Origin of the sequence: Micromonospora acroterricola (assembly GCF_003172955.1) — a bacterium.
GTDB lineage: Bacteria > Actinomycetota > Actinomycetes > Mycobacteriales > Micromonosporaceae > Micromonospora > Micromonospora acroterricola.
Genome location: NZ_QGKR01000186.1, coordinates 1 through 57,671, shown reverse-complemented (window position 1 = coordinate 57,671; position 57,671 = coordinate 1). Strand labels below are relative to the sequence as shown.

At 66.8% G+C, this 57,671-nt stretch carries 34 protein-coding genes and 5 pseudogenes (1 of these 39 running past the window's edge); 22 read left to right on the top strand and 17 right to left on the bottom strand.

Features of this window, described 5'->3' with window-relative positions:
- The 6 genes from DKT68_RS13485 to DKT68_RS13460 form a co-directional block, all read left to right on the top strand.
- A protein-coding gene (locus DKT68_RS13485; protein WP_201749017.1) for a DUF2397 domain-containing protein crosses the window boundary here: on the top strand, positions 1-1,501 show its 3' portion. It extends 71 nt beyond the left edge of the window; the window shows 1,501 of its 1,572 coding nt (coding positions 72-1,572); its start codon lies off the left edge, out of view; the stop codon is at positions 1,499-1,501.
- Positions 1,502-1,568: 67 nt separating this feature from the next.
- On the top strand, positions 1,569-2,696 hold the full coding sequence (locus DKT68_RS13480) for a TIGR02678 family protein (protein WP_161556657.1): 1,128 nt from the start codon (positions 1,569-1,571) through the stop codon (positions 2,694-2,696).
- On the top strand, positions 2,693-6,850 hold the full coding sequence (locus DKT68_RS13475; protein ID WP_146218359.1) for a TIGR02680 family protein: 4,158 nt from the start codon (positions 2,693-2,695) through the stop codon (positions 6,848-6,850). Before DKT68_RS13480 ends, DKT68_RS13475 begins: the two co-directional genes overlap by 4 nt.
- Positions 6,847-8,115: a Wadjet anti-phage system protein JetD domain-containing protein gene (locus DKT68_RS13470; RefSeq protein ID WP_109817755.1), complete on the top strand. Its 1,269-nt coding sequence runs from the start codon at positions 6,847-6,849 to the stop codon at positions 8,113-8,115. The genes DKT68_RS13475 and DKT68_RS13470 overlap by 4 nt, the downstream gene beginning before the upstream one ends.
- Before the next feature lie 411 nt (positions 8,116-8,526).
- Positions 8,527-9,048 carry a hypothetical protein gene (locus DKT68_RS13465; protein WP_109817754.1) on the top strand — a complete coding sequence of 174 codons (522 nt, stop codon included), beginning with the start codon at positions 8,527-8,529 and terminating at the stop codon, positions 9,046-9,048.
- 278 nt (positions 9,049-9,326) lie between these two features.
- On the top strand, positions 9,327-10,010 hold the full coding sequence (locus tag DKT68_RS13460) for a Rossmann-fold NAD(P)-binding domain-containing protein (RefSeq protein ID WP_109817753.1): 684 nt from the start codon (positions 9,327-9,329) through the stop codon (positions 10,008-10,010).
- A 474-nt stretch (positions 10,011-10,484) separates the two neighbouring features.
- On the opposite strand, the gene DKT68_RS13455 is transcribed toward DKT68_RS13460, so the two are convergent.
- The 4 genes from DKT68_RS13455 to DKT68_RS13440 all read right to left on the bottom strand — a co-directional run bounded on the left by DKT68_RS13455 (position 10,485) and on the right by DKT68_RS13440 (position 17,055).
- Positions 10,485-10,898, bottom strand: a complete 414-nt coding sequence (locus DKT68_RS13455; protein WP_109817752.1) for an Imm1 family immunity protein — start codon at positions 10,896-10,898, stop codon at positions 10,485-10,487.
- Positions 10,895-11,320: a DddA-like double-stranded DNA deaminase toxin gene (locus DKT68_RS13450; RefSeq protein WP_146218358.1), complete on the bottom strand. Its 426-nt coding sequence runs from the start codon at positions 11,318-11,320 to the stop codon at positions 10,895-10,897. The genes DKT68_RS13455 and DKT68_RS13450 overlap by 4 nt, the downstream gene beginning before the upstream one ends.
- Before the next feature lie 71 nt (positions 11,321-11,391).
- Positions 11,392-11,664, bottom strand: a complete 273-nt coding sequence (locus DKT68_RS13445) for a DUF6244 family protein (RefSeq protein ID WP_109817750.1) — start codon at positions 11,662-11,664, stop codon at positions 11,392-11,394.
- Between the two features lie 285 nt (positions 11,665-11,949).
- Positions 11,950-17,055: a hypothetical protein gene (locus DKT68_RS13440; RefSeq protein WP_109817749.1), complete on the bottom strand. Its 5,106-nt coding sequence runs from the start codon at positions 17,053-17,055 to the stop codon at positions 11,950-11,952.
- 364 nt (positions 17,056-17,419) lie between these two features.
- On the opposite strand from DKT68_RS13440, the gene DKT68_RS13435 reads away from it, so the two are divergent.
- The 3 genes and pseudogenes from DKT68_RS13435 (at position 17,420) to DKT68_RS13425 (ending at position 19,852) form a co-directional block, all read left to right on the top strand.
- Positions 17,420-18,421: a hypothetical protein gene (locus DKT68_RS13435; RefSeq protein ID WP_109817748.1), complete on the top strand. Its 1,002-nt coding sequence runs from the start codon at positions 17,420-17,422 to the stop codon at positions 18,419-18,421.
- Between the two features lie 225 nt (positions 18,422-18,646).
- A pseudogene (locus tag DKT68_RS13430) lies at positions 18,647-19,444 on the top strand (IS5 family transposase).
- A gap of 81 nt (positions 19,445-19,525) precedes the next feature.
- Entirely contained in the window at positions 19,526-19,852 is a 327-nt protein-coding gene (locus DKT68_RS13425; protein WP_109817747.1) for a GNAT family N-acetyltransferase, read from the top strand.
- Positions 19,853-20,051: 199 nt separating this feature from the next.
- Here the strand turns inward: DKT68_RS13425 and DKT68_RS13420 are convergent, their stop codons facing one another.
- Positions 20,052-20,456 (bottom strand): hypothetical protein, encoded by a 405-nt coding sequence (locus tag DKT68_RS13420; protein WP_109817746.1) that lies wholly within the window; start codon positions 20,454-20,456, stop codon positions 20,052-20,054.
- Positions 20,453-23,737: a hypothetical protein gene (locus tag DKT68_RS13415; RefSeq protein WP_109817745.1), complete on the bottom strand. Its 3,285-nt coding sequence runs from the start codon at positions 23,735-23,737 to the stop codon at positions 20,453-20,455. The genes DKT68_RS13420 and DKT68_RS13415 overlap by 4 nt, the downstream gene beginning before the upstream one ends.
- Positions 23,738-23,904: 167 nt before the next feature.
- On the opposite strand from DKT68_RS13415, the gene DKT68_RS13410 reads away from it, so the two are divergent.
- A complete protein-coding gene (locus DKT68_RS13410; protein WP_109817744.1) occupies positions 23,905-25,062 on the top strand; it encodes a hypothetical protein in 1,158 nt (385 codons plus the stop codon).
- On the opposite strand, the gene DKT68_RS13405 is transcribed toward DKT68_RS13410, so the two are convergent.
- From DKT68_RS13405 to DKT68_RS13375, 8 genes and pseudogenes are all read right to left on the bottom strand, one after another.
- Positions 25,034-25,609: a hypothetical protein gene (locus tag DKT68_RS13405; protein ID WP_146218357.1), complete on the bottom strand. Its 576-nt coding sequence runs from the start codon at positions 25,607-25,609 to the stop codon at positions 25,034-25,036. The genes DKT68_RS13410 and DKT68_RS13405 overlap by 29 nt on opposite strands.
- 34 nt (positions 25,610-25,643) lie before the next feature.
- The gene (locus tag DKT68_RS32795) at positions 25,644-25,829 is read right to left on the bottom strand and encodes a DUF7161 family protein (protein WP_456238184.1); all 186 of its coding nucleotides are present in this window, start codon (positions 25,827-25,829) and stop codon (positions 25,644-25,646) included.
- Positions 25,822-26,073, bottom strand: a pseudogene (locus DKT68_RS32790) (hypothetical protein); the annotation flags it as partial. The gene DKT68_RS32795 and the pseudogene DKT68_RS32790, both read right to left, overlap by 8 nt.
- Before the next feature lie 335 nt (positions 26,074-26,408).
- Positions 26,409-28,139: a recombinase family protein gene (locus DKT68_RS13400; RefSeq protein WP_109817742.1), complete on the bottom strand. Its 1,731-nt coding sequence runs from the start codon at positions 28,137-28,139 to the stop codon at positions 26,409-26,411.
- Positions 28,140-28,709: 570 nt separating this feature from the next.
- Positions 28,710-30,029: an IS701 family transposase gene (locus DKT68_RS13390; RefSeq protein ID WP_456238183.1), complete on the bottom strand. Its 1,320-nt coding sequence runs from the start codon at positions 30,027-30,029 to the stop codon at positions 28,710-28,712.
- Between the two features lie 197 nt (positions 30,030-30,226).
- Positions 30,227-31,702 (bottom strand): M48 family metalloprotease, encoded by a 1,476-nt coding sequence (locus tag DKT68_RS13385; RefSeq protein ID WP_146218356.1) that lies wholly within the window; start codon positions 31,700-31,702, stop codon positions 30,227-30,229.
- The gene (locus tag DKT68_RS13380; RefSeq protein ID WP_109817739.1) at positions 31,699-32,055 is read right to left on the bottom strand and encodes a hypothetical protein; all 357 of its coding nucleotides are present in this window, start codon (positions 32,053-32,055) and stop codon (positions 31,699-31,701) included. The genes DKT68_RS13385 and DKT68_RS13380 overlap by 4 nt, the downstream gene beginning before the upstream one ends.
- Before the next feature lie 189 nt (positions 32,056-32,244).
- Positions 32,245-32,643 (bottom strand): hypothetical protein, encoded by a 399-nt coding sequence (locus tag DKT68_RS13375; protein ID WP_146218355.1) that lies wholly within the window; start codon positions 32,641-32,643, stop codon positions 32,245-32,247.
- Between the two features lie 1,249 nt (positions 32,644-33,892).
- On the opposite strand from DKT68_RS13375, the gene DKT68_RS13360 reads away from it, so the two are divergent.
- The gene (locus tag DKT68_RS13360; protein WP_109817736.1) at positions 33,893-35,809 is read left to right on the top strand and encodes a WD40 repeat domain-containing protein; all 1,917 of its coding nucleotides are present in this window, start codon (positions 33,893-33,895) and stop codon (positions 35,807-35,809) included.
- 375 nt (positions 35,810-36,184) lie between these two features.
- Here DKT68_RS13360 and DKT68_RS32660 read toward each other — a convergent pair.
- Positions 36,185-36,298: pseudogene (locus DKT68_RS32660) on the bottom strand (pentapeptide repeat-containing protein); the annotation flags it as partial.
- A gap of 200 nt (positions 36,299-36,498) precedes the next feature.
- Here DKT68_RS32660 and DKT68_RS13350 point away from each other — a divergent pair.
- The 5 genes from DKT68_RS13350 to DKT68_RS13330 all read left to right on the top strand — a co-directional run bounded on the left by DKT68_RS13350 (position 36,499) and on the right by DKT68_RS13330 (position 40,143).
- Positions 36,499-36,813, top strand: a complete 315-nt coding sequence (locus DKT68_RS13350) for a hypothetical protein (protein WP_109817735.1) — start codon at positions 36,499-36,501, stop codon at positions 36,811-36,813.
- 124 nt (positions 36,814-36,937) lie between these two features.
- Positions 36,938-37,792, top strand: a complete 855-nt coding sequence (locus DKT68_RS13345) for a hypothetical protein (RefSeq protein ID WP_109817823.1) — start codon at positions 36,938-36,940, stop codon at positions 37,790-37,792.
- Positions 37,793-38,728: 936 nt separating this feature from the next.
- A complete protein-coding gene (locus tag DKT68_RS13340; RefSeq protein WP_109817734.1) occupies positions 38,729-38,914 on the top strand; it encodes a hypothetical protein in 186 nt (61 codons plus the stop codon).
- 159 nt (positions 38,915-39,073) lie between these two features.
- Positions 39,074-39,568, top strand: coding sequence for a hypothetical protein (locus tag DKT68_RS13335; protein WP_146218354.1), 495 nt, complete (start codon positions 39,074-39,076; stop codon positions 39,566-39,568).
- A gap of 269 nt (positions 39,569-39,837) precedes the next feature.
- Complete coding sequence (locus DKT68_RS13330) at positions 39,838-40,143, top strand: hypothetical protein (protein ID WP_146218353.1); 306 nt, start codon at positions 39,838-39,840, stop codon at positions 40,141-40,143.
- Positions 40,144-40,484: 341 nt separating this feature from the next.
- On the opposite strand, the gene DKT68_RS13325 is transcribed toward DKT68_RS13330, so the two are convergent.
- Positions 40,485-41,585, bottom strand: a complete 1,101-nt coding sequence (locus DKT68_RS13325; RefSeq protein WP_109817731.1) for a TolB-like translocation protein — start codon at positions 41,583-41,585, stop codon at positions 40,485-40,487.
- 738 nt (positions 41,586-42,323) lie between these two features.
- On the opposite strand from DKT68_RS13325, the gene DKT68_RS13320 reads away from it, so the two are divergent.
- The 5 genes from DKT68_RS13320 (at position 42,324) to DKT68_RS13305 (ending at position 56,283) form a co-directional block, all read left to right on the top strand.
- Positions 42,324-45,935: a LamG domain-containing protein gene (locus DKT68_RS13320; protein ID WP_109817730.1), complete on the top strand. Its 3,612-nt coding sequence runs from the start codon at positions 42,324-42,326 to the stop codon at positions 45,933-45,935.
- A 225-nt stretch (positions 45,936-46,160) separates the two neighbouring features.
- Entirely contained in the window at positions 46,161-53,000 is a 6,840-nt protein-coding gene (locus DKT68_RS13315; RefSeq protein ID WP_109817729.1) for a polymorphic toxin-type HINT domain-containing protein, read from the top strand.
- The gene (locus DKT68_RS30905; protein WP_146218351.1) at positions 53,000-53,356 is read left to right on the top strand and encodes a hypothetical protein; all 357 of its coding nucleotides are present in this window, start codon (positions 53,000-53,002) and stop codon (positions 53,354-53,356) included. The genes DKT68_RS13315 and DKT68_RS30905 overlap by 1 nt, the downstream gene beginning before the upstream one ends.
- A 1,240-nt stretch (positions 53,357-54,596) precedes the next feature.
- Positions 54,597-55,259: a hypothetical protein gene (locus tag DKT68_RS13310; RefSeq protein ID WP_201749016.1), complete on the top strand. Its 663-nt coding sequence runs from the start codon at positions 54,597-54,599 to the stop codon at positions 55,257-55,259.
- A gap of 10 nt (positions 55,260-55,269) precedes the next feature.
- Positions 55,270-56,283 (top strand): AlbA family DNA-binding domain-containing protein, encoded by a 1,014-nt coding sequence (locus DKT68_RS13305; protein WP_109817728.1) that lies wholly within the window; start codon positions 55,270-55,272, stop codon positions 56,281-56,283.
- 201 nt (positions 56,284-56,484) lie between these two features.
- On the opposite strand, the pseudogene DKT68_RS13300 reads toward DKT68_RS13305, so the two are convergent.
- A pseudogene (locus DKT68_RS13300) lies at positions 56,485-57,335 on the bottom strand (IS5 family transposase).
- A 172-nt stretch (positions 57,336-57,507) separates the two neighbouring features.
- Between DKT68_RS13300 and DKT68_RS31920 the strand changes: the two are divergent.
- Positions 57,508-57,671 (top strand): annotated as a pseudogene (locus tag DKT68_RS31920) (helix-turn-helix domain-containing protein); the annotation flags it as partial.

Genomic DNA, 57,671 nt, shown 5'->3' with positions numbered 1-57,671 from the left:
GGAGGCTCGGACCCACTTTGCGATCATGCGAGTGTTCACCTCGACCCTGCTGGCGGATCTGTCAGCTGGTGAGGTCGCGGCCTCGCTTGCGCAACTTGAGCACGACGGCCGCATTGGCGTTGGCGAGTCGGCGATCGAGCAGGTCGTTGTTCGACTCAAACAACTGCGTAAATGGGGCAATCTGGTGCCTGGGCGGCGAGAAACCAACGCCCGGTCCATCACCGAGTTCGCTCACGGCAGTCGGCGCTATCAGGTGGACAAATTGGCCGTCCGCGTGCACCGCGAAGCCGAAGAGCTGCTGGCGATCCCCGAGGGTGCCCGTGAGGTCTCACGGGAGTTGCTGCCCGCGATTCGCCGCGGCATGGACGAGATCATTTCGACGATTGGCGAGTCGGTTCTGGCTGAGCAGAGGCAGGGCGCCGACGCTCGGGTCGTCGTGCGGCAGCGCGAGCAGCTGGCCGAGCAGGTCACGACATTGTTCCTGCAACACGCTGAGCTGTCCGACACCGTGCGCGACTTCTACGCCCACCTCGGGCAGGTCGTCGCCCGTCATGATCTCAATCCCGACGAGATCGCCGGATTCCGAGGGTTGCTGGTGGAGTACATCCAGCTGGTCGTCGAGGATGTGCTGCGGTACACCCCACCGATTGCCGAATGCCTTGACCAGCTCGGCGGGGTGCAAAGCGAGCTGTTGCGGCTGCTGGCTCCGACCGCTGATCTCGGCGAGGCCGTCGAGCGCGCACGTGGGCGCTCGGAGTCGGACTGGCGGGGCCTCGCGGACTGGTTTGTGGACAGGCCGGGTCAGTCCAGCCAGGTTTGGGCCCTGCGGGAAGCCACGACCAAGGCGATCAGCTCGCTGCTGTCCAACGTCAAGCGGTCGACCGGTGGCGGTGGAATCGCGCCAGGTCGCCGTGCGGAATTGATTCGTCTTGCCGGCCGCTTTGATGCGGCGACGCTGTGGGAGGCCCATACTCTGTTTGCCCACGCCTTCAGCCTGTCCTCGGCGCGGCACTGGGTGGTTTTACCCGACGTCGATGAGACTCCACCTTCCGAGCCGTGGTGGCGCGGATCGAAGGTGTCGGTGTCGGTGTCGGTATCGAGCCGGGCGGAGCCTGCGGCACGTGGCCGCGCAGCGCGCATTGTTGAGAATCCTCTTGGCGAGTACGCGGCGCTTGCGGAGGCTGAAGCGGAGGCTCGCCGGCGTGACGCGGTGTACGCCGAGCTACGCGCGGTTGCTGATCGGCTCGCCGAGGTGACGCTGTCAGCCGGGGCGCTGGACGTGTTGTATGACCTGATTCGCCGGGCGATGGGTCACCGCGAGGAGGTCGATGGGATCGGGGAGTTCGTCCACTCGCCGTCAGCCCTGAGAATTCAGGTCGAACCGCAAGCCGATGCCCGCGTGCAGATCCGCGCGGCACACGGCGTGTTGACGCTGCACGGCGTTGCCGTCGCCGTCAGCCTGTGTGGGCAGACATCTACGGCGCGAGGCGTCGATGGTTGAGCGCGGATACTACGGAGATCTCCTCGACGACTTGCCTCACCCCGAGGCTGCACAGGTGCGGGTTTGCGTGCGCACGCTGCTACGCCGCCCGATCTTGCACATCAACGGCCGTGGAGCCGAGTTGCTCCCGCTGGTTTTCCGGCATCGGGACCGACTCCGGCGACTGTTTGCCAACTATCTGGGCTATCGACTGACCGTGGAAGGGCGACTCGCCCGCCTGTATAAGAGCGCGGACGCCGGTGCCGGTCGCGGCCTGCCGAACTTCACCCCACGCGCCTATGCGTACTTGGCGTTGACACTGGCCGCACTCGTCGATACGGGCCGGCAGATACTGCTGTCACAGCTGATTGCCGACATACGCGGTGCCGCGGCCGAGGCCGGGATCGCCTTGCGAGACGACTTGGTGGAGTTGCGGGCGCTGACCTCGGCATTGCGCCACCTGGTGTCCCTCGGAGTCCTTGAGGAGACCGAGGGCAGTGTTTCGGCAGTGCAGCAGCGCGGCGCGGCGGAAGCGCTGATCACCATTGACACCGATTTGCTTGGCCTTATCGTGCCGCGGATGCGAGCCGGCAGAGCGTTTGAATTCGGGGAATCCGGCACGACTCCAAGACAACCTGCGGGTATTGTTGCGCGCCGACGATTGGTCGAAGACCCGGTCGTCCTCTACGTCGATCTCCCCGATGCCGAGGCGCGATACCTACGCGACCATCAGCGGCAAGAGGCGTACTGGCTGGAACGCTACGTCGGCCTGCAGGTCGAAACTCGGGCGGAAGGCATGGTCGCCATCGACCCTGACGAGTTCCTCACCGATCTTGCGTTTCCGGCGAGCTCGACCGTGTCGCGCATCGCGCTGCTGATCCTGGAACCGCTTATGGCCGCTTCGCCTCCACGCGCCGACGGCTGTCACCAGGTCACGCCAGATCATGTCACGCGACTATGTCAGGAACTGGCTACGCGCTACCCGTCCGCCTGGGCCAAACGCGACGTGAGCAATGTCGATACCTTGGCAGGCAGAGTCACCGATCATCTGCTGGACGTCGGCGCGGCGCGGCTTGTCGGCGACGACCTGCTGCTGGTTCCAGCGGCTCACCGATGGCAACCACATGTTGAGGAGAGGGCGGCGACCGCCGAGACGTCACCGGATCAACACGAACCGCAGGCCACGTTGTTCGATGGCGAGGAGACCGAATTGTGAACCTCCCAATGGGCCTAGACGGCGTTCAGCCGCCCTCTCGGTGGCGGTTGCATCGTGGCGGCATTCTCAATATCTGGGAGTACGGCGCCCGCGAATTTGACCTGTCGGGCGGACGGGCGGTCCTGCAGGGCAGCAATGGATCCGGCAAGTCGCGAACCCTGGAACTTGCGCTGCCGTTCTGCCTGGACGGCGACCTGCGAAATCTGGGCGCAAAAGGCTACGACTCCGTGAGCGTGCGGCGGCTGATGCTCGATCATTACAACGGGGGCCCCAACCGTATCGGCTACAGCTGGATGGAACTGCGCCGAGTTCGCGATGACGGTGCCGAAGAGTTCCTCAGTTGCGGAATCGGGATCAAGGCATCGAAGGCGACCGACGACATTGCCAACTCGTGGCGGTTTATTACCGAAGCTCGGGTCGGCATCGACTTTCGGCTTGCCACCGCCGAGAACAGGCCGCTGGACATCGGGGAACTGAAGGACGTTATCGGCGCCCAAGCGGTGGTCACCGATCCAGATTTGTTCCGGTCCCGGGTGGCTGCCGCCGTCTACGGCATCGACGACCTGCAGCGCTACGACGACCTCCTCCACCTGCAACGTACGCTGCGCAACCCCGACGTCGGGGTCAAGGCGGTAGCCGGGCAACTCGAGGAGTACCTTGGTGAAGCGCTGCCGCCGCTGGAGCCGGAAATCCTCAACAGACTCGCTAACCAGTTCCAGGACCTTGAGGCCATCCGGGAGAACATCGAACGTCTTGGACAAGCGGACGAATCCCTATCGCGCTTCCTGGTCGACTACCGTGACTATCTGCAGTCAGCGCTGCGCGAGCGAGCCACAAACGTCACCCAGGCACAGGAAGCCCTTGATGCCCATCGGACAGCGGCGTCACAACGTCAAGACGAACTCGGCATTCAGCGAGGCAAGGCCGGCGAGGCGCAACGCAACATCGATGAGTTGGAACGTGCCGAACGGGAGCTGAAGGCACAGATCGATGAGCTCAAGGGCAGCGACGAATACAAGGACCACCGTGACCTAGCGGACAAACGCGCAATGGTCGCCGCCTTAAAACGTAACGCCAGCATCAGTTTGTCCAATGCCGCGGTTCATCGCAGCTCAGAGGAGCGCGCCTGTTCGACCGTCCTCGACGTCCTTAATGCGGCTCAACGTGCAGGCGCCCAGGCTGCCGAAGAAGCCCACGCCGCGGCCGATCTGTTTGCTGACGTAGGATCTGATCGATCTGTCATTCCAACCGTGCCCTCGGTACCCCGGCCCAGCACAGTAACCAGCAGGGAGTACGTCCAAATCACCGCGGAGCCCGATGGCGTACCCCAGCCTGTGCAGCGCTCGGCACCTCCAGCGTTCGATCTCGATGCACTGCGCAACGCCGTCGTGGAAGCACTCGCCCAGGCCGAGCGTGCCCGCGTCGTCGCCGAACGTCGGAGTGTCGTCGCCGCCTCGCTACTGCAGACAGCGGAGCGGCTCGACGGAGAGCTAGGCGAGATCGACAAACTTAAGGCGACGGCAGAGGGGGCTGCGGACGCAGCCAGAGAGGCATCCGAGCGTCACGAACAGCGCCTTCGCACGCTCACAGCTGAAGCCGTCGCCTGGCTGACGGGGCTTGCTGCCTGGGCGGACAGTTGCCCTTTAACCGCGGCGGCATTGGCCGGCCGGCCGGCTGCTCCCACTACGGCCGAGCTCATCGACGAGCCGGTTACGGTAACCCGCGGCGCACGCATGCTGCACCTCGCCTGGATCGCGCCGGCCGTCGTTCAAGCTCGGCACGACGCGAGCGATGCCCGGGCGCAATACGCGAGCCTGGAGGCCGAACAGGGTCGCCTCGACACCGAACTACAAGCGCTGCGGGCCGGCGGTGACGTTCTGCCGCCGCACCCGGAGCACCCTCGTGCCAGCCGGGCACGCCGGCCGGGGGCGCCGTTCTACCAACTCGTCGACTTCCGCGCAGCGCTATCAGAAGACGAGCGCGGCGGCCTAGAAGGTGCGCTCCAAGCGAGTGGATTGCTCGACGCTTGGGTAAACCCCGACGGCGGCCTCAGCGACCCCGACCTTAATGATCTGGTCGCGGTGGCGCTGACCGGCCCCCACCCGGCCGGCCATCTGCCGAACAGGCTCGCATCGGCGCTTGTCGCGACTCCGCCAGCCCAGTGCCAGGTCCCCATCGACGTTGTCGACAGGTTGCTGGCCGCAGTCCTGCTCGACGACGGTCAGGCCACAACGGACCAAATGGGTGTGGCGGTATCCACGAGCGGTCGCTGGCGAGCCGGGAACCTGACAGGCGCCTGGCACAAGCCGTGCGCTGAGTACGTCGGCCCCAGTACCCGCGAAGCCACCCGCCAGCGGATGATCGCCGGAATCTCCGCGCAACACGCTGAGGTCACTCGCGAGCTCGCAGCCGAACAGGTTCGGAGCGACGACCTCGCCGCAGCGGTTGCGACATGGGAACGCCAAGCCGAACACTTTCCCGAGCCGGTCACGCTCGTCACGGCACACGCCGAAAGTCGAATGGCCGAGGACATACGCGATACAGCAGAGGAGCAGACCAAGGCGAAGATTAAAGTCCATGCGGAGGCATTCGCCCGCTGGCAGGCCGATCGGGCCGTGCTGAGCCGAAACGCGGCGGAGTCCAACCTGCCCAGCGATACAGGCGCACTCGGGGCCAGGTGCATCGCGATCGGCCGCGCCATCGAGGCGTGTAAACGACTGCGCGGCGCTCTCGGTCAGTTGCAGCTCGCCATCGTTGACATCGCTGGAGCCACTGCCAAATTCGACGAGGCGGCAGCGAGTCGGGCGGAAGCAGAGCAACAGGCAGGCGCGGCACATGGCACGTACGCCGAGGCCGCCAAGGCGCTTCAGATACTCGCGGAGAACCTGGGCGTCGCGGGCGATCAGCTCGAACGGACTCTGACCGGACTTGCCACCAAGCTTCAGAAGGCCCAGGCTGATCTGCCCCTTCAGCGGAACGACCGACAACGTGCGGATCGCCAGATTGTGACACTCGAGACACTCATCGGGTTGGACCAGACAGCCGAGCAGGAGAAGCAGGAGGCAGTCACGGCAGCTGAGAAAGACTTCGACCAGGTAGCCAGAGCGCCCGGCGTCTGGCTGGCCGCAACGGGGGAATCTGATCCGCCGCCTGCGTCGCGGGAAGACGCGCTGCGCGTCGTGCACACATACGCCACAACAGCCGTCAACGAAGGCCACCTCGTCAACTCGTTGCAGCGCCTGCAGGCCGCCCTGCCGAACGGCCACGAAGCCCATGTCGACGCCGAGGTCGCTCCGCTGATCGTGCACGTGAGCGACGGTGAGCAGCATCGCCCGGTTGCCGATGCCGCCCGCCACACACACGAGCGGTTGCACGAGGACCAGCAGAAGCTCGACGACCGCTATCAGAAGATCTTTGAACGATTCCTGTTGCGTGACCTCGCCGAGCACCTACGCCGTCACATCGACGCCGCCGACGACCTCTGTCGCCGGATGAACACCATCCTGGCCGGCGCCCAGTCGAGCCAGGGCGTTCACGTCCAGCTCAGCTGGGCTCCCTCGCCCGCCCTGGATGACGCCACACGTCAAGCATTGGAACTGGTCGGCAAGTCACTTGCGGTCCGAAACGAGGACCAGGACAACACGCTCCGCAAGGCGCTTCAGGACCGCATCGAAGCCGAACGGGACAAGCGTGATGTGCACTACGCCCAGGTGCTTGCACATGCCCTGGACTACCGAAGCTGGTACACCTTCACGGTACGCGTGCAAGACTTCGGCCCGGACGGCCGGTCGCGCAACCGCAGGCTGCGGCAACTCTCCTCAGGCGAAACCCGGCTGGTGTCCTATATGACCCTATTTGCAGCAGCGGCGGCCTTCTATGACGCCCTGAGCACACCAGGCACACGACCATTACGCCTGGTTCTCCTCGACGAGGCATTCGAGAGACTAGACGACCCCACGATCACCCGGCTGCTCGAACTCCTCGCCGAAGAACTCGATATGGACTGGATTATCACCTGGCCCGGCGGCTCCGCCTTCTCACCGAAAATCAGTCGCATGCACATCTACGACGTCTTCAGGCCCAAGGGCGCGCCTGGCATCGCCTTCGTCCACACCACCTGGGATGGCGCGACCGCCGCGCGTCAGCAGCCGTGACGCCCCCGCTGCCGGAAGCCGTTCGGCATGCACTCGATCGGCCCGAACTCGCACTCTTGTGGCAGAGGATACGCAAGCAGCTCGAGCGCACCGACGCGCAGCCCCGCGGGACCGTGAGGATTCCGATACCCGATCACCGCACCGCCTCCGAGCTAGGGGCGATCCTCGGCCGACGACTCACCGGCCACATCGGCAAGAACACCCAGGTCGACCTGGGAAAGCTTGACCAGATCCTGCGAGCCGGACCCGCCCAGCTCGGCCTACCTGACGTCATCGTTGCGCTCACCGGAGAACAGCTCCTGCAAAAGCAGGTCCAACTTACCACTCGCACCGCTGGCAACCAGCAGGTCTGGCAGGAACTGCTCGACATCATGGACGGCGTTCCGCAAATGGCCGACGAACGGGCGCTGCTCGCAAAAAGTCCGGTCGGTCCTGTGCAACATCCACCTGACGACACGGCGGCAATCACGAGGTCATGGCAAGTGTACGAGCCGGCAATACGTGCGGCCTGCATCTGGTGGAGAGCCCACAACGACGGACGACGCATGGCAGCCAGACAACTGGCCGGCCTGGCATTCCGAGACACAAAGAAGTGGACCGACCAGCGCCGCGTCGCATTCGCCAACCTCGTGCAGCGGCCATTCGACCAGGCAGTGGACGAGGCTGACGTCCCGATAAAAATGAGTGGACCTCTCGTCTGGAAGTTCCAAGACACGATCGCTCACGCGGCTACCGCACGACCATGGATCGGTCTCCCCGCGCAAGGAATCCGTACGCTTGGATACATCGAATGCGACGCCAAAGGAATCCTTGTCGTCGAGAACGTGGAGGCCTTCGAAAAGGTATGCCTATTGGATGGGGTCACCGAGCGGTGGCTATGTGTGTGGAACCAGGGAAACCCGCGCAAGCGACTTATGAGGTTCCTGGCCGACCTCAATCTCATGGTCGCCGCATGGTGCGACCTGGACGCCTACGGGATACGGATGATGGCCAACCTGGAGAAAGGTATTGGTCGCTCAGTGACCCCAGTTGGTATGTCGCTTGCCCTGTGGCGAACTGGGACGAAGCTAATACAGACCGATCAGCAACTCGCGTGGGCGCGAGATGTTGCGGCAAACTTTTCGACAAGAGGCCCGGCTCTATTGCGTGAGCTGGCCGTTGCAATCGCTGAGACCGGCGACTGCTGCGAACAAGAGACGCTGTACGAACAGGTTTTACCCACCCTTGATGCCACTCTACGAGCGTTCGAGCATAGTGGCGCATGAGCTCCGTGGCCGGATGTCGTAAAGATGTCTGAGGTGGACGGCAAGGCAAGGCGCGGGCCGGCAATTCGCCTCCTAATAGATGAGCAGCGCCATCGGTCCGTTCGAGCACAATGACGCGGTCGAGCATGGCTTACTGAGTCGGCCCTGACGGACAACATCGCGGTCGCCGGGCGCCGCGAGAACTTGCGCTACCGGCTCGATAATCTGGCCGGCACCACCACCGATCGTGAGCAGATTCCCACCATCCCTGATCGGAGCGACCTGTGGAGCCTGCGCGGCGAACGCGTTCGCTTTTCCCAGGTACATACCATCCGAGCTGCGTCACGCCCTCGACCTGCCACCGTAGTTTCGTCCCGGTCAACCTTGGCGGGCCAACGCAGCAGACGCACCGTCGACACGTACCCTGCCCGCGTGGACGCTGAGAACATCGTCGCGTTGGTTGCCGCTTTGCTAGCCGGTACCGTGGCCGTAGCCGTACCCGTCTGGACGTTTAGACGGACCCTCGAACTTGAGCGCATCAAATGGGTGCGCGACCAGCGCGCCCAGCTCTACATCGACATGCTGACCGAAGCATACGCCGAAAAGCAGTGGTTTCTGGACCTGATGACCCGGCACGAAATCGCCCTCATCGAAGCCAGAGAGGGCGACGAACTTCGTGGTCCCAGCCGCGCAGACTTCCCACCAAGCCCAGACCTGCGCCTCGGCCCAGTGGAGCGCGCCAAGCTCGGCGCCCGGGGCTCCGTGTTCGCCAGCCCAGACGTCGCGAAAGCGTTCAACACTTTCAGTGCGGCACTCGGCAGGGTCTCGCTGATTCCACCGCGATCCGACGGCGAAACCCACATGGCGAAGGTTCAGGCGGACCAACTCTTCGACGTGCTCTCCGACACGATCAGCAGCGAACTCGGCGCCGGCACCAAGTTGGACCTGGCGTAACCGGCCGCAGACGGCACCAAGAAATGGCCGGCAGCGTCGAACCTTACATCCACGTGAACGGTTGGCACTAATACAAGGCGTCAATCGATTGCTCGAGCGGCTCGGAAGGCCCCAATCCACACGGCCGCCGCGGCCAGCGGTCACGCAGCTCCGCAACTGCTGTGCTGTCCGTTGTTGCCTTGGCGCTCCTGGGTGGGTCGGCCTTCCTATCAGATACTCACCCTTGGCTGAGCAGCGCAGCGCTTGAGGTGGGAGCGTCAATCCTGCTGGTTGCGCCCGTGCTCTACGTCACCGGATTGCTGGAGGCTAAAGTCGACGCCTCCGAGCGGCGTACGGCCGAACTGCTGGCGGAGACGGACGCCAAGGTAGAGGGTCTTCAAGCAACGATCGAAAACGTTCGTGAAGACCTCGTCCGCAGCAGTCAGGGAATATCGGAGCTCGTCGGCCAGCGGCTCGCTGAGCAGAGGGCCACGCAGGCAGCGCCCTTCGCAGCGCTGCGTGGTGCCTGCAGCTTCGCTGACGTTGTGGCGGCGCTACACCGCGCTCGCGAGCTGGATCTGATCCCTGAATTTGGCGTACGTGTGCCGCTTGACAATACGGGCTGGTACGTGCACTTCCCGACACCGCTTGAGCCGGAGGCCGCGTTTTTAGACGTTCGCATTGAGACGGGAAGCCTGCGTGTGTTCGTCGCTCATCGCTGGGATCCGAGCTATAGCCCCGCCGATCTCTTCGTCCATGTCGCGGAGGTCCTACAACAGAGGCGGAGTTGGGACGGAGACCAAATGTACGAGCCCGGTCAGACCTTTGCACATCTTGCCGACCTCCTCGAGGCCGCGTTCGACGCTCAGCGGCAGGGCGGTCGACGGAGATGCGGGTCTTCCAAGCATTCGAGGCATTTGATCACGAAGACTACCCAGCTGGGCGCGGCCGGCCTGCATGGCTCGTCACCGACGACCGGCTGATAGCCCGTGGTCGCGGTTATGACATCACCTATAACCGGCTGGGCGAACCGGACTAGGACAGTCACATGCGCGGGAAAGATTGGGTAGACATCTCTGCGTTTCGCCAGGCGTGGGACGTTGCGGAGGAACTTGTCAGATCGGGCATTGTAAGTGGTCGGTTGGGCGGCGAGACGGAGTCCAGCAAGAGGCCCCGCTCTCGGCCAGCCATCGCGGAGCCCGATCTGGAGTAGATCGTCCCGTTCCGATCCTAAGGCGGCGCGGTCCCTGGCTGGGCACCGGTGAATGCTGGAAACGAACGTCTCAACGGCGCTTGCCGCCGTCACTGCCCGATCAGCTCACCTATGCCGAGTAAGGGACGGAGAACCCCGTGCGGTGTTCCGGGTGAGGCGGCTCTGCGGTCACCGTTCACTGCGACGTCTCCTGCGAGCCACGCTCTACCTTGGCTGCGGCCTCGGGAGCTGTCCGTGCTCGAGGCTATTCAACAGTTTCCCAGGCCACCGCATCGGGCCGCTGCCCGCCGCGGGTGAGGAACTGGCGTGCGGCTTGCCGGGCGGTCGCGTTGGTGACGCGGGTGCGTTCGGGCCACGCGTCGGTGGGCGTGCCGGCGTAGTCGAAGGTGAACGTGGGCCCGGGTTCAAGGTCTGGCTGGTATCCCCAAGCGCTGCTGCCGTCGGCGGCGACGTGATAGACGAACGACCGTTCGGGGTGCCCGATGCAGATGTCGAGCATGACGGGAAACTCGCCTCCGCCGGGAGCGACGAGGGTGACGCAGTAGGGCAGCTGTGCGCTGTGGGCGTGACTGATTGTGTCCAGCGCGCCGTCGAGTTCGGCGACGGTGCTGACCGACGCGGCACCGTCGCCGCGCCCCCAGGTGATATCGATGCTCATCGCCGGATCCCTTCTCCTGTTCCGACGTACAGCTTATGGAGCCACGTGCGGTCGCCGTCGGTGAGGAACACCGTCAGGCGTGTTCCTTGCGGCAGGATCGCGGAGAGGATCTTTTCGCAGACCAGGGGTCTTACCGGATCGTTGCAGGGGGTGTGATTGAGCACGAGCGTGGCCTCCGATGGGCTGCCGGGACGGCGCAGTACGGCGGCGGCCTGCGCCTCGGCGTGGTCCATCACGATGGCCTGAGCCAGCGGCGGCTTGAGTCCCACCCCCGCGGCAGGAAGCCTGCCCACCCTGATTTGCCGGCTGCGAAGCCGACCGTCTGGCTCTGCCGAGAAGTCGGGATCGCGCAAGATCGTCCCGTTGGCGAGGAGGAGCGCCTCGGTCTTGTCCTGTGGTTCCCTGCGACGTGCCAGACTCATGGCGGCCTGATGCACCGCCTGCGGCGTATTGGGCGATGCGGGTGGTCGACGAATCCCGCCGCCACCCGCAGTCAGTTTCCCAGACCGCCCAGCCCACGCACCCGCGTGAGGATCTCGTCCACCTTGCCCGCTGACTGACCGACCGCGACACCCGCTCCACCGAGCTGCTGTGAACTGCGGTCCACCATCGCGGCAGTGCTCTGATCGGCGGTGCCCTCCAACGCCGCCTGGATCAACGCCCGCGCCTGGTGAAGCTCAGAGCCAGCAGCTCGTATCAGTTCCCGAGCCCGGTCAAGATGCGCCTTAGCCTGAACAAGCCGACTGATCAACTCTGCCGCACTCACCCCAATCACTGTGCCAGAACATAGACGTGCGCAGGTTCCTGCCATGATTCCACTCGACGACCATCGTGGCGGATCAGACGGGCACTCCGCAGCGCGATAGGCGTGGCTGACGAGTTCGTCTTCGCCACCGCTGCGTCGAACGACTTCCCTCGTCTGACCTCGCTCGCGGCGACCCCAAGTACGGCTTAGCTCCTCGCCTTGGCGGTGCCCTGCGAACCTGCGGCGGGTTCGCAGGGACGACATCCTAGGCGATCGCCAATGTAGGTGACCGGTGGTGAGATGCGGTCAAGTCAGGCTGTTGAGGAGTTGGCCGGCCACGGCGTTGCCTCGACCGTGGAGGCGGGCGAGGACCTGCCGTCCGTTGTCTGCGGTGGGGCCGGAGCCGCGCAGCGGGTTCGGGCTGCGAGTGGAGATGGTAACCAGGAACTCGGTGACCGCGATGTCCAACCGCTCGCTGGTGGGGTGAGAGGAACGTTCGCGATCGGCGAGCCAGCCGACGGCGTCGTGGACAAACCCTGCCGCAGCCGGCTCCCGGAAGAAGCGAACGGCCGCGTAGGCGAAGTCGTCGTGGCCCATATGATCGCCGAACCACGTCGACCACGCCGGCACGGCCGCGCGGATGGCGGCTGTCTGCTGCTCGCTGACCGGCGAGTGCCCCCACTCGCTGAGACCGGCGACGGCGAGCGCCAGGACGCCCCTGCCGGAGTAGCCCTGCCAGGTGCTGGCGGTGGTGGCGAAGCCGAGCATGTCTGCGACCAGGGCGGGGAACGCTGCTGGCCAAGAGGCCTTCGCGCAGGCGGTTTTCCAGACTTGGCTGAGGTAATTGGCCACCCAGGAGGAGGCGGTGGCCCCGAGGGTCAGGATCGGCTCCCAGACCGTACGGGCCTCTGCGGCGTCGGCGCTGATCGTGACGGCGGCGAGAAGCCCAATAGCGCGACGTTCCTCGTCGTACGGGTAGTGGGCGGATCGATTGGCGGCCTCGGTAGAGGTCAGCCCGGAGGCGAGGAGCGTCGCGAGGTCGGCGGCGAACTCGACCGCCGGTGCTCGTGTGCGTGTATCCGCCGCAGCAGTAAGGGCTGTGAAGTGCGGGCGGGAGGCGACGAGGTAGCCGAGGTCGAGGCTGCGCAGTATGCGGGAGCGGGCGTCGCGGCCGTCGGGGAATCTGGTTGCGAGGGTGGTGGCCATCCAGTCCGCCAGCCGAGGCACCTCGGCGGGCAGGCTGCCGTCGGCGAAGGCGTCGAGTGCGGCCTCGGCGGCCGCCTTTAGCTCCGGGAGGCCGTCGATCGGGCCGTGGCCGGGCTCGTCGTCCTCTTGGTCCACGTCGAGTCCAGCGGCTTCCTCCGGGTCGGTGTCGAGGTCGAAGTCGAGGTCGGCTTCTTCAAAGTATGGGTCGATGCCGTAGTGCGACATCGACAGCCGCGCGCAGTGCAGCGTCAGGTGCTCGAGCCGGCGCAGGTCGTCGGTGAGGTGGGGGTGTGCGGCGGCGAGGCGCATCACGGTGGTGACGGTGAGGCGGCGGGCACCGAGCAGCAGCCGTGCGATGGCCGCGCGAACGGTGACGTCGTCGGGGGTCTCGGCCCACAGGGCGGTGAGCGCTTCCGGGCAAAAGACGTCCCAGTCGTGATCGGAGGAGCTGTCGGGGTCTGCGTGCGACAGCGTGGCGGTCGGGTGAATGAGGGGGCGCAGTAGCACGGCCCGGCACCATTCATCGCGGTTGGGGTGGTTCCGCAGCCAGTCGCGGGCGCACAGCACCAGCCACGCCGCATACGCGCACCGCAGGTCCTCCACACCGCTGATGGAGCTCGGCGAGTCAGCACCCGGGACGAGAGCGTCGAGTTGGGGCTGGACGGTGGCCCATTGCTCCTCGAGCTCGGTGTCGCTGGGACGGACATGGTCGGTGATGTTGCGGCGCATGGTGTAGGCGAACATTAGCCAGGCGCGATCGCGGTCGAGGTGGTCCCGCACCTCGCGGGCTTCTTCCTCAAGGGCCGCCGGCGGGTTGTACACGAGGTAGGTCCTTCCGTCCGTGGCGCGGACGGCGTGGTAGTTCGCAATGTCGGTCGCAGCGAGCATCACCCGCCACCGGTGTGCGTCTGTCGCGGCCCAGTGCGCTCGGGCGGTAGTGAGCTGCTCGGTGAGCCGGCCGGTGACGAATGCGCCCAGGTGCACCAGGTCCAGGAGCGGGATTTTGCGGTGGTCCATGGTGTGCCACTTGCGGGCTCGCTCAGCTCGGGTGGGATCCATGACGAGCGGGAGCACATTGAAGGAGCGCATCTGCACACTCATCCGGTCGTGGTCGAGCAGGTCGGCGCTGGTGACCAGAGGCGCGAGCGGGCCTTCTAGCAGTGCAGGAGTGTGGCGGGCGATGTCGGCGAGCAGCCCCCACGTCGCGACCGATCGGCTGCCGGTGAGCTGGACGAGGAGCGTTGTGATGTCGCGGCCGGCGTCGAGGGCCTGGTAGAGGTGGGCCTCCAGGGCCATCATCGCCGCCGCCAGGATGTCCGGCACATGGTGGCCACCGTGGCTCCAGGCCAGGACGGCGGCGTCACCGACCAGCGCGACAGGCGCGCCGTCGATCAGCAGCTCGAACGCCGGCCGCTCCTGCGTGGGTCCCTGGCCGTCTGAAACCGGGGCGTTACGGGTGCGACTCCAATGGGTAGTCGCGTGCTCGACGAGGGCGAGCACCACGTCGACGCCCTGCGGTTCGGCGTTGACGAGCATCGCCCGGAACGGACCGCATTCGGGGATCGGATCGAAGGAGCGCGGGGCGCTGGTGATGCCGAGGGCGTCACGCAGCCGGTGGTGGGAGTGATGGCGGTCGGAGCCGAAGGCTGCCCGCAGCACCAGGTCCCGGGCCATCTGCGCGGACGCCGGCAGCAACGGCATCACGGTGTCGACGTCCAGCAAGGCTGCACGGAGTCTCGTCTGGCCGCGACGCTGGCGGCCAATGACCTGGCCGCTGTGCTCAAGCCGGCTGTCAACAGGGGGCAGCAGCGTATCGAGGAAGCTGGCGACGGCGTCGGGTTCGACCGCCCCGGCGGCGATGACGCACCGCCACAGCACCGCCTCGACCGTGTCGTCGAAAAAGCCTCCACCGTCGATGTGCGCAACGATGTGCCGTCCGACCGCCAGGCCGATCACGGCAGCCTGATTGCGGGCCGGCCACGTGTCGGGGGCGTGCCGCAGCCACAGGTCGGCGATCGCGGCGACCTCCGGGGCGGCCGAGGCGACTGCGGTCTCATGCTCCGCCGCCAGGACGCGTAGGACCGGCAGCCACAGCGGCCATACCGGCAGCCGCGACTGGGCGGCGGCGTACACCGCTAGGTCTGGCTCGTCGGCGAGCACAGTGATCCAACCGGAGTCCGGCACGGTCGCGGAGAACCTGAACCTGCGCAGCAGCCGTGCCAGCAGAGCGCTGTCGGCGGCGAGGCGCGACCACAGCTCGCCCAGAAGCCGGTCGGCGTCGTGGGCGTAGAACACCGCGTCGAGGTACAAGTCCGCCACGAGCGGCTGGTCGGCGGCGTCCAGCGCAAACCGATCGGCCTCCCACCGGTCGACACCCTGCTCGCGGAGCACGCCGGCGGCGTACAGGCTAATCGCTCGGTGCCACGACGGCAGCGCGGCCTTCTCCGCGACCACGCCGATGACGTCGTCACGGGAGCGCAGGTACTGCAACAGCGTCCAGTCGTCGAACAGGTCATGAGCGAAAGAGACCCGTCCGTCAACCTCGGAGAGGATCCCGTCGACGCGCAGCTGGTCGACGAGCCCAACGGCGTCGACCGGGAGATCGTCCAGCGCAGTCTGAGCCCGCAGACGGTCGGCCTGCTCGACGGCGATCCGCCGCAGCAACGTCTGGCGGGCGGCGCCGTTCGGGCCCGCCCCGGCCAACCGCTGCCACCACAAACCAGCGATCGACGGCTCGTCACGGATAGCGGCAACCGTAGCCCCGGGCATCCGCAGCACCAGGTCGAGGACCTTCGGGCGCCGCACGACACCACGGAGCCCACCAGCGACGACCACCGCGGCCAGGTCCGGGTGCCCGCGCAACACCAGATTGACGTCGGCGTCAGACAGGTCCCCCATCACGAGCGGGGCGGCCTGCGGGCCGTTAGCCTGCACCAAGCGCTCCGACACTCGGGGAAACTCCGACTGCTGAGAAGTGATCAACAACCGGATCCGGTCGCCCGGGGCGGCCGCGAGGCGTGCCAGGGCGGCCGTCGCGGCGAACGGCTCGTCGGAGTAGACCCGGTCGAGGCCGTCGACGACGACGCGGACCTCTCCGGGGGCAAGCGTCAGGACTTCCTCCAAGCCCCGGGTCAGCCCGAGTCGCGCGCCGACGCCGGCCTCGAGGTCCACGGCCGACAGCCAAACCGCCCGGTGCGCGCCCGGGGCGGTCAGCCACCTCTTGGCGGCCACGGTCTTGCCGCAGCCCGACGGCCCGGACAGCATGTTGACCGCCCCGGCGTCGGCGAGCACGGCGGTCACGTCCTCACGAACCAGGATCACGTCGTCGCCTAGCCGGTCCCGAACCCGGGCCGTCATGTTGGTTGTGTGCGCGGTGAGAAGCCTCCAGTCAGGGGCGACATCCGGGCGCAGCTGGAACGCAAAATGCCCGCCCAACCGGTCAGCCAAGAGCTGCCAGGTGACTGCCCCGCCTTTGGGCCGCAGGTCGGCGACCACCTCGAGCAGCGCCGTCCACAGGTCCGCAACCCTCCCGGCCTGCTGCGGCACGAGCGCGGCGCGGCACCACCGAATTGCGTCCGCGATCGCCTGGGAAGTAGGGATGAGGAAGTCCAGACGCAGAGGCAGAAGCAAGGCCAGCAGCCGGGCGGGAGAGGAGTCCACGTTGATCCCGTGCTGCTCGGCGAGCTCAGTCGGGCACTTCGCCGATTCCCACAGCGAGCGCTTCGCCTCGTTGAACGCGCCAGGCACGCCCATCCGCGAGGCGATCCCAGCCTGGTCAGCGGCGGCCTCTCCGATCAGCTCCGCGAGCTCGACCCAGGTGCCTTGCGCCGCTGACCCTGACACCAGGCCGACCCGGTCCGCTGCGGCTCGGAAGCTGTCGGCGAGGATGTCGCGCCAGGCGGCCTCCACGAACTCCGTGTGCAGCCTGGCTCCGGTCAGCATGTCGAACGACTTCACCGATGCCGACCACCGCGGCCCACCGGCCGCGTCACCGGTGACGACCATGTCATCGAGGAAGAACCCCGATGCACTGGCCTGGAACCGCACCTCCATCGGGACCGCGACCCCGACGCCCAGCGGCATCTCGCCAGCGGCCATCCCAGCGGCGAGCCACGCACCAACATGGTCTTCGAAATTGAAGCCGCCACCGCCCGTGGTGAACGCCGTCGCCACCGAGCGCCCGTCCGACGCCTCTCTGCTCGACATCGCCTGAGGCTACCGGCCCGGACCCCGCCCGGCCCGCTCCACTGCCCGAGGCGCGCCACCCCCACTCAGGACCACCGTGGTGTTGAGGCACTTCGCGGCCTTGGCGGCGGTACCAGCCTCGTTGCGATGCACCTGGTAGCGGACCAGGCCGACGTCGCTCTTTGCGCGGCTTGGAAGCCGGGAGCGGGGGCGAGGTGCACCAGGGATGAGGTCGGCCGTGCCGGCGGCCGGCAGTAGCTGACCGGCGCAGTCGGCCACCCCGTCCGCGCAGGGGGTCGGCCGTCGGATATGCCCATTCCTGCGGATGGCACAAATGGCACAGCTTTCCTAGATGGCACTGTGCCATCTGTGCCATCGTCAGTTCATGACTCCGATCCCGCTGTCCCAATGGGCCGACCAGAACGGCGTCCCGCGCCGTACCGCCTACAACTGGGCCAAGAACGGCAAGCTCAACGTGCCGATCCATCGCACCCTCACCGGCCGCCTGGTCGTGCTCGACGACGACGAGACACCCGGTGACGCCCATCCGTTCGTGGCCGCCTACGCCGAGGCGCTGAGCCTGCCCGTCGGCGTGCACTCCGGCGACCTGCACCACTCGCCAGTCCTCGAGGCTTGGGGTGTCGACCTGTACGACACCGTCGCCGACGACTTGCGGCCCGTGGTGCTGCAGCTAGCCCTCGCGGCGTCATGCGCCCGCCCAAAGCGGGACGTATGGTGGCGACTAACTGACTGGCTTGCGCGCGTCGAGCTGGCCAACTGGTACACCTCGACCGGCTTCCCCGAGGTAGCCGCGCTCATCAGTGGGCGGCAGCCGATCACCGACCAGGACACCTATCTCGACTGGTGGCCGTGTGGCGTCGGCTCGCACGAGTTCTGGCAGGACTTCGACGCCGCCGCGGCGCAGGCCGTCGCCGCCGCCGGGCTCGGCCCGTCCGAGCACAATGACGCGGTCTCGTGGCTCACCGAGTCGGCCATGACGGACAACATCGCGATCGCCGGGCGCCGCGAGAGCCTGCGCAACCGGCTCGACAAGCTGGCCGGCACCACCACCGACCACGAGCAGATTCCCACCATCCCTGACCGAAGCGACCTATGGAGCCTGCGCGGTATGTACCCCGAGCCGGCCTGGGCCATCGCCCGTCCCCACGCCCGACGCACCGCGCAGGGCATCTGCGCCATCGTCGGCTGGGATCCCGACAGCCCGGCACCGCCGGACGGACACCCGCTGCGTGAGATCGGCTACCGGGCCTGCCTGCACGCCGCCGAGACCGCTCTCGTCCCATACGTGCACGACGCCCACCTGCGCGAGATCGACGCCTTCCGTCGCGTCGCCTTCGGCAAGCCGTGGCACCTCATCACGACATGAGGTAGCTACGGCGGTCGAGCGGTCGCGCCTCGGCCCGCCCCGGGAGCACGTTGCTCTCGGGGACCGCGAGATCGCAGCCGCTTCTATAGCAACAATCCCGTCGTGCCAGGTTTCGCACCGTCACGCTACGCATCTGACTACTCCTAACTCAATGAGGTTAGGCGTTACCGCTGGACGTGAGGATCGTTCTGTCTGAGCGTGAGGAGGGGTGAGCAGCCGCCGTGGATCGTCTCGGACGAGTTGTGGGCCGAGGTCGCACCGCTGCTGCCGCCCCGTCCGCCGCGCCGGTACCGCTACCCGGAGCGTAAGCCTCTGGATGACCGCAAGGCGTTGTGCGGGATCCTGTTCGTGCTCTACACCGCGATTCCGTGGGAGTACCTGCTGCAGGAACTCGGCTTCGGCTCGGGGATGACGTGTTGGCGCAGGTTACGAGACTGGAACGACACCGGTGTCTGGCAACGGCTGCACGAGGTCCTCCTCCGCAAGCTCCGCGCCAGCGGGCAGCTCGACCTGTCTCGGGCGGTGATCGACGGCTCCCCCGTGCGGGCGCTCAAGGGCGGCTCAAAACCGGTCCGAGCCCGGTCGACCGCCGCAAGCCGGGCTCGAAACACCACGTCATCACCGACGCGGGCGGCATCCCCCTCGCCACGGCCCTGACCGCGGCAACCGCCACGACGTCACCCAGCTCATGCCCCTGGTTGACAAGATCCCACCGATCAGAGGCACCCGCGGCCGACCACGGCAACGACCGGAAGGCTCTACGCCGACCGCGGCTACGACTACGACTGCTACCGCCGCCACCTTCGCGCCAAGGGCATCACCCCGGTCATCGCCCGACGCGGCACAGGACAAGGCTCCGGACTCGGCACTCGGTAATGGATCGTCGACCAGACCAATGCTCTGCTGCACTGGTTCCGCCGCCTTCGCATCCGTTGGGAGATCCGCGACGACATCCACGAAGCCTTCCTCACCCTCGCCTGCGCCATCATCTGTTGGCGCCGACTCCACCGCTCAAAGAGTTAGGAGTAGTTAAGTGGTGCGCCGCGTTCATGGGCGACGCCGACGAACAGGCGGGCCGCCCGCGCGGTAACCAGTGCACGCGACATGCCCGACCAGGCGAAGTTGCTACGCCGGATCCAGAGTAGACGGCTGTGTTTCTGGGTCGACGAGACTCGGGAGCCGGTGCACCTCACCGGGGCCAACCCGCCGTCGTTCGGGGTGGCCCGGTTAGGCCCGGTGTACACGCCGCCGGCCCAGCGCGGGCGTGGTTGGGCCAGCAACGCGGTCGCCGAGGTTTCCCGGCGAATCCAGGCCGAGGGTGCACGGGTCTGCCTGTTCGCCGACCAGGCCAACCCGACCTCGAACAAGATCTACGCCGCCCTCGGCTACCGGCCGGTCGTCGACATGGCCAACCTCGTCATCGTCCGCTGACGCGGAGTGCACCGCGACGGCCCCCGAAGGCGGCGCGGCAGCCTTCGGCGTGGAGATCGCTCACGGGGATGCCGAGGATGGACGGTGTGAAGTAAAACGGGTCGAGGCGGTAGGTCAGTGTGGTGCCGCTGCCACCCGGTGCGTCGAGATCTTGGGGTGGTCCGGTGGGGCGTAGGCCGGCGAGATCGCCCGCCGCTCGTCAGCCGGCGACGGGCACTGGAAACCTGCGCGTGCTCCTCTCCCTGGCCGCTTCGAAGAGCTTGGACCGCAGCCGGCCACGAGCGGTGTCGGGAAGCTCCTCGGTGAGGCCGAGGATCCACGGCGCCACCACCTGCTCCCGGGTCACACAGGCCAGGAGAGCGTCGGCGACCAGGTACGGATCTCGACGGAGCAGGTGCTCGACCAGCGTACGCCGATCATCATCAGGCAGCGCCTCGACCAGAGCGGTCACGGCGTAACGCCACTTGACCGCCAGCGTCTGCCGCCAGTGCGCCGGCTCGGGATGCAGGGCGTGCAGCCGGTCAACGATGGTGATCAGCACCTGCGCGGCGTGCCGCTGGTCGACCAGGAGCAGGCGGTCGACAAGCCTGCCGAGCAACGTCACGCACGGGGTGAAATCGTGCAGGCCCTCCTTGGTTCGTACGTCGTAGCCGGCCGAGAAGACGTACTCGACGGCCCGAGACGCGTGATCCGCCCGCTCAGCCGGATCGGGCGACAACGAAGCCGTCCGCGACAGCAGTCCCACGAGGATCTGACGGGCTTGCCGGTCATTGCCGTCGAGGTATCGGGACAGCGCCGCGAGCAGGCTGGACACGTCCTGCTCCGGCCAGGCGTCCCGCTCCACGGCCTCCATCGCCAGGCCCAACAGCGCCCGGTGGAGCGGGGCAGCCCGGGCGGACAGGAGACTGGCGAGCCGGTCAGGCTCGGGCGGGACGTCCAAGCCGTTGCGAACCAGGGCCCGCCACAGCACGTACCCCTGGGCGGTCCGACGCGGCTCACGCTGCGCCACCAGCTCGTCCCGCAGCGCCCGGACGTCGTCGAGCACGCCGGCCTGGTCGGCCGACACGTCCGCGGGTATCCGGTCAAGGGCGAACGCGAGCGACGCCGGGTTGCCTGTCGCCCCTGCGCGATGCCGACCAGGTACGTCAGCAGCCGCGGCGCATTCTCGACTCGGTCACGCAGGCGGGAGCCGAGATCGCGCAACTGCCTGGCGGAGACGTACTCCGCTGCCTCATCGGTGATCGCCCATCGCAGGGCAGCCTCCGCGCCGCCCCCGCCGGTCGCGGCCACCTCCACCAGCAACGGGTGCAACTGGCCGAACCAGGCCCGGGGGTCCGCGTCGACGTCCGGCACGATCCGGGCAAGTTCAGCCCCGTCCAGCCTGGCGTAGCGGATCGCGGTGACGAAGAGGTCGACCCGGGCGGCATCCGCCTCTCCCGACCCGAGCGTCAATCGGCTCGCCACCCGTACTAGCCGGGTGATCGGCGGCTCGGCGACGGTCCCACGGCGCCCGCGCAACAGTTCGGCGAGCACCGTCGCGCGGTGGCTCGCCTCGGCCGGATTCCCGGTGTCGAGCAGCGTCGCCAGGAAGGCGTCCGGCTCGGGCAGGGTGAGCGCCGCGCGGCCGACCACACGCAGACAGGCTCGGCGCCACGTCTCCCCGCCGGTATCGTCGCGCAACGTGTCGTGCAGCGCCGCCTCCGGATCGGCCGGCAGATCATCGGCCGCCGTCACCAGGTCGGCGTACGCGACCTGCAACTCCGCCGTGGACTCGTCGCTCGGCGTCGTGAGCAGCGCCGCCGCGATCGTGCGGCGATGCTCCTCGCCCGGCGTGCCACCGGCCGGGTCGTGGCGGGCCACGAAGGCTACGATGTCCGCCAGCCCGCCCACGATCCCCTCGGCGGCGAGCGGCTGCCAGAACCGCATCGCCTGCTCGGCGGCCCACCGAGGGTCCACCCCGGCGACCGCGGAAAGCAGGCGGAGGTGCGGGCCGTCATGATCGCGCCACTGCTTCACCGGCCGGCTGAGCAACCAGTCGACGCACCCGTGCTCGATGACGAAACGCCGGGCCGCCCAGGGATCCGCGGCCGCCATCCGGGTCAACGCGTCGAGCACGACGAGGCGTGCCTTGACCCGTTCCCAGGCGACCGCGAGGTCGGAGGACCATCGCTCGGCGTCGGGATGGCTGACCGATGGTAGTAGGCGCAGGAAGTCCTTGGTCACCCGGTCGTCGGCCGCACGCAATGCCCCTGCGGCGTGCGCTCGCAGTTCCGCCGACGGCTCCCGGAAGCGGGCGTACGTGCGCAGGGCGAGCGCCGGTAGCCCGGGGCTATCGTCGACGAGCCAGGCAGCGAGCAGCCGCTCCGCCGTGTCCCGTTCCACAAGCGGCGTGCGTCCGGCGAGCAGCACCAACTGGCTGGCGACCTCGCCGTAGAACAGGTCGTACGGCTCCTCGGCGACAAACCGGCCCAGCATCGCCGCCGTCCTCTCGCCCCGCCGGGCGATGGCTCGGGCCGCGGTGTACTCGAACCAGGTCTGATGCCAGAACCACAGCCAGGGCGACTCCCTGCGCTGGGTGACAAGTGCGCGGCCGACCAGCAGGGCGAGCGCCTCGTCGACCGGGCGGATGCCGTCCAACCAGGCGGTGAGTTCACTGCGCCGCAGAGCGATCCGGCCGGCACTCAGCATGGCGAGGGCGGTCTGCTCGACGTCCCGGCTCAGGTCGGGGCCGCCGCCCGGGGTCGCCCGGTCACGCCGGTCGGTCACCACCCTGCGCTGCCATGTCAGGTTGTAGAGGCCGATGCTGTCGACGTCACTGTCCGGGCGCTCACCGTCGCCGGCGTGCAGTTCGAAGAGCATGCGCAGGGTCAGCGGGTTCGCCACCACCTCCCGCAGGGGACGGCCGCGGACCTGGGCGTCCTGCACGACGGCGATCACCGCGTCGCCGTCGTCGGGGTAGGCGGCCCAGGCGTACGACTCGATCGCCTCCCGACGTTCCCGCTCGTTGAACGCGCTGAGGTACATCGGACGGATCGGTACGCCGTACGACTCGTCGCCGTCCTGATCCAGGTGCAGCAGGGCCGCCTCGGCGGGCCGGCATGCCACCACCATGGGCACCCGGCACTCGACCGCGGTGCGCATCAGCCGCCTCACCTCGACCCGAGTTTCCTCGCTGTGGGTCAGCAGATCAATGGTGTCGACAAGCAGCACCGGGTCCCGCCGATGCCGGACCATTGCCCGCAGCGCGGTCCACAGTTCGCTCACGGAGACGGCACCGGCGTCCCGATCGCCGCGCGCACCTCGCAGCAGTGCCGTGGCGGGAATCAGCAGGGCCAGCCGGCCGGCCTCGCCGAGCCGTTGATGGAGGTGCCACATCAGCGCGGTCTTGCCATAACCAGCCTCACCGCGCAGGGCGATCAACGACCGGGGCCGGATCAACTCGACGATCGTCTGCTCCACGTCGCGCCGCACGTAGACGTCGCTCAGCCGGAACCCGTCGGCCACGACGTCGCAATCCTCGGCGGCCGCCGAGCTGAGCGCCACCACCCGGTCGACTGCCGCGAGATCGGCCGCCGTCAGGTCGGCGTCGACGCTCCGGCTCGTCGTAAGCATGGCCGTCAACGTCGCCTCGCCGTACAGCGGGAACGCGCTGTACTCGTCTCTGCACTTGCAACCGACGACATCTCGCAGCACGAGCAGGGTTTCCGGCAGGGGTCGCTGGCGGCCTGCCTTCCAGGCGCTGAGCGCCTTCGCGCTACGTCCGCCGGGGATCCCGAGCCGGTCGAGGTGCAGCTCCGCCTTCGCCATCAGCGATGCCGCGCTGCGCGGCTCCCAGTGGCGGAGGAAGTGATGGACGGCTTCGCGCACCGGGTCAAGGCCCGTCATGTCGCCTCGTCTCGTGCGTCTCGTGCGTCTCGTGACGTCTCGCCCTCGGATGCTATCGCCACGGCCGCTGACGGGCGAAGACGCCGATTCGGGCGTCTCGCCGGTATGCGAGACGGCCTGCGGCGGTCCGAGCCTGCTCTCGTCGAACCCGGGACGAGGAGGCCGAGGTGGGTAAACCACAGCAGCTCGACAGCGTCGGCGAGATCTTGGCGCCCGCATACGCGATTACCGACCTGAGCCGGCTACGCGCCCTGATCGAACAGGCGAGGCACCTGCCGTTCCTGCCCGCCGAACTCCGCGACGCCCTGGCCGAGTGCCTGACCGGTCTGATGGGTGACTTCCGTGGACGGGAGGACCGCTTCGTCGCGTACGTGCTCGCGGTGATCGCCGAAATCTCCCGGGACGAGGTGTTCGACGTCGGCTTGTTCCGCCGGCATTACGGCCCCGGCCGGGCCACGCCGGGACAGCCGCTGCCCGCGCTGTTCGAAGCCGTGGTCGAGACCGCCCGCCGCCTGCGCGACGTGTGGCGGCTCGAGGACGCGCTCGCCGGTACGGGGACCTCGGGCATACTCTGCGGATCCACAAGTTACGGACCTTTCTACAACGTGCGCTCGACCTCGGACCTGGACGTCGTCATCGTGATCGAGACGGCGGCGGCCGCCGCCGTGGTCGCGGACCGGCTGGGCCGCCTCCCAGGCGCCGCCCCTGCCTCGGTCGAACTGCTGCGGACCCGGGCCGGGCTGTTCCGCGACCGGTACGACGACGGCCGCACCATCCTGAGCCACAAGATCCGGCTGTGGACCGACCAGGACGACACGATGCTCGTCGGAGCAGGGCTTCCCGGTGACTATCCACTCAGCCTGCACCTGATCACCGACCGGGTCCTCGGCTACGCCCTGGTGGAGTCGAGCCCCGCACTGGAGCGGAGCACGGCAGGCGGGGTGCGAACGGTCCGCGACTACCGTGACACCAGGACCGCCCGTCGCGACCTGCCGCGCACCTTCGCCGGACGCGAGCTTCCGGTCCTCGCGGACCTGACGAAGGCATCCTCGGGCTGGCTGCGATCGACCACCGCCTGCCAGTTCGACGACGCAGACTGCTACTGCCCGGGCTTTCTGCAGACGATCCTGCTACCCCTGTTGGACCTGCGCTGGGACGAGCGAGGTTGCCGCCCACGGCTGCGCGCTTTCGAGCGCAAGTTCCGGGACCGCTATCTGGTCGAGCGTGCCCGCTCCCCGCACGCCCTGCTCCGGCCCAGCTTCACCCACGTCCGCCGGGAGGTCTTCGCTCCGCACATCATCCGGTCCTTCGACGAAAGCCGATGAAATGTTCGGTGTCGGGCGGCAACTGGGTGCTTACCGGCCCTGGCGCGAACGCGGAGGGCAGACCGAGTTCGGCCCGGGCCACATCGATGAATCGGCGCTCGGCCTGCCACAAGGCGTCGAACCGATCAGCGGGCAACGCCTCGATGCCGCTACCCGCGCGCGCGGCCGCCAACAGCCGGGCCTGGCGCACCAGCTCCGACGAGCCGCTCACCACCTCGACCTGCCCGGCCACCAGCCGAAGCGCGGTCTTGGTGCTCTCCAGCCGCTCCCGGTAGCGGGTGCCCTCATCGTCGAAGAACGGCATGAGATCACCAGGGTCACGCGTGCGCGGCACCGCGGTGATGCGGGCGGCCGGGTTGAGGACGAAGGCCACGTACTCCCGGACCGCGCCGATGAAGTCGGTGTACGCGTTCAGCCGGATGTCACGCCACTGTCGATCCTGGTCGCGCCGCCACAGCCGGTCCTGGGCCCGGACGGTGAGCCACCCGCCGATCAGGACCGCCAGCATCGTTGTCGCCGCGGTGACACCCGCCTGGATCAGACTCACCGGCACCACCGCTCATATTGATCGGTAACTAACCCTACCGCCCGTTGTCACCCCCTCCGAACGTGTCGTGCACAGCGAGCTGTTCAAACCTGAGCCACGCGGTCTTCGGCGCGGCGTTCCCGCTGGTCCGCACTTTCAGAGTGGCTGTCGGGCCGGGAGTGTCGTCGACGATGACCACGTCCGTCACGCCGGCCGGGCAGGTCGGCCGGCCATCCCGCATCGTCGGCCGGCTCACTGGTCAAGAGGCGCGCGGCACGTCCGCTCAGGCCCGTCTCGGTGGCCCGCACCGGCCGCCACACCGTCAACGCCTGTCCTGTCGGCTGTTCGACGGGCACCCGCGGCGGCGCGGCCGTGCTCGGGGGATGCTCGGCTGCCGTCGGGTCGTCGGCAGCGCCTGGGCCGGTCACTTGCCGATCCACTCGGCGTTTTCGACCTACCTCACGGGATAGTGCGCAGCCTGTCATGGCAAGACGCCCTCATCATCACTTACGACGACGGGACCGTCATGAGTTGGGACGTTTGCGGTGAGCCCGCGCAAACTTCGACCGAAGGTGGCGAACCTCGTGCGCTCAGCGCCGAAGAACGGGAGCGATACGGCCTGCCGCCAATGCCCACTGAGCGAAAGCTCACCAGGACATGAGCGGCGGGATCCAACTTGATGGCTGCACGTTCATTTCGGTCGGCCGTTAACGGAGCGAGCAGGCCGGAAAGCTTCGACCCTATGCGTCCAAACTGCTATTCATGCTCACGCACGGTAATGAGGTGCGGGCTTGGGCCAAACCCCGGGCCGTACTGTAATCTATGGACATGTGCACCCGATTGGTGCACAGGAGTTACGTGTGGGGGCTCGAATCCCCCCTCGGACACGAACCATAACCCCACGGTGCGCGCTGAGATCCACTGCAGCGCGCACCGTTTGCGTTTCGGTCTGGTAGGTGAGTCGGAGTCCGAGTTGCCGGTAGACCTCGGCTTTGTCGGTGGGGTCGGCGTCGCGCAGAACGGTGGCAATGTCGCCGAGCGCTCGGACTAGGTCGGCGATCTGTGAGCGGCTCATCCGGCGTGGCTCTGTCTGCTGGGTCGTTTGAAGATCAGCTTCGGCTCGTGTCCGTTCGGCCTGGGTTTGGGTGATCCAACCGGTGACTAGTGCGGGATCTGCGCCGGCGTCGAGGGCGGCCCGGTACTGGGCGAGCTTTGCGTCACAGGCCGCGATCGTGGCCTGTGATGCGGCCGTATGCGGCCTCAGTTGGTCCGTTGGCTGGGCGTCGCACATGGCGGTGATCGTTTGGTCGAGGTGGTCCGGGGTGAACGCGGATGCCAGCCACTCGTCGAGCGGGTCGGTGAGGGCGTCCTCGCGCAGGTAGACGTTGCGGGGGTGTTCGACCTCGTTGGCCAGGGCGTATACCTGAGGGAATCGGCAGCGGTAGTAGGCGGCGCCGTGGTTGTACTGGCCTTGCATGCGTCGCTGACAGACGGCGCAGTAGATCATCCCCCGGAAGACGTAGGGGTTGCGGGCGCGGCGTTGGCGCTCCTGACGGTCGACGGCTCGCGCGCGACGGGTGAGTAGGGCTTGCGCTTGCTCGAAGGTCTCGTCGTCGATCAGGGGTGGGTGGGTGATCTCCTTCGAGACCACCCACTTGTCACGGGCGTTCCAGCGCATGACGCCGGTGTGACCCAGTGCGACGTCGTCGACGTCGAGGAGGACTTCGTCGGTGCGCTGCTTGTTCCACACCTGCCGGCCCGTGTAGCGGGGGTTGGTGAGGATGACGCGGATGGCGCTTTTGGACCAGGCGATGCCGCTGCGGTGTCTGTTGCGGGCCCGGTCGTGTGCCGAGGGGCAGGGCACGTGGTTGGCGGTGAGTCCTTCGGCGATGGCGAATAGTCCGTAGCCGGCGAGGAATTCGTCGAAGATCCGGCGGACGATGGGGGAGGTCTGGGCATCCGGGGTGAGCCGGCGGAGGTGTTTGCCGTCGGCGGCCTTCGCGGGGTTGGGGTGAGGGCCGAGATCACGCAGGGTGTAGCCGTATGGCGGGCGTCCGCCGAGGTATCGGCCTTCCAGGAGTGTCTGGGCGGCCATGGCGGTGCGCACACGCAGCTTGATGCGGTTGCGTTCGCCTTTGCTCATGCCGCCGAAGACGGACATGACAAGTTCGTGTGCCTCGTTGTCGGGGTCGATGGGGCCGCCGATCTCGGGTACCCATAGTTCGACGCCGTAGTGCGCGAAGAGTGGCACCGTGAGACCGAACTGGTTGCCGTAGAAGGCCCGGTGGGGTTCCCCCACAACGACGGCGGAAAAGCCCCGACGTGGGTTACGTAGCGCAGAGAGAAGAGTGTTGGCCTGGGTTCTGCGTTGCCAGGGCAGCGAGCGGCTCTGGCCCACGTCGAAGTACTCCGTGACGATGCGGCCGCCGTGGGGTTGGATGAGTGCTGTGGCCCGGGTGAGCTGCCACCCTCGCGACGATTCCGGATCTTGGTTGTCCTCGGTGGAGATACGGCCATAAAAGGCGAAGGGCTTTGGTTGGGGGGACGTCATCCGTTCTCCTGCTTTGAGTGCTCGGTGTGGCGGTCGTTGAGGTGTGTGAGCAGCTTTAGTAAGGCGGCAGCCGCCTGGGGGTTTAGCTCGGGTGGTTGGTCTGGAGTCACCACACTGCTAACCCCCGTGGTGGTGCCGCCGTCGACGTTGTCGACCGTCCATGAACGGCTGTCTTCGTTAGGTCGGTCAAGTTGCCTGCCGGGCGCGGATGGTGGCCTTGGGCGTGATGGCCGCTCGTGTGGGTCGCTGGATGGCTGCGTCATGCGCCTCCGTCCGGCGGTCGACCTGCAAGCCGGCCTTCTTGCGTTGCCCGCGTCTCGACTTTGGTTACTCGCATCCGAGGCTCGGCCGTTGGGTGGGCGTTGGCAGCGCCGGTGCGGTTGCGAGGCGATTCCGAGGCGCGGTGCCTTGATGCGTGGCTGGTTGGCGCCGTAGCGGTTGGGTGGGTTGTCATGGGTGAGTTCCTCCGGGAGCTGGTTGGCGTCAGGGCATAGAGAAGCGGCCGATGCCGTGAGGCATCGGCCGCTGGTTAAGCAGGCGTGCGCTAGTACTCCAGTGACACTTCGTGATCTATGTCGCTGAGAGGCTGAGTCGTCGCTGGTAGTGGGCTTGTCGGGCGACGGCTTGGTGGATGCGGCGCCAGGCTGACCAGTGCAGAGCGTGCTCGATGTCCGGGGCTGGCGTGAACATGAGCGTGTTGAGTAGTCGGCGGATCTCGGGCAGAGTCAGCCGGATCGGGGTGCCAGATCGGGCTGACCGGGTCGGGTCGGCGGGTTCCGCCGGCTGGGTGCCGGCGCAGATGGCGAGGATGGCCAGGGCGAGCATCGCGAGGGCGGTGAAGCGGTGCCAGCCGGTCCAGCCGCGGACCTGATAGTGGTCTAGGCCGGTTTCGTTCTTGGCGCTCTGGAAACATTCCTCGACCGCCCATCGGCTGCCGGCGACCCGGATCAGTGTTGCGAGGGGCACCCGGCGTGGTGACCAGCACAGGTAGAACGCGAGCTCGCCGGTGTGCGGGTGCCGGCGGACGAGCAGATACTCTTTGCCGCCGGTGCCGATCACGACCTGCGCCCAGTCGTAGTCGCGGGGACCTTTCGCGCCGACGCCAGCCGACATGCGCTGCCAGCAGCCGCCGGTGAGTCGGGCGGCGACCTCATCGGCGCGCAGCCGTGTGCGGCCGTCGTTGACGGCAACGCGCCGGTTGCAGCCGATCGCCAGGACATGGCCCAGGCCATGCGCGCGGACGCCAGCGCGCAGGTCCGGGTCGGCGCCATAGACCTCGTCACCGGTGACCCAGCCGGCCGGGATCCCGGCTCGAACCGCGGCGTCAATCATGTCCAGGGCCAGACGGGGTTTGGTCGCGAACCCGATGTCGTCGGGCACGCCTGCGGCGGTGCGCCGAGACGTGTCGGCGCACCATGTGTGTTCGGGCAGGTAGAGCCGCCGGTCCAGCAGCGCCCGGCCGCCGGCACCGGCGTAGGCGAGGAACACCGCGACCTGGCTGTTCTCGATACGTCCGACGGTGCCGGTGTACTGCCGTTGCACCCCGACGGAGGCGGCGCCCTGCTTGACGAAGCCGGTCTCGTCCGGGATCAACACGCCGTGCGGATCACCGAGCCGCTCAACCAGCAGCGTCTGCACATCGGCGAGGACCTGCTCGGCGTCCCAGGCGGCAGTGCGCAGTAGCCGTTGCAACGGCGCCGGCTGACGGTACCCAGCCTGCTCCGCCAACTGCCAGCAGGTCTTACGTTCGGCCTGTGACAACAAGCCCGCCACGAACGCTCGCGCGGCCAGCCGTGGTTCACGTCGGGTGAACTGGCCGGCGATGCGCTGCAGCCCATCCTCGAACACCAGCCGCCACCCGGCGGGGTCTACGCTGTGGCCTGCGGCCACTGCACGATCTTCGATTGTCCTCACAAACCATCGATGATCACGCAATGGCCGCCTTCGTCTGCAGCCACCGCCACGACAAGATCGCGAAGTGTCACTGGATTACTAGCAAGAGCGCCGCGACGATCCGGCCGCAATGGCCGAGCAGCGCAAGGTGTGGAAGCAGATGAGCAAGAACGCCGGAAGGGCTGACCGGCACGTCAGATCTCGGCGGGTGGGTGCTCACCTCGGCTCAACAGCGGGGCTAGCAGTTGGGCACCGGCCAGACTGCCCGCGAGCAGGGCCTTCTCGGGTACGCCCCGAGCCGCGAACGCCGCCCGCAACTTGGCGACCAGCGTGGAGAACTCCAGCGCCCGGTGCGGGGCACAGATCTCCTCGGCCGTGGCATCCGGCACACCCCAGCCGAGCAGGGCGGCCCGGGCATCACCGGCCAGGCCCGCGCAGGCGCCGGCGGCCAGCGAGAACGGGGAGATCTCGTCGATGCCGACGAGCACCGCGGCATGATCCTCCCGGGTACGGCACTGGAACCGGTCCAGGATCGAGACGGTCTGTAGGTTCTGCAGCGGCAGCGGCGTGCTGACCTGCGGCTGTGCGTGAAACCAGGCCAGGTCGAACGGACGGCCTGAGGCCGAGAAGTCGGCGGCGTCACGGGTGGCTCGCAGCAGGTCGGCCTGGAACGGCTCGGCGAATCGGCGGACCGGGTCGCTGAACTCGTTCAGGAGCCGGGCGGCCCGGGCCGGAGCGGGCGGGTGGCTGCGCCCGCGCCGGATGAACAATCCCTGTTCGGTCACGTGGATCGCCAGCATCCCGATCAGCGCGCCCAGCGCGGCACCGGTCTCGGGAAGGTCGATGCCGGTGCCGGCCGGTATCCGGGCGGCGTCGCGCCGGCCGACGTGGACGGCCGCCCGGTAGCCGAGCAGATCCGCTTCAAACTCCTGCTGCTCGCTCAGCGGGCACGCGGACAGGTCGTCGGCGGGCGGGGAGTCGCTGGTGGCGGGACGGTGGTCGAGCACGTGGTGGGCGATCTCGTGACCCAGCACGAACGTCACGGCCTGGGCGGTGAGCCAGACGCCGAGCGGCTCGGCCGATGACGTCAGGCGGTGACTCAGCTTGGCCGCGAGTGCGTGAATCCGCTGGTTGACCAGGTAGTACCGCAGCAGACCGCCGAGCAGGGCCGGGTCGGCTCCCAACCGCTGGTGATCGCGGACCGACCGCGCCACCCGCCACAGGTCGCGCAGGCGGCCTCCCGAATAGAGGCCGGTCAGGCCCTCGGCCGCGCAGCCGGCGTAGAGCCCGCAGAGGGTGAACGTCGCGTCGGAGAAGTAGACGAGCGCGGAGCTGTCGGCCAGCTGCCGCAGGCGAGCCGCCACACTCTCCTGTTTGAGGGTGACCACGAAGACCCGGGCGAGCCGCTCGGGTCGGTCGGTCAGGTCGGCCATGGCGGCCATCACCTCGGCGATCAGCTCCGCCATCAGCCCGTCGACCGGGTTGGCGTGCCGGGCGCTCCACTCGCTCTGCCGCCAGCCGCGGGTGTTCTCGTCGAGCTGGGCGAGGTCGTCGGCCGCGTCCAGCTCGGTCAGCCGCTGGATCATTTCCTCCAGCTGATCCTCACGGTCGCTCCTGATCCTGGTGGCCAGGATCTCGGCCATGGACCGGGCGTCCGGTCCGGTACTCATCTGGGCTGAGGCGCGTTGCGGCAGAACTCGCCGAGGCCGACCCGGGCGATCAGTACGGCGACCAGGCCGATCGCCGGCAGCGACGCGTCATCGAGCAGCCGCAGTGTCTCGGCCACGGTGATCGCGTCGACGAGCCGGTCGGAGCCGGTCGTGCCGAGCAACGGCTGGATCCGCTCGTCGTGGCAGACCTTGCGCTGCAGCTCCCGGTGCTTGTTACTGAACCACTCCTTGCCGAAGCGCCGATGGCTCTCGTCGTCCTCCGGTGACAGGCCGACGCCCTCACCTAGGAGCTCGGCGCCCAGCAGGGCGTACAGCTCGTCGTCGGTCTTGGTCCAGTACTGCTCTACCGTCATCGGTCGCCTTTCGTGGGGGTGATCGTCACTACGATGCTGTCGCACCGCCGATGGGCGGCGTCAGGGAGCGGAACCGCTGGATTTCGTGGGAATGACCTTCGCGTCGACCTCGCCCGGACCGGACGCCCAGTTGGATGTAAGGCGACACGCCGTCCAGGCTGACCCGCAGCGAGATGGCGGTCGCGCCGGTCAGGGCGACGTCCGTCCGGGCGGCCAGGCAAGCTTCGACGATTGTCGACGCGGCGGCGTCGGCCACGGCGGCGCCCGCCGACTCGACGCGAACCCGGCCGGACGCACTCCGGGGGCGGCCGCCGCGGCCTCGTCGTACAGATTGCCCTTGTACTGGGCGATCGTCTTCTCGGCCTGGGCCGACGTGCTCTCCAGCACGCCGACGAAGGGTCCTGCGGCCTCGGCCGAGGCGAGTTCAGTGATCGGTGGCAGCTCCTGGAGCTTGGCCGCCAGATCCTGGCCGACACCGGGGACCATCGCCGTCCAGGCCGGGGTCCAGACGCGGACCAGCCAGTCGAGCGCCACGAAGGCGCGCTGTGCCTCGGCGTCCGCCGAGGCGTCGACCGGGCTTTCGAGCACGGACCGAATCTGCGACCGGTGCTCGTCCGGCAGCGCTTTCTCCAGCCCGGCCGTCAGAACGTTCAGAAGTACCGAGGCCGACTCGGGCCGGCGGGGTGCGAGTGGTGGTGTGAGCGGGCAGTTGGTCGGTTGAGCCTTTCGCTTTCTGAAGAACGACACGTCTGCCTCCTAGGTCCAGCGCCGGGGATCGTACGCACCCGATCCATCGTGGAACTGTCGGATTGCTGACGCTCGCGGCGATCTCGACCGGGACGTGGGAGGACTCGACTCGGTGGCACGGCAAGAGCAACCATTCGGGGGAGGCGGCGGTCGATGATCGACACGCGCCGATATCAGCCCGATCTGGCACCCCGATCCGGCTGACTCTGCCCGAGATCCGCCGACTACTCAACACGCTCATGTTCACGCCAGCCCCGAACATCGAGCACGCTCTGCACTGGTCAGCCTGGCGCCGCATCCACCAAGCCGTCGCCCGACAAGCCCACTACCAGCGACGACTCACCCTCTCAGCGACATAGATCACGAAGTGTCACTGGAGTACTAGGCGTGCATGGCTATCGAGTAGGTGGACTTGCGGGATGTGCCGGGCGCTGCAGTGCTGGCGTGCGTCACCGCGCTTCGGCACCAACGAGCAGTGCTCCGAGAGCACTTCGTTCACACCGAAGAGGTCACTGGTTCGATCCCAGTATCGCCCATCGTAAATATTTGCAGGTAGCGAGCCCGTCGCCGGAACCACCGGTAACGGGCTTTCGCGTTGTTGTCCCTTAAATTGGGAGCAGATTGGGAGCAGCACCAACCGGCTCGCGACCCTAACCTCGGGAAACGCGGCACTCCTCCACGGCCCAGCAACATGCTCGTCGATCCCCGCCAACGGCGTCACGGCGGCGTACCCGGTCGACCACGGGTGTCGTTGTCCAACCGGTCGCGCACCGTCTCCTCCGACGGCTGGCCCGAGTCGGGTTGGGCGATGATCAGGCATCGTGGGCGGGTGAGTCACACCGCGGTGGTGAGCCGGCCCCCCTGTTGCGGGTGGAGCTTGTTCCACGGCCGCTGTGGGGCCGCAACCTGCGAGACGTGCTGCCACGGTCGGAGTGGCAGCGACTGCACCGCCGGGCGCTTTGCCAAGTCGGCGAGCCCTGCGGGCTGCATGTGCCCGGCGGTCGGAACCTGATCTGCCACGAGCCGTGGACCTACGACAACGCCACCCGCACCCAGACTCTCATCGGCGTCGAGATCCACTGCCGAGGCTGTGACCTCGTCACGCACCTCGGCCGCGCCGGCGTCGTCGGTGGCCCGCTGCTCGTCGGGCGGGCTCTGCGTCGCCAGCGGCGGCCACGACGGCACTGTCCGGGTCTGGGAGCCCACCACCGGCGCCCTGCGCAGTATCTTCACCGACCACACTGGTCGGGTAGAGGCTTTGGTGGCAGCGCCAGATGCCTCTTGGGTGGCCAGCGGCGGCCACGATGGCTCGGTAAAGGTCTGGGACCTGACCACCGGCGCCCTCCGGTACAACCTCGTCGGCCATAGCGGCTCGGTGCTGGCGCTAACAACGGCGCCGGGCGGGTCCTGGCTAGCCAGCGGCGGGCCCGATGGCACAGTGCAGATCTGGGACCCGACGACCGGCACCCGTCGGCAATCTCTCACCGGCCACACCGGCTGGCTGCTGGCGTTGGCGGTGGCGCCGGACGGGTCCTGGCTGGCCAGCGGCGGACTCGATGGCTCGGTACGGGTCTGGGACCCCACCAGCGGCACTCTCCTCCATACTTTCGCCGGCCAAGACAGTCCGGTGTTGGCGTTGGCAGTTGCGCCAGACGGCTCATGGCTCGCGAGTGGCGGCCACGATGGCTCGGCACGGGCCTGGGATCTGCCTACCGGCACTCTCCGCCACGCCCTCGCCGGGCACAGCAGCGCAGTGCTGGTATTGGCTGTGGCACCGGATGGCTCTTGGTTGGCAAGCGCGGGGCGCGGTCACTCGGTGCGGATCTGGGACCTGGCCACCGGTGGCCTCAGGCATAACCTCACCGGTCACACCGGACGCGTATCAGCGCTGACCGCGGCACCAGACGGATCCTGGCTGGCCAGCAACGGTTTCGATGCGATGGTGCGCGTATGGAACCCAAGGATTACTGGTGCCCTCGGACGACTCCCGGACGGCCATACCAGGTCGGTGATTGCCTTGGTGTTGGCGCCGGACTGCTCCTGGCTGGCGAGCAGCTCGTACGACCGGACGGTGCGGATCTGGGACCCTATCGTCGGCGCTGTGCGGCACACCTTCACCGACCACACCGGCTGGGTGGGGGCGTTGGTGACAGCGCCGGACGGGTCGTGGCTGGCCAGCGGCGCACACGATGGCACGGTGCGGATCTGGGATCCTGTTAGCGGGATTCTTCGACGAACTCTCACGGACGGTCCCAGCCAGGTAGGGGCGTTGGTGACAGCGCCGGACGGGTCGTGGCTGGCCAGCGGCGCACACGATGGCACGATGCGGATCTGGGACTCCATGACAGGTGCCCTCCGCCACACCCTCGCCGGTCACACTAACGCCGTGTTGGCGCTGGTGACAGCACCGGACGGATCTTGGCTGGCCAGCGACGGATGTGACGACACGGTGCGGATCTGGGATCCCGTCACAGGGACCCTTCGACGAACTCTCACGGACGGCCCCAGCCAGGTAGGGGCGTTGATGACAGCGCCAGACGGGTCCTGGCTGGCCAGCGGCGCTGACGACGGCACGTTGCGAATCTGGGACCCGACCACCGGCGCTGTTCGCCACGTCCTCACCGAGCACACCGACGGCGTCTCGGCCTTGGTGACGGCACCGGACGGGTCCTGGCTGGCCAGCAGCTCATACGACACGACCGTGCGGATCTGGGATCCGATCACCGGTGCCCTCCGGCAGACCCTCAAAGGCCACAGGTCCCCCGTGACGGCCCTGATGAAGGCACCAGACGGATCCTGGCTCGTCAGCGCCGGACGCGACGGAACGATCCGGATCTGCGACACACGAGATGGCGGACACCTCGCGACAACGCGAATAGGCCGAACGCCCTCAGTTTTCCCCCTAACGACGGACAGCCGTGCCGTCTACTGCGCTGGCGCGCACGCCGTGTACGGGTTTGACTTACTTCTCACTCAAGGACATGGCGCTAATCAAGCCAGCGATTGAATGGTCTGCATGGGTGCGGGCTCGCAGCTCAGGCCACTCTTCCCGGCCCTTCCGGGTTCGGGCTGCCCCAATCACAGGTGGACGCTGGACCGTGTCCCGTCGATCTCGTCTCGGCGCCAGTAGGTAGGAGAGTTGCTGCAGAGCTGGCAGGCAAGAACCAGCGGCTGACCGGCTCGTCCGGGCGGCTTCTTACCGCAGCACAAGGGCAGGCTTTCCACCTCGGGCGCTTCAGCCTGCGCTACGCCCGGACCGTATCGCCGTTCGCAGGCACGTTCGGCCATTTCGTCGCGGCGGGGGTCGCTTGCGGTCTCGGCCAGCTCGATGGTCCCGCCCCGTTCGGCGGTGACCGTGGTGTGCGCCTCGGCGGGGATCCAGCTAACACGGTCGCGGTGCCAGGTCCGCGTAGGCCAGGTCCGCGCTGCTCAGGTCCGTGCCGTTCAGGTTCGCGCGGGCCAGGTTCGCGCTGCTCAGGTCCGCGCCAGCCAGGTTGGTGTTGGTGAGGTCGAGCGGACGGGGCGCGGCGTGAGCATGGCCGGGTTGCTGTCCGTGTCGGTGGTAGTGCGTCGGCCCAGCACAGTCAGCGCGGCCTGAATATCCACCGGCGGGCGAGGAGACGGAGTCATGGAGGTCGGCGACGGGGCTGTGGCCGTCGGAGTTGGCGTGAACCGCTCGGGTCCGGCTGCGGGGGCGTGGACGCGGACGAACGCGGCGAGGATGTCGACGACGGCGGGTTGGTCCACGGCCGAGTCGTTCATGATGCGCTCCAAGGCGTAGATCGCGCCGAGACGTACGTCAACCTTCTCTGTGCCGGGCTGGCCGAGCTATTTTGGGGCCTTATCGACCGGGTCATGTCCGCAGCAATGACGGTGTGCGCCATCGAGCTTGCCTGCGGCATGCCGGGGGCGCCCGATGAGCAGGCGATCATCGATGCGCGAGACGCCGATGGTGAGGTACGCGCTGAGGTGCCCCCCGCCACGGAGCGCCACCACCACCGCCGCCACTAGCGTGCAGCGCGAGGAGCGACGTGGTTGCGGCTGCTGGCCGAGCTCGATCAGGATCTGAACGTCACACCGGCTGCCTGCGTCGAGGGGGTCTGTGGTTGGCGACCACGCGTGGCAGGATGCGCCCGTGCGTCCCCGGCTGTTCCTCCTGTCTGCTGCGGTGCCGTGCGCCGCCTTCCATGTTGCAGGCGTCCTGACCGCCCGTCCGGTCTGGCGTTACGCCGAGGTGCTAAGCATCGGTCTGCTCCTTGCCTGCGCCGTGGTCAACCGATCGCCGAGTTCCCCCTGGGCGCTGGGAGCAGCCCTCGCGGTCCTGTTCATCGACGCGGTCCGGACGATGCCGGCAGCTGGGGACAGCGATGGTTACGGCTGGAAGGTGCTCGTGCCCGGCTCGGGCCGTGAGACACCGTCCGCATTCGAGTCGGGGCTTGCCCTCTGTTGGCCTTCGTTGGTCGCGGCGTTGGTGTTGCTCGTTGCGTGGCGCCGAAGTGGCTGGTATCGACAATCGGTGGCGCCGGCCGTCGTGGCGGCAGCGTTGATCAGCGGGTACGCGGGCGTCCGTATAGTCAGTACTTGGCGTGCGGTTGCTGCTGCACCTCCGAAAGTGGCCGGCGCCGAGGGGGCCGATCTGACGATGGCCGTGGGCATGGCGGTGCTGCCGCCCCTGGTCCTCGGGATTACCGCGCTGGCGCTCGCCTCGGTGCTCGCCGGCCACGGTCGACGGCTCGCCTCGATCGGCGCGACGTTGCTGGCCCTCATGGCGCTGCCATTGATCGACACAAGCATTGACACGATCCCGATGCCCCTGTCTGTAGGCAGTGCCAACGCCTTGTTCGCCTGGGGTGGCATCACGCCCACCTTGTCCATGCCGCAACCGATGTTGGCGCTGACGGCGGTGTTCGAACTGACCGCGTACCTGCTGCTCGTCGCCGGCCTTACTGATTCACCCGATCCGACGGGTGCGTCGCCGGCTGAGGCTTGAGAGCGTCGCCTTTGGCTGAAGACTGGTGGAGCCGATGACCCCGTCACTGGCCAGGTCGGCTGTCCGGCCGCACCGCCGAGATCTTCGAGCACGCCTTCTACGTATGGGCAGTTAAACGCGGCGCCGGAGTGGCGCTGTCAAGCAATGTGTCGCAGCGACGGCGGGCAGTCGTGGCGGGACAGAATCGGTGAGTGCGAGCAGGGCCTCACGACTCGGTAGCGCGACGAGGCCTTCGACGGTCGACCGGGCAGCGGTCGCGGTCGCCCTCGCCCTCGCATCGGAGCAACTCCCTCGCTGGTGTCACAGGGGCAAACGATCGCGGGCAACGCCAGGCGTCGGGGCGACGAGCACGGATCGATCCTGACTCGCGGACAGGCAAACGCGTACCCGTGGCAGACACTGTTTAAGGAGTGCCGCTGCAGGCGTTCGGCCTGAGGACGCCCCATGCTCACGTGCTACACGAATCGGGTGCCGTAGGTACGTAGTCGTCCCCGTTCGCTGTGTGGCGGTCGTGTCGCCAGCCAGACAGGCCGGCAGCGGGCACCAGGGTTACGTCCACGCGCCGGCTGCCCCACGATCGTGCGATGCGTCTTCGCCACAGCACCGCCGCCATGACCGCAGCCGTCCTGCTCACCGTCGGCTGCGGCACCGACACCCCCGAAGAGCCGACCGGCAGCACACAGGCGTCCAGCACGACACAGTCAGCCCCCGCACCACCCCCGGCGCCGGCGGAACCGCTCACCGCGAAGCAGGTGCTCGACAAAGCTGACCGCCGCGGAACTCGGCCTCACGTCGGGTGCCGTTCAGGACGAGGACACCGACCCCAACGACCTGCTAGGCAGGCCCAACGGGTACACCTCGCGGGCGTCCGCTGACCTGCCCGGCGCCGACAAGCAAGCCGATAAGTACGGCGTTGACCGTGGGCTTGTTGTTGAAGTGTTCACCGCCGACGAAGACGTGGAACGGCGGGCGAAGTACATCCAAGATTCGCTGAGAAGCATGCCGATCCTGGGCACCGAATACCACTACAGGGCGGATCAAGGGCGGGTGTTGGTGCGCGTGTCGGGGAAGGTGAAGCCGACGCAAGCCAAGAAGATTGAGGCTGCGGTTCTGGGCCTGTGACCCTCATTCAACGCAACTGCAACCTATCCGGGCGACACTTGGGCTCCGCAGCGGCCGTGCGCAGGGGTGCCGGGCACCGGTTGACGCGCACCACCGTCGCGTCTCCTGTGGACGGAAAAGTGGGTCTGCGGCACCGCCCGCTTCTGCTTTGCTGGTGCGGTGAACACGGTGATGGACGTCGTGGAACATGCCATGGATCGGCTCCGGCACCGTTGGCCCCTCCATTTCACCGTTGCCGGAGCGGTCGCCTGGTTGCTTGTCATCGTCACCTACCTGATCCTGGCACTCAAGGTGTCCGGCGGTACCGACGAACTCCTCGGGCTTCTCGCGTTCTTTGGCATCCCGCCTCTGCTCCTGCTCGGCACGGTGGTGGTCTGGGGTGTCGACCGTGTTCCCTGGCCGGTCTGGCCAGTCGGCGTCGCCCCGTTGGTAGGAGCCGCAGGAGGCGCGCCCACCAGTCCATCGCAGTCGCTCGTCGTCAGCACGGTCACCTCCGTCATGGCGTTCGTCTATGCCCAGCTCATCCTGTTGACACTGCAGTCGGTCGACGTGCTCCGGGCAACGACGCCTCGGTCTGGTCGGTCCGGTGTCACCGTCGTCCATCCGTACGGGCCGGTTGGGTTGGGCGCTGGACGTGCTCCGGCTGCCTCCTGAGACCGGTCCAGTGCCGCCGAACGCGCGCCGGCGACGGCGGCTTCTCCAGGTCAAGGTGCTCATCGCGGTGCTGGTCCTAAACTCGACCTTCGACCCCCGCCCCCGTAGCAGAAGACGACGGGTGCCACGATTAACCCGCAACCGGTGCTGTTCGGCGAACTCGTCGCCATCCTCATGATCCCGCTGGTCATCGGGGCGGTCGCCCGGTCGATCTGGATCGCCCGAGTGCCGTCCTGCTCCGGCCCACCGCCTTCGGGCTGGGCCTGTGGTTGACGGATCCGGCCCAGCGACCACGAGCGCTCCTGGAGACCGGCTGGATCGCGCTGGTGGCCATCTGGTTCTGGGCCCGGGCCGCCACCGCCGACTACTGGCGTCGCGAACCGGTCGACGAGCCGTGGTGGCGCGACTCGTTCGGACCCTTCGCCGCGCCGCTGCGCCTGCATCGCGTCGACGCCCATCCCGACGGTCCCGGCTTCCGGCCGTACTTCGAGATTAGGGACGGCAAGGTGTACCTCGGCACGGGACATCCGGACGGACCCCGCTCCCAGCCGCTCTACGAGTCCAGCGATAGCTGAACGGAAGTCCGTGGGGCAGGGTGCCCACCGGCCGGGATTGATGGTTACCCGTCCGGGCCAGTGTGCCCGGTCTGTCGGCCTGCCCCCGGTTTACCCCCCGAAAACCCCCGCCTGTGGTTGACAGGCAGTGACAAAAAACGATCATCGCCTAGGCGTGTTTGTGCAGCTAGACGCCTAGTTCTGACAGCCAATGACAAGGGCGGGATGGCTACGTTCGGTAACAAGGGGCGTTGACAATTAATGACAAGCCCGAAAGGGAATCGTCGACAAGCGACTGTCGTGGGTTCGAATCCCTCGTTCTCCACGAGCACCGGGCCCTACTGGCGCCGACTCGAACATTTCTAGTCGCCGGGGACGATCACGCGCGCGTAGTCGGGCAGCGAGGTTAGCGCTCGGCGCTGGCCGGTGGCTGGGTCGGCGGCGACCAGTTCAGCGCCGTCGGCGGTCCGGCGTTGCAGGAGGACTTCGGTGCCTGCGAGACCGAGGAATTCCTCACCCTCGTCACCCTTGGGCGCCACGAGGTCGATCCGGCCGGCTGGTTGGCCGGACCGCAAATCAACCCCAATCAATGTCAGTGGGGGTGCTGCCTGCGTTTCCTTCGGCTGGCCGGTTGGGGCCTCCTCTTGCCGGGTGACCAGAGCCCACACCGTCGGCGGATCGCCTCCGCCGCGTATGAGCGGGACGAGCGCGTTGCGAATGTCGCCGGGGCCTACCTGTTGGGTGGTGGGGATCGACACTGAGCGGGCGTTGCGGCCGTCGACGTTTTGAATGGCGATGGTGAGCTGGCGGCGTGGCTGGAGGTTCGGTCCGAGGGTGAACTCCACTGTGGTCAGTTCACGTCCGTCCAGGAATGCCAGCATTCGGCGGTCCGACGTCGCGTGTAACGCCAGCGGGCGCAGCTCTCCGCCGGGCAGGGTGAACGCTGTGTACGCCTGGGCGGCGCCGGTGGTTTGCCCGAGCAGCAGCGCCCGTCCGTCGGTGGACCACTGCCGCAGCTCGTACCCATGCGGGACGGCCCGCTCGGTGATCCCGGTGAGGTCTCGAATCCACCACTGCCTGTCTCGGCGTTGGGCGAACCACCGCCCGTCAGGGGAGAGCGCCTGACTGAACTCGCCCGTGGTGGCGGCCAGCCCGACGCTGAATTGGTCCCCCGAGGTGGTCACCAGGTAGATCGGCAGTCGAGGCAAGTCGCCGCTTGCCGCGGTGAAGCTATCGGGGTCGTTGATCTGGTAGAGCAGGGATCCCCGGCCTACGGCCCGGTCGGTGGGCAGGGCGGTCGGGGTGGCCGGTGGCAGCAGCCGGTCGGGCAGCCCGGCGAGGAGTTCCCGGGCCGTGACGGGGGTGGCGACGTCGGCGGAAGCCGGTGACCGGGTGGCGCTCGTCCGCCAGGCCGTCACCCCGGCGGCCCCGCCGATCAGCAGCCCGGCCAGCGCGACCGCCAACCATCCCCGACGTCGGCGTGGTCCCGCCTGCGTATTGGGTGCCGATCCCGGTGCCGTGGATTCCATTGTCGGGCCCTCCTCGATCCGGGCATCCTGTCCGCGCACAGCAGACGGGAGATGCACCCAACCGTCAACGGCAAGGGCGGCCTCGACTCCCAATCGTGATCTTGAGGGAGTTCATCCTCGTTGAGTACCTCGCGCAGCCGCGGCACGTGGCTTTGAGGTCCCCTGAAATACCAACCTGACGCTGAGAACCAGTGTCAAGAGGGCTGCCGTCACCGGGCCGGGTCGTCGTCGAAGGATCACCAGGCTTACTGGAAGTGCTGTCGCTGTTCATCAAACGCCTCTCACGTAGAGCAGTGACGAAGTCGTGAGAGCTGTTGGTGGGGGTCGGTCGCTGACCTGGCCGTCGCCGAGTTCGATGACGCGCCAGAGATGCAGGTGTTGAGTGGAACCCCAATTGATTGGACCGGGCGGTGGCTGATACGCCGCCAGCGGCGGTCCGGTTACGTTCGGTCATCCCAGTGTCGGACTGGAGCTCTGCTGTCCCTTTCGTCCTGGCAGTTTGTGATCGCTCTTTACAGGTGATCATCGGGCTTTCTACAGTTCGGCCGTTCAATGGGCGTGATCAACGGGGGCCTTGCGGTGGTTGCTGTACATCTTCGCGTCGGATCTGGGTGCGGCTGGCGGGCAGAGCGACGCCCCCGAGGGTTCGCCGGGTTTGGGCTCAGACGGCTGATGACGGGTCTGGGGTTGCCGGCGGCCTTGGTGGTTGCCACTGCCGGGGTTGTGGTGCCGGCGGTCGCCGCACCTGCGGCGTGTTCGGCCGAGGCGCGGACGGAGACGGCAGCTGCGGCTATGGCTGCCGCTTGCGACCAGGCGGTGGTGGTTGATGCGTCGCGGTCTGAGTATGCGCGGGTGGTTGCGCAGCCGGACGGACGTATGACGTTCGAGTCGTCGGTGGTGCCGCAGTGGACCCGTAAGGCCGGCGAGTGGACCGACATCAACCTCGAACTGTTCCGCGACGCTGATGGTCTGCTGCGGCCGAGGGCCTCCGCTGCCGATGTAACTTTCGGTAGCGGTGGGTCCGGCCCGCTGGTGATTGTGAAGAATGCGGCTAAGACGATGACGATGTCATGGTCGGGCGGGAGCCTGCCGGAGCCGGCGCTAGACGGCGACTCAGCTACGTTCGCAAACGTGCTGCCAGATGTCGATTTGGTGCTGAGGGCCACGCGTGTCGGCTTCACTCACGTCGTTGTCGTCAAGTCCGCCGCGGCGGCGTCCAATCCCGCAGTGCGTCAGATTCGGTTTGATCTGGGTGGCGACGCGCAGGTGCGGCACAGCCCGAGTGGAGCCTTGAAGGCGACCGCCGGCGCGGTGGTGGTCGCCTCGGCGGAGCCTGCGGCGATGTGGGACTCGCGGCCCTCGACGCTGGCGGCCAGAGCTATGGAGCGGAACCAGGCGACCGCCGGCGAGCCGTCGTCCGCCATATCCGCCGGGGACGCCGCGCAAGTGGCTCCGGTGGCTGCGCAGATCACGGGCGGCGGTGATCTGCTGCTGACCCCGGACGCGTCGTTGCTGGATTCCCCGGACGCCCATTTCCCGGTCTTCATCGATCCGCAGTGGCGTTGGTCAGATCTGCGTAACAAGTGGGCGTACTCGACCAACAACGGGTCGTCGAACAGCGACTACAGCGTGGCGCGCGTGGGGTTGAACCCGGACACCGGCGCCATCTACCGGTCGTATTTCGAGTTCCCGACGGCGGCTGACAACGGTGTGTCACTGAAGGGGAAGTTCATTTCCGCCGCGCGGGTCGAGATGAAGGTGGACCACACCTGGTCGTGTGACGACACCGCGAACTGGATGTATCTGTCGCCGGTGATCGACAAGACGATGCGGGCAACCTGGTCGAAAATGGCATTGTCGACAGTGTTGGATTCTGCGTCCAGTCACGCCAACGAGGCGGGCGGGTGTGGTGGTGACCAGCAGGACAAGACGGTGCAGTTTGAGGGTTCGGCGGTGACCAGCCAAGTCCAAGCGGCGGCAGGCCGCAGTTGGTCAACGCTCACGCTCGGGTTCAGCGCCGCCGGGGATAAGAACGGTGCCGGTGAGTCGACGCAGGACCGCTGGAAGAAGTACTTCCCGGGTAACGCGAAACTGTTCGTGGATTATGACAGCAAGCCCGGCGCCCCAGCAGGTTTGCAGGTGGCGGGGGTGGCCTGCAACACCGGGGTGTTGATGGTTGGCACGTTCACGCCGACGTTGCGGGCAACGTTCCCGGACGCCGATTCGTGGGATTCCCTCACGGCTCACTTTGAGTGGATCGAGGTGCCAGCCGGTGGGATGGGCACGGTGACTGACACCTCTCCGGCACGTAAAGCGGGACCCGGCGACAAGGCGGGCATCACCCCGAACACGGTGGCGACCAGCGTCGCCTTGTCAGGGTTGGTTAAGGACAAGACCTATGCGTTCCGGGTGAAGAACACCGATACGTATAGCCAGTCGGCGTGGTCGCCATGGTGCCGGTTCGCCGTAGATAACACGAGACCTCCGGTGACAGTCAGCATCGTGACGGCGCCGCCCGGCCCTGGCCGGGCGGGCAGGTTCCGAATCGAGTCGTCGGATACGACGGTCGCCACGTTCACCTACGGGTGGGGCAGCGCGGGGGAGTTCTCCAAACCAGCGCAGGGCACCAGTCCGAAGTATGTCGAAGTGGACGCGACCGCGCCGAGCTACGGCCGGAATGTGTTCAAGGCCAAGGCTATCGACGGGACCTTGAACGAGAGCAACGAGTTCGGGTTCTCGTTCACGGTGGGCCGCCCGTCGCCGGCCATCGCCCAGTGGGGGTTGGAGACCTATCCAGGTATCGACCAGGCGGCGGCGTTGGCGGACAAGTCGAACCTGGGCGGGATCACGCCGTTGACTGCCACCGGCGTCGGGTGGACTGATGACGTGCGGATGGTCGACGGGAAGACCGCGACGTTCAATGGTTCTAGCAGCCAGGCGGTGTCGTCTGGGCCGGTGGTGGACACCACAAAGTCGTTCACCGTGGCGGCGTGGGTCCGGCCGTCGCTGATCGATGCGGTCGGTGACCGAAACGTGTTGGGGCAGGAGCCCGCGATGACCCCGGGTACGGCCATGGCTGGCGGGTTCTACCTGGGAGCGCGCCGCGACACCCAGGGGCTCCATTGGTCGTTCCGCATGAGTAACTCGCTGGACAAGGACAGCGGCACCCCGACAGTCTTGGCCGCGCCTACGTTGGGTAGCGCGGATATCGGTAGATGGGTGCACATCGCCGGCGTCTATGACGCTGTTGGAAAGACGATGCGTCTCTACGTCAATGGTGTGAAGGCTGGCGAGACGGCTCGCACGGCCACGCCGTGGGCTGCCACGGGCCGCTTCACGGTCGGGCGCACGTTCTGGGGAACGGCGAACAATTGGTGGGCCGGCAATATCGCCGACGTTCAGGTGTTCGACCGAGCCATCGTCGCGCACGACTTCACCGGAATGCTCAAGGAAGACCCCGACTCTGGCGGGTTCGACGAGCCCGGCATGCTGACCCCGATCCAGGTCGGTGGCTGGGCATTCGAAAGCGACCCGGAAGGCGCCTGCTGGGACCCGACGATCGTGAACTCATGCGAGGCCGAGGACACCACGACCTCGTGGGATCGGTGGCTTGCCCTGTCGAAGGGCGTCGAGATCGACACCGGCCGAGGTGGGGACGGCAGCGCTGGCCTCTTCTTCGATAGTGGGCTAGATGACGACGCTGACCCGAACACCCCGCCCGCACTCACGACCGAGTTCGGACGCTCGGCCTACAAGCTTAATCCGGTAAACGAAGTGGCGCAGTGGCAGACCACGGCGGTGCTGCGCACCGACCAGTCGTTCACTGTCTCGGCGTGGGTGAGGCTCGACCAAACCGACGACTACCAGACGGTGATGGTCCAGAACGGGACAGGCAACGGTGGCTTCTACCTGTACTACGGCAATGACAGCGGTGCTGGCGTGTGGAAGCTCAAAATGCTCGACACGGCGGCCACGCCTGACGACGGCACCGGGGCCACGATCGCGACGGCCCCAGCACCGGACGTCGGCGACAGTTGGCAGCACCTGGTCGGTGTCCTGGATGTCGGACGTCGGCAGCTCAAGCTGTACGTCAACGGCGACCTGAAAGCCACGACCGCACTCCGGACAGCATGGCAGCCATGGCAGGCGAACGGCCCGTTGATGGTGGGTAGAAACGGCAACTGGCACCCGCTGTACGGGACGATCGACGATCTCGGCCTCTACCAGGGCGCGATGACGGACGCCCAGGTGCTGGCCCTGCACGACACCCAGGCAGCTAGCTAGCCCCTTCTGTAGGTGCAGTGGTGACAAGTCCCCACCACTGCACCCACGAACGTAGATCTTTGACGGCCATAGTCCGCGCCGTCCTGTTGCACAGTCTTCTGTTCGAGTGGCTCTTGGTTCCTGGGAAGGGAACACATGTTGACGGGGTCTTCTCTTCGCCGGCTGCACCGGCGGGTTCTCGGCACGCCAACGCGTCGCCTGTCGGTGGCGGGTTCTCTGGCCGCCATGTTGGTGGCGTCGCTCCTGGTGAGTGTGCCCGCCGCCCAGGCCAAGCCCGAACGGCGGCCGCATCCGGCGCCGGCCGAGAAGCTGGACAACGACGGCGGGCCGGTGGCGGGTAAGGGCTGGCCGCAGCAGCGGGTGCAGTACACGCCCGCCCCCGCACCGGCGTGGCCGAGCGCCGGTACCGGCCATGTGGATCTTGGGGCGCCTAATGCCCGTGCTGCTGGTGGTCGTGGGACGAAGGCGGGTGATTTGCCGGTATGGGTGGACCGCGCTGCGGGTAAGGCCGGCGAGAAGCTGACCGACATCAATGTGCAGGTGATGGACCGAGCGGCAGTGCCGCAGTCGTTGCGTGACGGTCTCGTCATGAAGGTGAACACCCCGCGCGACGAAGCGGTGGGCACGGCGAAGATCTCGGTGGACTACAGCAGGTTCCGATACGCTGCTGGCGGTGAGTGGGCGTCGCGGCTGCGGTTGTGGCAGGTGCCCGAGTGCGCGCTGTCCACCCCGGACGACCCGAGGTGCCGGTCGCTGCCGCTGCGCACTTCCAATGACCTCGCCGCCGGTGTTGCCGCGGCGGAGGTCGCGGTGACTCCCACGCAGTTGCCGTCGGCACCGGCGACCAACGGCCGGCTGTCCGGCGATGCTGCGGTCGAGCAGCAGGCCGCCTCGTTCGTGGTGTTGGCCGCAGGCGCCTCGGGTAAGGACGGTGACTTCACCGCCACCAGCCTGACTGCGTCATCAACGTGGTCCAGCGGCGGGTCCTCGGGTGACTTCTCATGGTCGTATCCGATCCGCACCGCGCCGGCTACCGGCCCCGCGCCTTCGGTGACGCTGGCGTACTCCTCGTCGGCAGTGGATGGCCGCTCGGAGGTGACGAACAACCAGCCCTCGTGGATCGGTGAGGGGTTCGACTACTCGCCCGGCTTCATCGAGCGCCGCTATGTGCCATGTGCGGAAGACATGAAGAACGGCGCGAACAACACCCAGCGCACCGGAGATCAGTGCTGGCGATCCGACAACGCCACCCTGAGCTTGAACGGCAGCGGCGGTGAACTCGTGTTTCAGGCGGGTAAGGGCTGGCACTCCCGCTCGGAGGACGGCTTAAAGATCGAGAAGCTGACCGGTGGGTCGGGCAACGGTGCCAAGGACGGCGAGTACTGGAAGGTGACGACCACCGACGGTACGCAGTACTTCTTCGGCATGCACTCCTTGCCTGGTCAGACGGCTAAGACGGACTCAACGCTGACGATGCCGGTGTTCGGTAACCACTCGGGCGAGCCCTGCCACCAGAGCGCCTTCACCAGCTCCGACTGTGTCCAGGCGTGGCGGTGGAACCTCGACTACGTCGTGGACGTGCGGGGCAACACCATGTCGTTGTGGTACGGCAAGGAAAGCAACAAGTACGCCCGCAACGTCACTGACTCCGACGACGTGTCGTACGACCGAGCCGGCTACCTCACCCGCATCGACTACGGCACCTACGACCGGACGGCGGCGACGCACGGGGTCACCGAGCGCAACACCATCCCCTACGCGCAGGTGGTGTTCGACACCGACATGCGCTGCTTCTCCAACTGCGGCACCGAGTCGAGCCCGGTCAAGGACTCCTGGAAAGACACCCCCTGGGACCAGGAATGCAAAGCGTCCGCGACCTCGTGTCCGCAGCAATACTCGCCGACCTTCTGGACCACCAAGCGCCTGAAGAAGATCACCACGAAGGTGTACGACACCACTAAGACAACCCCGGCGTGGCAGGACGTGGAGTCCTGGACCCTGAGCCACACATTTACCGCCACCGCGGACTCCACGCACACCGGCTTGTGGCTCGACAAGATCGACCACGCGGGGCACGTCGGCGGGACGGTCACTTTGCCGCCGGTCACGTTCACCGCGACGACGCTGGCGAACCGGGTCTTGACCGAGCACGGTACGTCAGATAACTGGCTTCGGATCTCCGACATCAAGACCGAGACCGGCGCGATCATCCACGTCGACTACAGCGAACCCGAGTGCACCGCAGCGAACACCGAGTCGCTGGCGGCCCACACCAATACAAAGCGCTGCTATCCCGTGTTGGTGCCGGATCCGGACGACTTCAGCGGTGAGCGGCTGGTCACGCAGTGGTGGCACAAGTACCGGGTCGAGCACATCGCCGAGAACGATGTTCAGCTCAAGGACAGTCGGCAAGCAGACGCCACCCACACCTGGTACGAGTACCCAGACGCCCCCGCGTGGCACTACGCCGACGACGACGGGCTGTCCAAGCCCGATCGCAAAACCTGGTCTCAATGGCGAGGCTACGCCCAGGTCAACACCCGAGTGGGATCCGACCCGGCGACCCAGAGCTTGACCGTCACGAAGTTCATGCGGGGTATGCACGGCGACAAGGCCAGCCCGTCCGGTGGGACTCGCACCGTGACCGTCCCCGCCTCCGTAGGCTCGGAAACTGTCTACGACGAAGACCAGTTCGCCGGCCAGATCCGCGAACAGGTCGTCTACAACGGGGTCGCAACCAAGCCGGTGTCGAAGACAGTGAACGTGCCCTGGCGGTCCACGCCGACCGCCAGCCGGACAATCAACGGCGACACGGTTGAGGCGCGGTTCGTGGACACGCAGGCCACCTACTCGTCCACCGCGCTCGGCGTAGATGGTTCGAGGGGTTGGCGTACCTCGGGGCGGACGACGAGCTTCGACGACACGTACGGCACTCAGAACTGGTCGCAGGATGATGGTGACATCTCGAAGACCGGCGACGAGAAATGTGTCACCTACAGCTACAACCGCAATCTGAGCAAGAATCTGACGGAGGCGGTCAAGCAGACCACCACCACAGCGCTGGCCTGCGGCAAGAGCCCGGCCAGCGTCGATGACGTGATCTCCGACGTCAGGCTCTCCTACGACGGCGCGAGCAGCGCCGACACCACACCGAAGTTCGGTGCCGTCACCAAGACCGAACAGCTCAAGGACTGGGCGCCGGCCACGGGGACGGCGTGGCAGACGGTGTCGCAGACCACCTACGACCCCGGGGGTCGGGTGCTGACCGCCGCCGACATCAAGGGCAACGTCACCGCCACCACATACACCCCCGCGGTCGGAGGCCCGGTCACCAAGGTGACCACGACAGGCCCGGCGCTGTTTAACTGGACCTCGGCCGTGGAGACCAACCCGTACTGGGGGTCCACCACCAAGACCACAGATCCCAACGGCAAAGTGACCGCTGAGGTGCAGTACGACGCCCTGGGCCGTACCTCCAAGGTGTGGAAGCTGGGCTGGTCGAACGAGAGTAACCCGACCAAGCCGTTCGCCCAGTACACCTACAACTTCGCGCCCAACCGGGACACCTACCCCTACGTGACCAGCCAGGTCCTGAACGCCGACGCCAACTATGTGACGTCCTACCAGATCCTCGACGGACTTCTCCGGCCCCGGCAGACGCAAAGCCTGTCGATGAGCGGTAGCGGTTCCCGGGTCGTCACCGACACCGTCTACGACGAGTTCGGCCGGGCCGCCATCGGCTACGCGGCACACGCCGAACCTGGCGCCCCGTCCGGAGCACTCTGGTGGGAGCCGGAATGGTCCGTGCCGGCCGTGACCAAGACCGAGTTCGACCGCGCGTCCCGGCCCACGGCGAGCGTTTTCCTCGCCGGCGACGGCGAGATCAACCTGGTAGAGAAGTGGCGAACCGTTACCTCCGACGAGGGTGACCTGAGCACGGTCACCCCGCCGGCCGGTGGCACCCCCACCACCACCGTCACCGACATCGAGGGCCGCACCATCGCCCTGCGGCAGCACAACACCCCCGCCGGGGCGACGGGCGGCTACCTGGAAAACCGTTACGAGTTCAACCGCAAGGGCCAGGCTGTCAAGAACATCGACCCCGACGGCAACCAATGGGTGTACGAGTTCGACGCCAAGGGCCGCCAATGGCGGACGACCGACCCGGACAAGGGTGTCACGACCAGCACCTACAACGACGCGAACGAGCTGACCAAGACCGTCGATGACAGCGGTGAGGCGCTGTGGTACGTCTACGACACCCTTGGTCGGAAGAAGGAACTGCGCGACGACTCCGCGACGGGCGCGCTGCGCGCGGAGTGGAAGTACGACGCCCTGTATACCGGCCAGCCCGGGTACAAGGGCCAGTTGACCCAGGCGATCCGGTACGAGCCGGCGGGGTCGGCGAACGCCTACAAGTGGCAGGTCCGCAGCTTCGACGCCCGCTATCAGCCCAAGGGCTTCCACTACGTGATCCCCGCGGTTGAGGCGGGCCTAGACTCCACCTACGTCTACGGCTACGAATACGCCGACGCCACCGGCGCGCCAGTATCGATCTCCTACCCCGCCGGTGGCGGTCTCGTCACCGAGCAGATCACCACCGACTACAACGCCGCCACCGGCATGCCGACGAGCATCAACACCAGCCTGACCGGCTCGGTGGGCACCATGGCCACCGCCACCTACACCACCTACGGTGAGCGCAGCGGGTCGATTTACAAAATGCCCGGCGGTGTTTACACCCAAGACACGATCTACCGGGACGAGGCGACCCGCAGGATCAAGCGCACAACCATCGAACGGGAGAACGTCGCGGGCACCGTCTCCGACCGCAACTACGACCACGATGACGCCGGCAACATCATCTCGATCGTGGACACCCCACAGGTCGGCGTGACGGACATCCAGTGCTTCCGCCAAGACGAAATCGGGCGACTCAAGACCGCCTGGACGCCGAAGTCGGGGGTGAGCTGCAAGACCGACCCGAGCGTGGCGAACCTCGCCGGGCCGGCACCGTACTGGCAGGACTGGACGTTCACCAACACCGGCTCCAGGGCGACCGAGACCAGCCACACCGCCGCGGGAGACACCACCCGCAGGTACGCCACGCCCACCGGCGGTCAGAACGTCGCACGCCCGCACGCCGTGACCGCGATGACAACACAGGCACCGGGGCAAGGCGACGTCATCAACAGGTACGCCTACGACGACACAGGCAATACCACCTGCCGCCCCGCCGGCAACACCGCCAACGACTGCGCCACCGGAACCAACAGCCAAACCCTCGGCTGGAACGCCGAGGGCAAACTCGCCACCGTCAACGCCGGCGGGAAGAACATCGAAACCAACATCTACGACGCCAACGGCACCCGGCTCATCCGCCGTGACACCACCGGCACCACCCTGTACCTACCCGGCCAGGAAATCCGCCGTCAAGGCACCGTCAACACCGGCACCCGCTACTACGACTTCGCCGGCACGACTGTTGCCAGCCGCACCGCAAGCTCCGGAATCGGCAACCTGACCTGGCTCTACAACGACCACCAAGGCACCCAACAAGTCGCCATCAACGCCAGCACCCAGTCCGTCACCATCCGTCGGCAAAACCCCTACGGCACACCCCGCGGAACGAACCCCACCTGGCCCAGCAGCAAGGGCTTCGTCGGTGGCGACAACGACCCCACCAATTTGGTCAACATCGGCGCCCGACAGTACGACCAGACGCTGGGCCGGTTCATCTCGGTCGACCCACTTATGGACCTGTCCGACCCGCAGCATTGGAACGCCTACTCCTACGCCAACAACAGCCCCATCAACCTCTCCGACCCTAGCGGCCTCGACCCAGGTGGAGGCCAGCGAATCGACGAGGAAAGAGAGGCGGCGAAACCGTCTCCCGCGGGCGGCGGCAACACGCCTTCCTCCGGTGGCAGCAGCACCGTCGGCGACAACAATGTGAACGCCGCACGCCAGGCAGCCAAGGACGCGTTCCTCGCCACCTACACCGAAGACAGCATCAACTGCAAGGCCCACCCCGGTGACTGCCTCACGTACCGCACGGCAGTGGTCAAACAGAATTACGACCCGATCAAGGCAGAGATCCAGATCCTCTGCGCCGGTGGGCGCTTGGACTACACCAACTGCCTCAACCAGTACGGATTCCAGTGGGACTGCGGCGTCGCGGCGTGTCCCGAAGCGATGATGTATGCCGGCGAGATCCTGGCAGAGGTCGCCATGGCCGGAGGATTCTCCATCGCTGGCCGCGGCCTCGTCACCGCCGCCGCCGCCAAAACTGCAGCGCGCGCCTGCTCCTTCGAAGGTGACACGCTCGTCTTAATGGCCGATGGCTCCCGCAAACCGATCAGCGAGGTCGAAGTTGGCGACGACGTTATAGCGTCGGATCCGGAGACCGGGGAGCAAAAGCCGCGTGAGGTTACGCAACTCTACGTGCACCAGGACACCGTCACTGACCTAGCCTTGGACAACGGCGCAGTATTGAGTACGACTGAGGACCACCCATTCTGGTCTGTCACCGACCACAAGTTCGAGCGGGCTGACGAGCTCGCAGCCGGCGAGCAGGTCCTGACATCCGACGGCGCCACCCTTACGGTTGGCGGGCTTCGGCTCAGCACAAGCCGAGCGACCTTGGCCTACAACCTCGAAATCGACGGCATCCACACGTACTATGTGATCGCCGGCAACACGCCGGTGCTCGTTCACAACACCTGCGGTGGTGCCATTGTTGATCCCGGCAAGTTCGACTACATGTTCGGCAACGTTTCCTCCAACTCGCACAACGCTGCACGGTCGGCGCAGAACCAGGCGCAATTTGCTAAGGTCGGCGTATACAACAATGCTGAAGGTCGCGGGCTTCTTCGATCGCACTTCGATGAGGTGGTGGGATCTGACTCGAACGTCATGCGTACGTATAAGAACGATCATGGTGAATTCCAGGTCCGAGACTCGTTGTTCGCTGGCCCGGGTGGTTTTCTGCACCTTGAGACTACCTGGCAAGTGACCGGCGGCGGCCTTCGGATGACGACGGTTATTCCTCGTGGGGGTCGGTGATGGAGTACAGGCAATTCGTAGTTCCGTCGGATGCAGAGCTGCTTGACACGCTGGGCGTTTCCCCTGAAGTAGTTGAAGGTGAACCGACGGTGCGCTCCTTGCGGCTGACCGCAGTGTCCGGGGATGATGTCCTCATTTCATATGACGTGCAAGGTCGTTCCTTTCGGATTCAGATCTCTTCAGGCGATGCGTTGCGCCTTGATTTGCTGCGGGAGTCAGTAGCGAAATTCACTGTCAGGGCCGAAAATGGCGGCCTCCGCGTGTGCGTGGCGCTTGAATCGATGGGCTTGGCAGGCGAACTAGAAGTGCTCGTGAGAGACGAGATTGTCGTGCGGGACAGATTGCTGATGGTATAAAAATGTTCAGCAAAAGTGCCTGTTCTATTCTCTGAATGGAATTCGGCGGACCTTGCCAGTCGCCCACTACGGTGATCCGCCGTAGTGGGCGGTTGCCCCCTGGATGTCGTTGTCTGCCTCGGTTGCCGTCACAGGCTGAAGACATGCAGGTCGGACTGATGGCTGCCTGGCGCCCTCAACCTGACGGTGGGAGGTCGATGGTGCGGTGGAGGAGATGCAGTTCGATCCCGTACTGAGCGGCTCAGATTGATTGCCGGGCAGTCGTCTGTCACCCGGCGAGGCCGGGTGGCGTACCGGAGTCGTTGCTCGACAGTGGCGGGCGTGCGCGGGGCCCGTAGGCCGTAGCGGGTGCCCGGCCCGGCTCTAGCCGGGCCGTCTTGATCCCTTAGAGCAGTTTAGAGCCAGTCGGAACTTGGTGCCGCACCTTGGTCCGGCTGGCTTACTAGCCCGGACGCCGTCGAGCCCTTGACGGATGTCGGTGTTGACCTGCGAGAAGCGATGTCGGTACTGCCAAGATCGCCAGGCTTCCTCGTAGGACAGATCGATCATGACCTTGTCCAACGGCAGCCAGAGCGATCGTACATGAACACGCCGAGGGCCATGCCCCCGGAGACCGCGTTGCGTTGACGGGTTGGTGTCGGCATGACAGGGAGGCCATCGAGCACCGCCTTGGCAGTCCGACATGACGACCGTTCGCTCTGCCGGCCCGACAGCGCCCAGAGCAATCGCGCCTGAAGCAGCAGTAGGCCCTCGGCAACGCCGAGGGCCTACTTGCATTCGTTAGCTCAGGATGCCAGCGGGCTACCCAGAGCCCCCACACCTACCGCCCAAATGGTCTCCAACAGGTACTGCCAGAAACTCCTAGGGTTTCGGTTTGCTTTACGATTCTTCTTGAATACTCTGCTACCGGTCAAGTCCTTCTCCTCCTGCGATTCAACGCGGACTTCGCTCAACTTTCGGGCGAAGGTGAGGGAGATGAGAGTCGCAAGCATCCCTGCCAGGCCCAGCGAATCGAACGCCGGGCCGCTGGCCAACCTCAACCAACGAGCTCTGTTCAGTTGTGGCGGTGCGGCCTTGCTTGCGTCCATATCGGAGCGGGGCGGACGACAGAACGCACACCTAACTGTGCACCAGTTGCCCTAACGCTCCAGTGGGACGAGGCATTCCCGATCGATGCACCAGACCGACTGTCGGAGGTGCCGTCTAGCCTCCTGAGCAGGGCGACCTGGAGGGAGCTGCTTTGTCGGGCCAGCTGGAAGAGGTGCTCAAGCACCGCTACATCTACGTGCCGCATGGCACCAAGAAGGACACGATCCAGCCTGGCAAGCGGCTTGGCCTTGCTGTAGCGCGAGCGTCGCGGCCACCTGACGGTCGTGGCACCCCGCAAGGGCTCGGCGACCCACCACCCCGAACTCGCCAGCTCGACATAGTGGCCGAGCGGAGCGGCCATCTGCAGGACGGCGGAGTGGTCCTTGCCTGGTGCCCGACCTACAAAGTTATGGAGAAGAGCCAGCGCCTGGAGCGGAGCGTTGTGGTGCTCGTCGAGTGGATCCATGGCGAATTCGACGCTTGGGCGAGGCTCCATGGCGCGTACAGTGTCGCCAATGGCGAGGTCATGGACGCGGGTCTGACGGCCGAGGTCTCTGAGGCGTTGAAGGGCATCGTGTACGAGGGATACAACGGCTGGACCAAGAGCACCGATGAGCTCATGACCCTCAGCTTCCTCAAGGATCTCGCAGCAGCTGGTGCCTACGACCGCGAGCTGGTGCTCGCGTACGCCCGACAGTCCAAGTCCGAGCACAGCATCGAAAGGCTCAAGAAGATCCTCGACAGGTTCGAGACGTCGCAGAGGTCGCTGCTGACTACACCGGACTCGGACTTCCCGACCAGCCCCAGTTGGTAGGTGCTCCTCGATGACCTTCACATCGCTCCATCGCTACCTCGGCGATCCGTCCGGTCCGCTCACAGACGACATGATCGACCGCGCCATCGCTCACGGGCTCCGCGACGCGGACGACCTGGACTGGAAATCCGAGCTGCCACCGCTCGGCGCGATCCCGAACTCCGACTTCCCGAAGGACGTTGCTGCCATGGCCAACAGCGGTGGCGGCACGTTGGTTTTCGGCATCACCGAAGCACAGAGGGCAGCCACCGGAGGCAAGGACACCGGCGAGCTGACCGAGGGTTACGAGCGCGGCTTGCGCAGCGCTGCCGTGACAGCGATCAGCCCGCCGGTCTTCGGGCTCGAGGTACTGCAGCTCGGCGAACCGGGCAACCAGTGCGTAGTCGTCGCGATCCCGCCGAGTGTCGACGGCCCGCACCTGATCTACAAGAAGGATTACTTCGGCGCACCAATCCGCAACGATGCAGACACCGTCTGGATGAAAGAGCGTCAGATCGAGGCTATGTACCGAGCGCGCTTCGACGAGCGCCGGCGATCCACCGAGGTGCTCGACAAGCTCTACGCCGAGTCGGGTGCGATGCGCTTACCCGATAGCCCCGCCTGGATCGTGGCAGTAGCGCACTCCGTGGACGGAGCACCTCCGGACCTGTTCAGCGCTGCTCGCCGCGGCATACGGGAAGAGCTTCACATCGAAGATGACCAGTACGACCTTCGCCTGCTGGCCTTCCACCTCGCAACGTCCCTTTCGCAGTGGGGCGTCATGTTCCTCGCCCGCCTAGGCGCGATGCCTCGAACCGACTTCGAGGCACACCTGTCGAGAGGTGTCGAGGACGGCTGGGAACACCGGGCGATCGACTATGTGCCGTTGGAGCCCGACTCGGCACTTCGCTACCTCCTGCGACCTGACCGACGGAACAATTGGACGCCGGCCTGGCCCGCCTTGTACTACCTGACCTTGGTTAATACCTACGGTCGGCGGCAGGTAGACGCCGCACTCGGTCGCGTTCTGCATGACATCTCGTAGTCCCTGTCGATGCGCGACAAGCCTCGGAGGCTAGCTGCGCATTCGAGTGGCGTGGGCTGGTGCCGCCAGATGGGCAGATCAGGTACTGGAGGGTGCCCTCGTCGAGGTGCCGACGGCCGAGGTCAGCGGCATGGACCGGCGTGGGTTCGGCGAATTCGTGGGGGCGCATGGTGAGCTGGCCTAGGGAGTGTCTTCAAAGGCTCACAACCATTGCAGTAGGGCGGCGATGGTGACGGTGGCCTGGTACGGGGTGGCGGTCTTGTCGTAGCGGGTGGCGACGCTGCGGCATTGCTTGAGCCGGTTGAAGCACCGTTCGACGACGTTGCGGTGCTTGTAGAGCTGCTTGTCGAACGCCGGCGGGCGGCCGCCTCGGCTGCCGCGTCGGTGGCGGTTGGCCTGCTGGTCGGCGCGTTCGGGGATGGTGTGCCCGATGCCGCGTCGGCGCAGGTCGGCCCTGATCGCCTTGGAGCTGTAGCCCTTGTCGGCGATGACGTGCTCGGGTCGGACCCGGGGCCGGCCGGGCCCTGACCGCTCGACCCGGATCGCGGCCATGACCTGGGCGAAGCGGCTGCAGTCGTTGACGTTGCCACCGGACAAGAGGAACGCCAGGACCCGGCCGGTGCCGTCGCAGGCGAGGTGGATTTTGGTGCTCAGTCCACCTCGAGATCGACCGAGGGCGTGATTTTCTGGTTCGTCCGTTTCTCGGCGCCCCCTTTAGCGCCGGCGGCGTGCTGGTGGGCCCGCACGATCGTGGAGTCGACCGACACCAGCCAGTCGATATCGCCCGCAGCGTCCGCGTCGGCCTGCATCCCCGAGAGCATTCGGGTGAACGTGTCGTCGAGGGCCCACCTGCGGAAGCGGGTGTAGATCGACTGCCAGGAGCCGTAGCGGGCTGGCACGTCCCGCCAGGCCGCTCCGGCCCGGATCTTCCACACGATCCCATTGAGCACCCGCCGGTCATCGGCCCGCGGCCGCCCACCGGTTACCGCAGACGGCAGGTACCTCGACAGCGCTTCCCACTCGACGTCAGACAACTCGTAGCGACGACCCACGCGCTACATCATCCGACACCAAGATCCTTTGAAGACACTCCCTAGCTGTACTGCCCAGGCACGTTGGTTGAGGTCGTGTGACGACACGACCTAACGGATCTTGATTAGTGAGGACCTCCTGTCGTGGAGTGGAGCTGCTGAAGGCGACCACACCACAGACCAGGAGGTCCTCGTGTCTCACGCTAACGCAGCGCTGACTCCACGTGCTCGCTGCGTCTGGCCAAACTCGTCGTGGACCAGGGCTGGCCCGTCGCGCGGGCGGCCGAACGCTACGACGTGTCATGGCAGACCGCGAAGCGGTGGGCCGACCGCTACCGGTTGGCCGGCGAGGCCGGC

What these genes read in the sequence shown, in the direction of transcription:
- DKT68_RS13435 (WP_109817748.1), top strand. Translation starts at nt 17,420, where the DNA reads ATGACTCCGATCCCGCTGTCCCAATGGGCCGACCAGAACGGCGTCCCG.
- DKT68_RS13385 (WP_146218356.1), bottom strand. Translation starts at nt 31,702, where the DNA reads ATGAGTACCGGACCGGACGCCCGGTCCATGGCCGAGATCCTGGCCACC.
- DKT68_RS13440 (WP_109817749.1), bottom strand. Translation starts at nt 17,055, where the DNA reads ATGTCGAGCAGAGAGGCGTCGGACGGGCGCTCGGTGGCGACGGCGTTC.
- DKT68_RS13305 (WP_109817728.1), top strand. Translation starts at nt 55,270, where the DNA reads ATGACCTTCACATCGCTCCATCGCTACCTCGGCGATCCGTCCGGTCCG.
- DKT68_RS13400 (WP_109817742.1), bottom strand. Translation starts at nt 28,139, where the DNA reads ATGACGTCCCCCCAACCAAAGCCCTTCGCCTTTTATGGCCGTATCTCC.
- DKT68_RS13415 (WP_109817745.1), bottom strand. Translation starts at nt 23,737, where the DNA reads ATGACGGGCCTTGACCCGGTGCGCGAAGCCGTCCATCACTTCCTCCGC.
- DKT68_RS13450 (WP_146218358.1), bottom strand. Translation starts at nt 11,320, where the DNA reads ATGAGTCTGGCACGTCGCAGGGAACCACAGGACAAGACCGAGGCGCTC.
- DKT68_RS13455 (WP_109817752.1), bottom strand. Translation starts at nt 10,898, where the DNA reads ATGAGCATCGATATCACCTGGGGGCGCGGCGACGGTGCCGCGTCGGTC.
- DKT68_RS13425 (WP_109817747.1), top strand. Translation starts at nt 19,526, where the DNA reads ATGCCCGACCAGGCGAAGTTGCTACGCCGGATCCAGAGTAGACGGCTG.
- DKT68_RS13315 (WP_109817729.1), top strand. Translation starts at nt 46,161, where the DNA reads ATGTTGGTGGCGTCGCTCCTGGTGAGTGTGCCCGCCGCCCAGGCCAAG.
- DKT68_RS13320 (WP_109817730.1), top strand. Translation starts at nt 42,324, where the DNA reads ATGACGGGTCTGGGGTTGCCGGCGGCCTTGGTGGTTGCCACTGCCGGG.
- DKT68_RS13380 (WP_109817739.1), bottom strand. Translation starts at nt 32,055, where the DNA reads ATGACGGTAGAGCAGTACTGGACCAAGACCGACGACGAGCTGTACGCC.
- DKT68_RS32795 (WP_456238184.1), bottom strand. Translation starts at nt 25,829, where the DNA reads ATGCGGGATGGCCGGCCGACCTGCCCGGCCGGCGTGACGGACGTGGTC.
- DKT68_RS30905 (WP_146218351.1), top strand. Translation starts at nt 53,000, where the DNA reads ATGGAGTACAGGCAATTCGTAGTTCCGTCGGATGCAGAGCTGCTTGAC.